The 57303-nt window shown below is 53.2% G+C and carries 57 protein-coding genes and 2 pseudogenes (1 of these 59 only partly in view); 21 read left to right on the top strand and 38 right to left on the bottom strand.

Translation table 11 applies throughout. From position 1 onward, the window contains the following. The 5 genes from MU553_RS22865 to MU553_RS22845 form a co-directional block, all read right to left on the bottom strand. A protein-coding gene (locus MU553_RS22865) for a hypothetical protein (protein ID WP_247382009.1) crosses the window boundary here: on the bottom strand, nucleotides 1-143 show its beginning. It extends 376 nt beyond the left edge of the window; 143 of the gene's 519 nt are visible here — the first part of the coding sequence; it begins with the start codon at nucleotides 141-143; its stop codon lies off the left edge, out of view. 407 nt (nucleotides 144-550) lie between these two features. Further along, nucleotides 551-973: a hypothetical protein gene (locus MU553_RS22860; protein WP_247382006.1), complete on the bottom strand. Its 423-nt coding sequence runs from the start codon at nucleotides 971-973 to the stop codon at nucleotides 551-553. Between the two features lie 150 nt (nucleotides 974-1123). After that, nucleotides 1124-1978, bottom strand: a complete 855-nt coding sequence (locus MU553_RS22855) for a DUF6884 domain-containing protein (RefSeq protein WP_247382004.1) — start codon at nucleotides 1976-1978, stop codon at nucleotides 1124-1126. After that, the gene (locus tag MU553_RS22850) at nucleotides 1975-2118 is read right to left on the bottom strand and encodes a hypothetical protein (RefSeq protein WP_247382002.1); all 144 of its coding nucleotides are present in this window, start codon (nucleotides 2116-2118) and stop codon (nucleotides 1975-1977) included. The genes MU553_RS22855 and MU553_RS22850 overlap by 4 nt, the downstream gene beginning before the upstream one ends. Nucleotide 2119: 1 nt before the next feature. After that, nucleotides 2120-2542, bottom strand: coding sequence for a hypothetical protein (locus MU553_RS22845; RefSeq protein WP_247381999.1), 423 nt, complete (start codon nucleotides 2540-2542; stop codon nucleotides 2120-2122). Between the two features lie 156 nt (nucleotides 2543-2698). Here MU553_RS22845 and MU553_RS22840 point away from each other — a divergent pair, with 156 nt between their 5' ends. Then, complete coding sequence (locus MU553_RS22840) at nucleotides 2699-3559, top strand: COG1361 family protein (RefSeq protein ID WP_247381997.1); 861 nt, start codon at nucleotides 2699-2701, stop codon at nucleotides 3557-3559. A 38-nt stretch (nucleotides 3560-3597) separates the two neighbouring features. On the opposite strand, the gene MU553_RS22835 is transcribed toward MU553_RS22840, so the two are convergent. The 5 genes from MU553_RS22835 to MU553_RS22815 form a co-directional block, all read right to left on the bottom strand. Continuing rightward, nucleotides 3598-4527 (bottom strand): hypothetical protein, encoded by a 930-nt coding sequence (locus tag MU553_RS22835; RefSeq protein WP_247381996.1) that lies wholly within the window; start codon nucleotides 4525-4527, stop codon nucleotides 3598-3600. Between the two features lie 172 nt (nucleotides 4528-4699). After that, entirely contained in the window at nucleotides 4700-5248 is a 549-nt protein-coding gene (locus MU553_RS22830) for a hypothetical protein (protein WP_247381995.1), read from the bottom strand. Nucleotides 5249-5359: 111 nt separating this feature from the next. Further along, entirely contained in the window at nucleotides 5360-6376 is a 1017-nt protein-coding gene (locus MU553_RS22825) for an ImmA/IrrE family metallo-endopeptidase (RefSeq protein WP_247381994.1), read from the bottom strand. A gap of 165 nt (nucleotides 6377-6541) precedes the next feature. Next, the gene (locus MU553_RS22820; RefSeq protein ID WP_247381993.1) at nucleotides 6542-6892 is read right to left on the bottom strand and encodes a hypothetical protein; all 351 of its coding nucleotides are present in this window, start codon (nucleotides 6890-6892) and stop codon (nucleotides 6542-6544) included. Between the two features lies 1 nt (nucleotide 6893). After that, the gene (locus MU553_RS22815) at nucleotides 6894-7190 is read right to left on the bottom strand and encodes a hypothetical protein (RefSeq protein WP_247381991.1); all 297 of its coding nucleotides are present in this window, start codon (nucleotides 7188-7190) and stop codon (nucleotides 6894-6896) included. 829 nt (nucleotides 7191-8019) lie between these two features. Between MU553_RS22815 and MU553_RS22810 the strand changes: the two genes are divergently transcribed. After that, the gene (locus MU553_RS22810; RefSeq protein WP_247381989.1) at nucleotides 8020-8466 is read left to right on the top strand and encodes a hypothetical protein; all 447 of its coding nucleotides are present in this window, start codon (nucleotides 8020-8022) and stop codon (nucleotides 8464-8466) included. Between the two features lie 2356 nt (nucleotides 8467-10822). Next, the gene (locus tag MU553_RS22805) at nucleotides 10823-11467 is read left to right on the top strand and encodes a hypothetical protein (RefSeq protein ID WP_247381988.1); all 645 of its coding nucleotides are present in this window, start codon (nucleotides 10823-10825) and stop codon (nucleotides 11465-11467) included. Nucleotides 11468-11479: 12 nt separating this feature from the next. On the opposite strand, the gene MU553_RS22800 is transcribed toward MU553_RS22805, so the two are convergent. Together MU553_RS22800 and MU553_RS22795 are read right to left on the bottom strand one after the other, a co-directional pair. Beyond that, complete coding sequence (locus MU553_RS22800) at nucleotides 11480-14539, bottom strand: type IV secretory system conjugative DNA transfer family protein (RefSeq protein ID WP_247381985.1); 3060 nt, start codon at nucleotides 14537-14539, stop codon at nucleotides 11480-11482. Then, nucleotides 14536-15564 (bottom strand): DUF8128 domain-containing protein, encoded by a 1029-nt coding sequence (locus MU553_RS22795; RefSeq protein ID WP_247381984.1) that lies wholly within the window; start codon nucleotides 15562-15564, stop codon nucleotides 14536-14538. The genes MU553_RS22800 and MU553_RS22795 overlap by 4 nt, the downstream gene beginning before the upstream one ends. A gap of 1084 nt (nucleotides 15565-16648) precedes the next feature. On the opposite strand from MU553_RS22795, the gene MU553_RS22790 reads away from it, so the two are divergent. After that, nucleotides 16649-17836, top strand: coding sequence for an orc1/cdc6 family replication initiation protein (locus tag MU553_RS22790; protein WP_247381982.1), 1188 nt, complete (start codon nucleotides 16649-16651; stop codon nucleotides 17834-17836). An 837-nt stretch (nucleotides 17837-18673) separates the two neighbouring features. Here the strand turns inward: MU553_RS22790 and MU553_RS22785 are convergent. The 5 genes from MU553_RS22785 to MU553_RS23925 form a co-directional block, all read right to left on the bottom strand. Continuing rightward, nucleotides 18674-19708 carry a DUF8008 family protein gene (locus MU553_RS22785; RefSeq protein WP_247381980.1) on the bottom strand — a complete coding sequence of 345 codons (1035 nt, stop codon included), beginning with the start codon at nucleotides 19706-19708 and terminating at the stop codon, nucleotides 18674-18676. Between the two features lie 130 nt (nucleotides 19709-19838). Beyond that, a complete protein-coding gene (locus MU553_RS22780; RefSeq protein ID WP_247381978.1) occupies nucleotides 19839-19982 on the bottom strand; it encodes a hypothetical protein in 144 nt (47 codons plus the stop codon). 415 nt (nucleotides 19983-20397) lie between these two features. After that, the gene (locus MU553_RS22775; RefSeq protein ID WP_247381976.1) at nucleotides 20398-20757 is read right to left on the bottom strand and encodes a DUF4326 domain-containing protein; all 360 of its coding nucleotides are present in this window, start codon (nucleotides 20755-20757) and stop codon (nucleotides 20398-20400) included. Then, nucleotides 20754-21083 carry a PadR family transcriptional regulator gene (locus MU553_RS22770; protein WP_247381974.1) on the bottom strand — a complete coding sequence of 110 codons (330 nt, stop codon included), beginning with the start codon at nucleotides 21081-21083 and terminating at the stop codon, nucleotides 20754-20756. Before MU553_RS22770 ends, MU553_RS22775 begins: the two co-directional genes overlap by 4 nt. Before the next feature lie 37 nt (nucleotides 21084-21120). Then, nucleotides 21121-21432, bottom strand: a complete 312-nt coding sequence (locus MU553_RS23925) for a DUF7563 family protein (protein ID WP_428222022.1) — start codon at nucleotides 21430-21432, stop codon at nucleotides 21121-21123. A 223-nt stretch (nucleotides 21433-21655) separates the two neighbouring features. Between MU553_RS23925 and MU553_RS22765 the strand changes: the two genes are divergently transcribed. Beyond that, entirely contained in the window at nucleotides 21656-21916 is a 261-nt protein-coding gene (locus MU553_RS22765; RefSeq protein WP_247381972.1) for a hypothetical protein, read from the top strand. A 68-nt stretch (nucleotides 21917-21984) separates the two neighbouring features. Here the strand turns inward: MU553_RS22765 and MU553_RS22760 are convergent, their stop codons facing one another. Continuing rightward, nucleotides 21985-22242, bottom strand: coding sequence for a type II toxin-antitoxin system HicA family toxin (locus tag MU553_RS22760; protein ID WP_247381970.1), 258 nt, complete (start codon nucleotides 22240-22242; stop codon nucleotides 21985-21987). A 6-nt stretch (nucleotides 22243-22248) separates the two neighbouring features. Continuing rightward, complete coding sequence (locus MU553_RS22755; RefSeq protein ID WP_247381967.1) at nucleotides 22249-22527, bottom strand: type II toxin-antitoxin system HicB family antitoxin; 279 nt, start codon at nucleotides 22525-22527, stop codon at nucleotides 22249-22251. 326 nt (nucleotides 22528-22853) lie between these two features. Here MU553_RS22755 and MU553_RS22750 point away from each other — a divergent pair, with 326 nt between their 5' ends. Both MU553_RS22750 and MU553_RS22745 read left to right on the top strand, forming a co-directional pair. Further along, complete coding sequence (locus tag MU553_RS22750; RefSeq protein ID WP_247381965.1) at nucleotides 22854-23150, top strand: toxin-antitoxin system TumE family protein; 297 nt, start codon at nucleotides 22854-22856, stop codon at nucleotides 23148-23150. A 6-nt stretch (nucleotides 23151-23156) separates the two neighbouring features. Continuing rightward, nucleotides 23157-23672, top strand: a complete 516-nt coding sequence (locus tag MU553_RS22745) for an HVO_A0114 family putative DNA-binding protein (RefSeq protein ID WP_247381962.1) — start codon at nucleotides 23157-23159, stop codon at nucleotides 23670-23672. A 421-nt stretch (nucleotides 23673-24093) separates the two neighbouring features. Here MU553_RS22745 and MU553_RS22740 read toward each other — a convergent pair whose 3' ends face one another. Then, the gene (locus MU553_RS22740) at nucleotides 24094-24798 is read right to left on the bottom strand and encodes an endonuclease/exonuclease/phosphatase family protein (protein WP_345893433.1); all 705 of its coding nucleotides are present in this window, start codon (nucleotides 24796-24798) and stop codon (nucleotides 24094-24096) included. 757 nt (nucleotides 24799-25555) lie between these two features. Continuing rightward, nucleotides 25556-25879, bottom strand: coding sequence for a hypothetical protein (locus tag MU553_RS22735; RefSeq protein WP_247381957.1), 324 nt, complete (start codon nucleotides 25877-25879; stop codon nucleotides 25556-25558). 185 nt (nucleotides 25880-26064) lie between these two features. On the opposite strand from MU553_RS22735, the pseudogene MU553_RS22730 reads away from it, so the two are divergent. Together MU553_RS22730 and MU553_RS22725 are read left to right on the top strand one after the other, a co-directional pair. Continuing rightward, a pseudogene (locus tag MU553_RS22730) lies at nucleotides 26065-26405 on the top strand (DUF7983 family protein); the annotation flags it as partial. Nucleotides 26406-26479: 74 nt separating this feature from the next. Beyond that, complete coding sequence (locus tag MU553_RS22725) at nucleotides 26480-26758, top strand: PadR family transcriptional regulator (protein ID WP_247381955.1); 279 nt, start codon at nucleotides 26480-26482, stop codon at nucleotides 26756-26758. 17 nt (nucleotides 26759-26775) lie between these two features. Here MU553_RS22725 and MU553_RS22720 read toward each other — a convergent pair whose 3' ends face one another. The 4 genes from MU553_RS22720 to MU553_RS22705 form a co-directional block, all read right to left on the bottom strand. Next, complete coding sequence (locus tag MU553_RS22720) at nucleotides 26776-27267, bottom strand: hypothetical protein (protein WP_247381954.1); 492 nt, start codon at nucleotides 27265-27267, stop codon at nucleotides 26776-26778. Between the two features lie 2 nt (nucleotides 27268-27269). Next, nucleotides 27270-28850: a TrbL/VirB6 family protein gene (locus MU553_RS22715; protein WP_247381952.1), complete on the bottom strand. Its 1581-nt coding sequence runs from the start codon at nucleotides 28848-28850 to the stop codon at nucleotides 27270-27272. A 105-nt stretch (nucleotides 28851-28955) separates the two neighbouring features. Beyond that, nucleotides 28956-29810: a hypothetical protein gene (locus MU553_RS22710; protein ID WP_247381948.1), complete on the bottom strand. Its 855-nt coding sequence runs from the start codon at nucleotides 29808-29810 to the stop codon at nucleotides 28956-28958. 302 nt (nucleotides 29811-30112) lie between these two features. Further along, entirely contained in the window at nucleotides 30113-30397 is a 285-nt protein-coding gene (locus tag MU553_RS22705) for a hypothetical protein (RefSeq protein ID WP_247381946.1), read from the bottom strand. Between the two features lie 528 nt (nucleotides 30398-30925). On the opposite strand from MU553_RS22705, the gene MU553_RS22700 reads away from it, so the two are divergent. Further along, nucleotides 30926-31381 carry a pyridoxamine 5'-phosphate oxidase family protein gene (locus MU553_RS22700; protein ID WP_247381943.1) on the top strand — a complete coding sequence of 152 codons (456 nt, stop codon included), beginning with the start codon at nucleotides 30926-30928 and terminating at the stop codon, nucleotides 31379-31381. Nucleotides 31382-31607: 226 nt separating this feature from the next. Then, complete coding sequence (locus MU553_RS22695; RefSeq protein WP_247381941.1) at nucleotides 31608-32930, top strand: methyl-accepting chemotaxis protein; 1323 nt, start codon at nucleotides 31608-31610, stop codon at nucleotides 32928-32930. 166 nt (nucleotides 32931-33096) lie between these two features. Here MU553_RS22695 and MU553_RS22690 read toward each other — a convergent pair whose 3' ends face one another. From MU553_RS22690 to MU553_RS22675, 4 genes are all read right to left on the bottom strand, one after another. Further along, nucleotides 33097-33351 carry a PRC-barrel domain-containing protein gene (locus MU553_RS22690; protein WP_247381940.1) on the bottom strand — a complete coding sequence of 85 codons (255 nt, stop codon included), beginning with the start codon at nucleotides 33349-33351 and terminating at the stop codon, nucleotides 33097-33099. 105 nt (nucleotides 33352-33456) lie between these two features. Then, the gene (locus MU553_RS22685; RefSeq protein ID WP_247381939.1) at nucleotides 33457-33882 is read right to left on the bottom strand and encodes a DUF7970 domain-containing protein; all 426 of its coding nucleotides are present in this window, start codon (nucleotides 33880-33882) and stop codon (nucleotides 33457-33459) included. After that, nucleotides 33879-34775 (bottom strand): ParA family protein, encoded by an 897-nt coding sequence (locus MU553_RS22680; RefSeq protein WP_247382075.1) that lies wholly within the window; start codon nucleotides 34773-34775, stop codon nucleotides 33879-33881. The genes MU553_RS22685 and MU553_RS22680 overlap by 4 nt, the downstream gene beginning before the upstream one ends. 343 nt (nucleotides 34776-35118) lie before the next feature. Then, nucleotides 35119-36786, bottom strand: coding sequence for a DUF6788 family protein (locus tag MU553_RS22675; protein ID WP_247381937.1), 1668 nt, complete (start codon nucleotides 36784-36786; stop codon nucleotides 35119-35121). A gap of 415 nt (nucleotides 36787-37201) precedes the next feature. On the opposite strand from MU553_RS22675, the gene MU553_RS22670 reads away from it, so the two are divergent. Further along, complete coding sequence (locus MU553_RS22670) at nucleotides 37202-37909, top strand: hypothetical protein (RefSeq protein ID WP_247381936.1); 708 nt, start codon at nucleotides 37202-37204, stop codon at nucleotides 37907-37909. Between the two features lie 1015 nt (nucleotides 37910-38924). Here the strand turns inward: MU553_RS22670 and MU553_RS22665 are convergent. Continuing rightward, nucleotides 38925-40049 (bottom strand): outer membrane protein assembly factor BamB family protein, encoded by a 1125-nt coding sequence (locus MU553_RS22665; RefSeq protein WP_247381935.1) that lies wholly within the window; start codon nucleotides 40047-40049, stop codon nucleotides 38925-38927. 197 nt (nucleotides 40050-40246) lie between these two features. Between MU553_RS22665 and MU553_RS22660 the strand changes: the two are divergent. Beyond that, nucleotides 40247-41922, top strand: a pseudogene (locus MU553_RS22660) (transposase). Nucleotides 41923-42647: 725 nt separating this feature from the next. Here the strand turns inward: MU553_RS22660 and MU553_RS22655 are convergent. Further along, nucleotides 42648-43103, bottom strand: coding sequence for an RDD family protein (locus MU553_RS22655; protein WP_247381934.1), 456 nt, complete (start codon nucleotides 43101-43103; stop codon nucleotides 42648-42650). 169 nt (nucleotides 43104-43272) lie between these two features. Between MU553_RS22655 and MU553_RS22650 the strand changes: the two genes are divergently transcribed. From MU553_RS22650 to MU553_RS22630, 5 genes are all read left to right on the top strand, one after another. Next, nucleotides 43273-44613 carry a hypothetical protein gene (locus tag MU553_RS22650; RefSeq protein WP_247381933.1) on the top strand — a complete coding sequence of 447 codons (1341 nt, stop codon included), beginning with the start codon at nucleotides 43273-43275 and terminating at the stop codon, nucleotides 44611-44613. Between the two features lie 783 nt (nucleotides 44614-45396). Next, on the top strand, nucleotides 45397-45810 hold the full coding sequence (locus tag MU553_RS22645) for a TRAM domain-containing protein (RefSeq protein ID WP_247381931.1): 414 nt from the start codon (nucleotides 45397-45399) through the stop codon (nucleotides 45808-45810). Nucleotides 45811-47011: 1201 nt separating this feature from the next. Continuing rightward, nucleotides 47012-47485, top strand: a complete 474-nt coding sequence (locus tag MU553_RS22640; protein WP_247381930.1) for a hypothetical protein — start codon at nucleotides 47012-47014, stop codon at nucleotides 47483-47485. Between the two features lie 431 nt (nucleotides 47486-47916). Then, nucleotides 47917-49029 (top strand): hypothetical protein, encoded by a 1113-nt coding sequence (locus MU553_RS22635; RefSeq protein ID WP_247381929.1) that lies wholly within the window; start codon nucleotides 47917-47919, stop codon nucleotides 49027-49029. 225 nt (nucleotides 49030-49254) lie between these two features. Then, a complete protein-coding gene (locus MU553_RS22630) occupies nucleotides 49255-50046 on the top strand; it encodes a DUF6338 family protein (protein WP_247381927.1) in 792 nt (263 codons plus the stop codon). Between the two features lie 6 nt (nucleotides 50047-50052). On the opposite strand, the gene MU553_RS22625 is transcribed toward MU553_RS22630, so the two are convergent. Continuing rightward, a complete protein-coding gene (locus MU553_RS22625; RefSeq protein ID WP_247381924.1) occupies nucleotides 50053-50508 on the bottom strand; it encodes a helix-turn-helix transcriptional regulator in 456 nt (151 codons plus the stop codon). 640 nt (nucleotides 50509-51148) lie between these two features. Here MU553_RS22625 and MU553_RS22620 point away from each other — a divergent pair. Then, entirely contained in the window at nucleotides 51149-51346 is a 198-nt protein-coding gene (locus MU553_RS22620) for a cold shock domain-containing protein (protein ID WP_247381921.1), read from the top strand. Nucleotides 51347-51351: 5 nt separating this feature from the next. On the opposite strand, the gene MU553_RS22615 is transcribed toward MU553_RS22620, so the two are convergent. The 6 genes from MU553_RS22615 to MU553_RS22590 form a co-directional block, all read right to left on the bottom strand. Then, nucleotides 51352-52038, bottom strand: coding sequence for a metallophosphoesterase family protein (locus tag MU553_RS22615; RefSeq protein WP_247381918.1), 687 nt, complete (start codon nucleotides 52036-52038; stop codon nucleotides 51352-51354). Continuing rightward, nucleotides 52038-53279: a hypothetical protein gene (locus MU553_RS22610; protein WP_247381916.1), complete on the bottom strand. Its 1242-nt coding sequence runs from the start codon at nucleotides 53277-53279 to the stop codon at nucleotides 52038-52040. The genes MU553_RS22615 and MU553_RS22610 overlap by 1 nt, the downstream gene beginning before the upstream one ends. Continuing rightward, nucleotides 53269-54132, bottom strand: a complete 864-nt coding sequence (locus MU553_RS22605) for a serine/threonine protein kinase (RefSeq protein WP_247381912.1) — start codon at nucleotides 54130-54132, stop codon at nucleotides 53269-53271. Before MU553_RS22605 ends, MU553_RS22610 begins: the two co-directional genes overlap by 11 nt. 27 nt (nucleotides 54133-54159) lie before the next feature. Continuing rightward, nucleotides 54160-54840 carry a hypothetical protein gene (locus tag MU553_RS22600; protein WP_247381911.1) on the bottom strand — a complete coding sequence of 227 codons (681 nt, stop codon included), beginning with the start codon at nucleotides 54838-54840 and terminating at the stop codon, nucleotides 54160-54162. 273 nt (nucleotides 54841-55113) lie between these two features. Next, nucleotides 55114-55329, bottom strand: coding sequence for a hypothetical protein (locus MU553_RS22595; RefSeq protein WP_247381909.1), 216 nt, complete (start codon nucleotides 55327-55329; stop codon nucleotides 55114-55116). Between the two features lie 35 nt (nucleotides 55330-55364). Then, complete coding sequence (locus tag MU553_RS22590; RefSeq protein WP_247381907.1) at nucleotides 55365-55703, bottom strand: hypothetical protein; 339 nt, start codon at nucleotides 55701-55703, stop codon at nucleotides 55365-55367. Between the two features lie 1061 nt (nucleotides 55704-56764). Between MU553_RS22590 and MU553_RS22585 the strand changes: the two genes are divergently transcribed. Both MU553_RS22585 and MU553_RS22580 read left to right on the top strand, forming a co-directional pair. After that, nucleotides 56765-57085, top strand: a complete 321-nt coding sequence (locus MU553_RS22585) for a helix-turn-helix transcriptional regulator (RefSeq protein WP_247381905.1) — start codon at nucleotides 56765-56767, stop codon at nucleotides 57083-57085. After that, on the top strand, nucleotides 57082-57303 hold a 222-nt coding region (locus MU553_RS22580), incomplete at its 3' end, for a hypothetical protein (RefSeq protein ID WP_247381902.1). The genes MU553_RS22585 and MU553_RS22580, both read left to right, overlap by 4 nt.

Below are 57303 nucleotides of genomic sequence, written 5' to 3'. Positions count from 1 at the left end.
CTGTCTACGTTCAGTGTGTTTTCAATCTCTTGAATCGCGTGTCCGGCGCTAATGTAAAATGTGTGGGGCTGCGGGTCAATGAACTCGTCGTAGAAGTGTTCTAGAACCTCATCAAGTTGCTGCTGACGATTAGTCGGGGACATCAGAAGAAACTAACATTTCGAGTGATATAATTCTGGTGAGTAATGTCGGTTCCAATGTTGTGACTGAGTTTCCCCATGAATATTACTCCCCCTCAAGTGATAGACTTAATCTAAATCAATTGAATGAGCTATCTACTCAGTAGGCACGTCTACTGAGCAGGCAATCCATCCTCACCAGACCTGAACTCAACCACCTTGCAAACTGTTCTATGACACCCTGCGTCCTAGACGTAATCGTAATGCCGAATGCTAACCAATAGTCAGGCACAGTTTTGAGTATCGTTGGTTAGGAGCTCTCGTCGTACGGACCAGCGCTACGGTCCCGAGACTTCCCATGATTTTGAAGATCGTCGGTCCGGCGCTGGTCCGTTTGATAGTACGTCAAAGAGCGCACTAAAACCTCGCGGTTACTGCAGCTCCTCTAGGACCTCCTCCTGGATGTCGACTTGGCCGACATCGTCGACGAGACGAAACGCCAACACTCCATCCGTCGCGAAGACTGCAAGCCTCTGCTCCTCGTCAATGAGCTCCTCGTTCGTGCCGCCGAAGGCTGCCTCGATGTCCTCTCGCGGGAAGGTAATACGTCGGCGATCGGACCGAACGCGCCGAGCGTGGAGGTCCGAGCGGCCATCGATCGACTCCGAGATGCCCCTCGCGATCAACGTCGCCTCGTCCTCGAGGGCGCGATATCGGATCGACGGGAACTCGTCGAGAGCCGCTGCCTGGGTTGCGGGGGCGCTCGACCATGCGAGCGTCCCATCAGAGTCGAATTCATGCGGTTCGATCACGTCGACAAGCTCTAACTGTCGGGTCTGCTGTTGTGGGGTCATGGTGTGCGTGTGGTGTCGGATGGTGTTTGGTCGTCTGGTCTCGATTGGTGGTGGTGTGATCTCGGGTCCACCGGAAGGCCCGCACGGGAATCGAACCCGCGTAATGCCAATCGGGCGGATGCGTCGAAAACGCCGGAATTTTCGGCTTCTTTAGCTATCGGCTACCTCCTGAGCCGCCTCGATCTCGTCGGTCATCCAATCCATTTGATTGCCGTTCCCGCCCCGGGCTTGTTCGATCTCCTGGAAGGGGAACGAGACCGACAGGTCAGCCGTGTGCGGGAGTCGATCGAAGACACCCCGCGTCTCCAACGGATTGCGGTAAGTCGTCCCCAAGAGGATCTCGAGGTCGACGTCCTGGGGGTCCACGCCGCCGGCGACCTGCTTGATCCAGGCGGTCAGTCCCTCGTAGACGTCAAGCGCCCACAAGTCGAGCAGGGTGTCGACGTTGTCGCCGTTGGGGAGTCGTACATCGGATTGCACGGGCACGCCGCGCAGGTCGTCGACCGTCCTGTCATAGTCCGCGACCGGCTCTTCGGGAGACAGCACGCCGAACTTCGCGGAGATGATGCAGTACTCGTCGGCTACCGCCTTGCCGTAGCGGTCCTTCACGGTCCAGTACCCGCTACTGTAACGCTCTCGCGCTGGCATCAGGCCGTCCGCGTCGTCCTTCGACTGGGAGCAGCCCACGGCCGCCAACGTCGCCGGCTCCGCGTCCCGGTAGTCCTCGATCGCCCGCTGCGCCTGCCGGCAGTAGCTCAGGGAGTAGCGCCCCAGGCCGTCGCGGGTGCAGCGGCCCTTATAGACCTCGGTCATGGCGTCCAGGGCGTCGGCGAGGTTGTCGCAGTGGGTGGCCATGTGGGCTGGCATCAAGTCGGGGACGCTGGTATCGTCGAGAACGTCTGCCAGCAGGTCGTAGAGCGGGCGGTCCTCGGAGTCGACAGTGTGGCTCTCGGTCTCGCCGAACCGTTCGCGCTCGACCGTGACGGGCTGCTGCCGGGAGCTCATTGTTCCTCCCGTAGAACGGGGGCGACCCCGTGGACGTCGTGCCCCCGCTCCGTCAGCAGCTCGTACATCTCGTTGGCGATCTCCCGTGTCTCCTCGTCGTCGACGTCGAGACCGAGGACCCGAAAGGCGAGGTCAGCCATATCAGGCACCCTCCCCGGCTCGGATCGTGCGGCGTTCGACCCGAAGATCCTCCTCGCTGTCGTCGTCCAGGATCTCCGCGAAGTCGCCCAACTCCTTGAAGCCGATTCGCGCCGCGAAATGGGCTTGGCCGTCGATAACGACGATGTCACCTACGCTCATGCTCCGCATCTCCCCGCCGTGGTAGCTGAGTTCTTCGTCGATGCGACCGCCCTGCATCCGGTGATAGATATGTTCCCGGAGGTTCTGCGTCTCGGGATCGACCTCGATCTTCGCGACCGTCGCAACCTCGTAGGCGGACGTGATCGTTGCGGCGTCGACGGCGTCCGGGTCGGCGAAACACCGAATGTCGCAGGCAATCTCGAACCCTTCGGGGTTGTTCTTGCTGTCGTACGTCGTGTATAGGACTTCGATCGTTCGCTTCATGGGAAGTCTCGGGAGCTTTCGCCCCACACCTACACAACATGCAGGATTACTATTAAAACCATCGGTATGTCCCACGGTGTGTGACAACTACTGCACAATATATCTGCGTATAGACTGTCCGAAATTGAATTAACACTGCGTTGATGTCATGTTAGCATGAGCGTTCTCCAAGGGATTGTTCGGTTCGCCTCGAGGAATCCGGGGAGTACCGCGCAAATCCTTTTCAGCGCGGTTCTGGCCTGCGCCACTATCGCCTACACTTTTGGGGTCTTTAGACAGGTTTCTGAGATGAGGACAGACAGGCTGACAAGGAACAAACCGCTTGTGACACCCACTATAGACACCAAGTACGCGGTGAATCACTTTTTCGCCATCGAGAATACGGGTGAAGGTGTAGCATACGATGTCGAAGCCGAGTGGTGGTGTGATGAGGGTGACAAACAGACGTGGAAGATACCACTTCTCTCACCTGGGGAACGACGCACGTTTCCGCTCCCGTTCGGTGGAGAGGATGGAACGATAACAACGAGCGGGCAGATCGAGGATGCGGCAGGAAGGGATGCCGTTATCGAGTTCAGGGTTCGGTATTCGGACTCGCTCGGAAACCGGTACACGCCGGAGAAGAACTCTGATGAGGCAACTGCGTCCATTGGCGTGCTGGACACGATTCAGACGCGTGAGGATGCGGAGGAGTACGTGGATGAGAGTCCCGTCAAGGCCATCGCGGACGAGATGGAAGAAGTGACGAAACGGCTGGAACGAATTGAGAGGAGCATAGAGATGGAGTATTTGGAGGGGAATGCAAAGCAGGAAATTCGTGACCGGCTTACGGAACTTGTTCGGGAAGAGGGCGTGCTGACGTTTGGTGAGCTGGTGGATTCACTTAGCCTGGATAAAACGGTGGTGGCGGGGATGGTGTACGAATTGCGAGGTTCCGGCCAGGTGGACTTCGACGAAACGGATGGTTTTCCGTTCAAGGATTCTGATGTAGAGATTGAGTACGTAGATAATGGATAGTAGATTGTGGGTTGTGACCTACACACTCCTTTAATAGCTCACCCCCAACGCGATAGATCGCTCCGGCCGTCGCTAATCTCGTCGTCGTCGCACCACGTGGTCAACTCGTAGGCCAGCATGAGGGCCTGAGCAGCCGCAAATTGAGCCCGGACGGTCGACGACTTATCTCCCTCCGGAAGTAGCACCCGTTTCTGCGACCAGCGTTTGTCTGGTAGCTTATTGTTTTTCGGGGCATTCTCCGGCGTCGACGTGTCGAGTGAATCGACGAGCGGCCGCTGCGGATCGTCAACGATCGACTCTCGGATCGCCCCGATTACGGACGGGTCCGTTCCCATCCCGAGCGCGTGAACGTGGACGTCCGGGCCGACGATCTCCCGAACGCGCCGGAGAACGTCAGCCTGGAGTTCCCCGCGTTCTCGGCTAAGAGCGCCTACTGCCACCCCTCCGATGTTACACGGGCTGTCCCGCTTGATGTCCTTGGCGAGTCTTTCAAGCGTGTATTTCGAGGGGTCGGCACCGACCGGAACGAGGATTTCTGCCTCGCACGGGTGGCGCTTGTAACGCTCGGCGAAAAACTGCATCTCGTTTAGCGGGTAGCTCTGCCCGTCGAGAGCCCAGTAGTCCTTAGAGACGACGTAGTCGGCGTCAAAGTCGTGGGCGGCGTCGAGAATCTCCTCTATCGGATAGTGAGGGTCCTGGAAGACAGAGTCAATAATCAGCGTCTCACAGGCGTCTCGGACACTCGGGCGGGCCTCACGGGCCGACTGCATCCGGTAGGGCCAACCGTACCGGGGATTGATCCCCGAAACGAACACGTCGACCGGACACTCGCGAGCGATGAGCTCGCGCTCGGCGATCTCGCGAGCGTAGTAGGCGGGAACGTCGACAGTCGCGGGCTCGGTCGCCTCATGGTCACCCTCGACGTCGTCGACGTCGCCGGCAGTCGTCCCAACGGCGTCGGCACTCATTGTCCGAACTCCATTAGACCGGCCTGTTCGCCGGATTCCGCCCCCTTCGCGGCGCACAGGTCAGCGTCCGCCATGTCCTCGCAGCCAGCTTGTCGGCAGGCCTTGCAGAGGGTCCGGCAGAACGGGGAAGGGAACGTCTCGCCGCAGCACTCGCAGGTCTGCTCCGACATCGTTAGACCTCCACCATGGCGGTCTGATAGTCGTCGTCCTGTTTGTGCCCCGCGCTGGCTGCCCGCAGAACGGCGTTCTGCAGGTCGCTGTCTAGCCCCTCGCGGAACTGGTTGACTGCCCGGATCGTCTCGAAAAACCAGTCCCAGTAGTCGCGTGCGTCCTCTCCACGGGCCGGAAGTGGCTGGTCCCCCTCGATCATCAGAACCACTCGCCGGAAGTGCTTACAACCCGTCTCCGGCGGGTTCTCCTGCATATCCGGGCAGGTGCAGGTGCGCTCTGCCAAATCGACCTCGTATTCTGATCCGCTCGACGAAAACACGCGGTAGATGCCCGTGGCCTCGCCCTTCTCGAAGGGTCCGCCCCCGATTTTGTGCCGACGAGCGGGGAACGTTTCGGGGACGACGAGCATGGGCTCCGTCCGCGCCCGGTAGGTCCGGCGCTCCGCCGAATCCAGGTCAAACCGCTGGCTGATGTATTTAAGCGTCCATCCGAACTCCCCTTTGAGAGTAAGGGGGTCCTCGGGTTCCTGAGTAGTGCTTTCTGCGATCATGGGAAGTCTCGGGTCTTTCAACCCTTACCTGCATATTGTGCAGGCCTAGTCATAAAGCTATCGGAAACCGATAGAAAGCGGTCGAAAAGAGTGGTGAACTGCGGGCAGTCCTCAGTCGTCGGCTGCTTCGATAATCTTCGCTGCCGTGTTACTGATCGTCTTCATCCGCTCCGTAATTTCTTCGGGCTCGTTGCCCGCCCAGGCTGCCAGATAGAATTTTGAGCCGGACGTGTCGAGTCCAAAGTACCGCCCGACAACGTAGGCCACAGCTTCGGCCTCAATCTCCCGCTCGGGCCGTTCGGGGTTGTCCCATCCCGTGTGTAGGACAGCGTGCGCGATCTCGTGGGCCAAGTCGCCGGCTGCAGCGGCAGGGTCACGGTCCTGAATTTCTATCTCCGGTGGGTCCTCTGACGTCCGGGCGATGGCCTTCGCGTCTCGGTCCCACTCGTCGACATCGACGACCTCAACCGGAAAGCCGATCTCGCGGGCGGCGTCCTGCAGGGCAGTCAGGACGTCCTCCCCCTGACCGGCCTCGACCGCTTCCGCGTCAGTGTCCGGACTCTCGGGCAGGGGCTTGCCTTCGGTCTGGGAGACGTCGAACACCGGGGCCGGCGAAAACCCGGTCAGAATCTCGCCTTTCGTCCACTCGTTCGGGTCTTCGCTGTCCCACTGCTCAGGTGCGTCCGGGGCGAGCGGACAATTCAGGTCCTCGTTGTCCTCGTGGTAGTTAGGCGCGTTCCCGCAATGGGGACACTTCTTCGCGGTAATCGTGTTGGGCCGCCAAATCCAGATCGCCGATTCTCCCTCTTTGACGGATCGGTCAAACTCGTTTTGCCACGTCCAGAACCCGGCGACCATAGAGGCGTCCGGCTTCTGCATATGGATGAGGGCCGTGTTTCGGGGGCTGTAGTCGTGTAACTTGGCCTGTGCGTCCAACCACTGCCGGAACACTTCGGCCCCCCTCGCGTCTTCCGTCGCCTCCTGGAGTTCACTGATCCACTCCTCAAGGCTATCCTCCATGTCGTCGCTGCGGGTCGACTTATCCGAGAAGTCGACAGACTGCGGGACATCTCGCGTGTCGTTGGGGGCCGTCTCGAACTCGGAAAGTGTGGCATTTCGTGCTTTCATGGGAAGTCTCGGGCTTTCACCCAATACCTGCACATTATGCAGGATAAGTAATAAAACCACCGGAATACGGTAAGGTTTCCACTCTGGGGGCCATCTGGTACGTCTCGTGAGGGGGTGGCTAACCGCCAAAACCCTGTCAAAAGAGAGTGTTTGTTGGTTAGATTTTTAGCAGGATGCCATGCCAAAGAACAGCCAAACGTCGCCGTGTTTCCCCTCTAATCCCTTCCTGGCGCGGTAGTTCTTGGCCTCTTTCGTGCCGGACACGTTTATCGCGCCGGCAGGTCCCCACTTGTCATCAACCCGCTCGTCCCGCGCTGTGAGCAACTGACCGGCGTATTTGCGCTTCTGCTTGCCCTTATGCTCGGACTTGGGAATCACCGTGAAACCGTGTTTCTCGGCAATTGTCCCCGTGTAGCCACCGTGTCCGTGCATATACTCTGCGTGCTCCTGCGCGGCCTGGAAGGCCTGCTTTGCCGTCTCACCGAAACCGTAGGTGAAGAACGAAGCGGCACCCATTTTACCACGCCTCCTGGACATCGAGGCTCTCAATGGTGCCGACTGTTTCTCCGTTGGCGTGCGGGTTCGTAACCCGTGCCTCACCGTCCTCGCCCGGCCAAAGGTCGAACATATCGTCGGAGATCGCCACCCGGACGGTGTCCCCGGCGTACGGATAGGCCACGCGTGCGTCAATCTCCTGCCCGTTATCGAGCGTCACGTAGACGCGGTCGAGGTCGTCCAGATTCTTGATTTGCTCTCCGACTGTTGCTGTCTCCGTGTTTCCGTTCATGGGAAGTCTCGGGGGCTTTCGCCCCATACCTGCACATTATGCAGGACATATCATAAAACCACCGATTCGCAGGAATGGGACGGATAGTCCGCCTAGGCAGAATATTGCTAACCAACAGAAACGGTTTAGAAGAGTGTATGTTGGTTAGCTTACAGTGGGGTCCAGGTCGTCCGGGCGTCGGGGGACGCTCGGAGATATCTAGCCGCCACTTCCGGGGCGTTGCTCGGTATCGGTTCGATACCGGCCTCGAAGGCGACCCCCTTCACATCCATCATATCGGGTCGGTGAAATGCTATTTTAGCATGTTGTCGGGCGACTGGTCCGGCACGGACCTGGATCTCCCGCAACACTTCTTGTTCAAACTCCTGTTTCAGACCGGTGATAGTGGGACAGTAGACAGTCATAGTCGGGTGGGGGCTATCGGGTGTCGGTTAGCCGGACGGTCACAATGTCCTCGCTGCCTGGTCGCTGGCCCGTCTCACTAACGATTGACCATTCAATATTCCGTGCCCGGAGAACTGGCGAAAGCGACTGCCGAACGAGACGTGCGGGAGCGTGGCATCGTCCCGTTATTCCGCTAGCGTCAATTTCGATGTGATAATCCCGGACGTATCCTGTTCGCTTTAGCATCCGCGAAAGACACTCTTTCCGGCATTTTTGGAGTCTGCTAACTTCATCTTCTATGCAACTTGGCGACGTTCGTTCACTAACGCTCATGGGAAGTCTCGGGGCTTTCGCCCCCTACATTCACAATATGCAGGATAGGGCATAAAACCACCGAATATCCATATTTCGGTAACTATAAGTGTTGACCTTCACAATGTGTAGGTACGGAAGGAAACTTCCGAGACTTCCCATGAGTTCGACTGATTCCCCTTCGACGGCAGAATCGTTCGATGCCCGAACCCGCCGCGCTCTCACCGAGTGTATGACCGTGTTGGAGGATGGACCGGACCTCTACACCGTCGTCTCGGAAAGTGGCAAAGAGTACAACGTCGACCTGAGAGAAAAGCGCTGCACGTGTCTGGACCACAAGCACCGAGAAGTCTCCTGCAAACACATTCGACGTGCTGCGTTTGCATCCGGCGCTAAACCGATTCCAGCGGGACTGAATGACTCTGTGGACCCGCTACTCGGAGACCAAATTGACGACAGTCCTCAGGTTCCCGCAACTGACGGAGGTGTTGCGGTGGATGTCTCTGGTGAATCCGACAACGAGGAATGCGAGGACTGTGCTGAACTCGCTGACGGATGGTCGTGTTCGGAATGTTATATAATGGGTAACGGGAGCATCCCGGAGTAGTCGACAGATACCCCGCGTTACGTGCGAGTGCTTCCGCGGGCCTTCTCGGTTAGATCCAGGTGCTTTTCCGCCAACGGACCTGCCCGCCAAAGCGTTGATCGAGGCTTGTCTCTCGACAGAAAGTTTCCGTCCTCAAGCGATTGGCACACGTCTTACACTACGCTTGGGCTGGCATCGACGTCTTCGATGACATCGCTTCTCTTGAACTTCCCGTAGTTCCTGTGCAGTGTCGCTATTCGGAGCGTGACCTCCTCTCGATTACTTATGTTGATCGGCCTGATGACCGCATCTGGTATAAAAGGTCGTCTGGTGTGTGTTTTCTACGTTCGGAACGCCGGTTGATGGGAGCGCTTGTCTATAGCCAGAACTGTTTCCTGACCGTCGGATAGACTGTTGTACCGATATGCCAACCGGTTATAATGCCGACACCGATAGGTCCTAGGATAAGGACCGGGTTGAGGTCACCCCACTGCGTTCGGTAGTTGGGGTTGATCGTCAATAGCACAGCTGTAATTGTCAGAATAACGGAGTCAACGAACAGAAGCGGCTGTGTTAGATCGTCTCCGTATTCGCGTTCCCATCCATCTTTCAGTGATCCACTGACCACTCCCAAGAGAGCGGCCAGCGCGACTAATTTCGCAATAGTCTGTAACATTGCACTCCCCGTACCTACTTACTCCTTAAAAGGATTCGTCGCGTATGGCGGCCGTCTATGGAGGTTACGTCCGGGGTTGCCGGGTTGGCTACGTCTGGTGGAGGGTCGGCCGGTCTAGACAGCTCGGCTTCCCACCACTCCTCGATCGGTGGGCTTCCAGGTGAGCTCGAGATCTCGGTGACCCACTGTGACTCGATCGCGGAGAGGTCGACGTCGAAACTCGATCGAGGTCCGGAATAGTGACTCTCGCTGGAGGTCCACACTGCTGTAGCACACTCGAGGTCGGTTCGTCGAGACACACCGGAGGTCCGGGGTAACTCAGCCACCCCTGACAGCCCACGCTGCGGTGTCGGTTCGTGGAGAGGCGGTGTCGGTTTGAAGAAGGTGTCGTCGGTTCGTGGAGAAGCGGTGTCGGGCAGTGAGAGCCACACGCCGCTGTCCCACCATCGAAGAAGAGCTGACCCCCAGCAGATCTAGACCTGGGGATACCCCACGGGGAGAAACACCTGTGTTGCAGAGTTCGTCGACGGACTGGAAGCCTCACGGCGCTGCTCACCCGGAAGCCAGTGGGATCTCTAGTGATGATCCTCCTTAGAGAACTTTCACTTCGATATCGGTGTGTGCTTGCTCGGAAGCCCCACGGGGAGACACACCTGGAAATCAGGCCGGCCTGTTTCTGCCGGTGACCCTCCCACGGAGAGACACCAGTATCAGTCGGCACTGTCGCCCCATGCTAGGAAGCCATCCAGTCTGAGTGATCGGACACTCGAGCTCGTCGACGGAGTCGGCACCCCCAGGGAGACACCACTGTTTCCAGTGATAGCACCGGGGACACTTCCCACGGAGAGACACACCAGAACGCCGCTATATAGACAGTGGGCCTGTCGGTCATCGAGACACTCCTGTCATATAGGTGGGCGGCGCCGCCGCTGCTGCATTGCTATCGATCATCCAGGGTCGACACTAGCCTGACACCCCACACTCACCTGAATACTGATATATCAATGCTCCTGTACCTCGCCTCTCCACTGGCCCCAGCCAGTGGGCCTCTCAGTCGGTCGAAGCACACGCCACTTTCACCGGAAACACACTGTCGGACCTCAGCCGGGCTTCGCTCTACTGGACCTCGATCATGGAGACACCCTAAACCTCGATCGTCGAGAAACACTGGACCTCGAGCCTATCTCTACTGAGGGACCTCTCAGAATTTCGATACAGTCTCTTCTCGGCCTGCCTCGGCCTGGAGGGGTATCCACCTGCCATAGCTAAACTGGGGGTCAAATCTGTCTATTAGAGACGCGGTGCTGTTTGCACCGGCTATATTCGGCTAATCCATCCTGATAATTACCCCGGATAGATACAAGAAGAGTATTATTTGTCTGGCTGTAGCCAGCTATATTTAGCTGGTACATTATTCTGATATTTCAACCTCTCAGCAGTGTTCTTTCAGCTATTCTCTCGGATGCCATTATTATCATATCTATTAGACACTATCTACTCGGCCTTTCTCGGTCTGGAGGGGTTGTCATCCTGTCTAAGTTGAACTGGGGTTAATTCTCCCTTCTAGAGACGCGGCGCGGTAGATGTCGATTAAAGTCGGCTAATTACCTGACTTAATTAATCCGGATACAATTAGCGCAGATTCTATTGGCCTGATCATAGCCGGACAATCTTATATTGGTAAAGGTATTTGATAGTACTATGAGCCAGTCTGAGCAGTTAGATGTTGACTTGGATGTTATCAGCAAAGAGATGCTTCATGCCCTAGAACAGCATGATGGAGCCGCTAACACCAGTGAAATACGGAAATTCCTCGGGATCGATAGTCGAACTAAGATCAATTATCGGATCAATGAATATCTGGTCCCGCAGGGATTGGTAAGCACCCATCAGCCAGACCCAGAACCAGGGAATATTCCCGCCAAGGAACTCTCGATAACTGAGAAGGGGGAACAGGCTCTCGACCAGATTGCTCGGGAAGCTGAAATCAACCGAGACGTTGCTGAGCGGATCGCTCGATTAGAGGAACAGGTGCAGTCGCTTCGCGATGAGAACCAGGACCTCAGAGAGCAGATGGCGGATACCGGGACACAGCAGTCTTCGTCGACGGACGCTTCTCAATCGGAGATCGATGACCTCCAGTCACAAGTCGCCAATCTCGCGATGGAACTAGAGGACCTCAAAGATGATCCGCTGTTCCAGAGCAATATCCGATCAGAGCTAGACGCTGTCCGGACTGGAACACTCGCGATGCGGGACTATCTATTCGACAATGGTGCAGAGGACGATATCGTGGAGTTGACAGGGAAATACGCGGAGAAGATCGAGAAGATCGACAAAAGCTAACGTCGACTCACGTCACGTTGAGAATGGCCCAAACAAGTTCTCGGAATCCTCTGACTCAGTTTCCCCGTTGCTTGCGTTGTTGCTCTGTGTATCTTCCATTCTAGCGCTAGAATCTCTCACAGGCTGTGAGTCGGTTGTCTGGTGGGCGCTTTCTTGTTCGTGACCATCGGCCTCGGCCACGCCAGATCTACCTGTCTCGTCCCACAGCGGCCACTCCTGGCCCTGCTCATAGAGCATCGGCTCGGAGTACTGCTCGTTGTCATCGTCGGGGAATACCACGAACACGAAGTCGTCTGGGGTTGGCATCCGTGGGAACTCGTTTTCAGGGATGAACGGCGCATAGAGATCTTGCCACTCCTGTCGGAGCTCGTCGAGAGACCCATAGGGACCGTGCTGCTCGCTCCCCTCTTGAACTATCCACTCGTCGTCATCATTCTTCGTTCGATATGCCTGAACTTCGGTCGGAGACGGGTTGTCAACCGCCTCCGGGCCACTAAAGCGGGCTGCTTCGTAGCCGTCCTTGGCCGTCGCGACGACATCACCCTCGTCTTCGTGCCAGGAAAGCGGATTACGGCCACTTGTGTTCGGTCGGACGGCATAGGTTTCCTCGTCCAGTTGGAACTTCGAGGTCTTGTTGTAGAAGGTCCGCCGGCCCTTTTCGTCGACGTCGTTCGCACATGTCACGGTATCGTAGTCAATCTCGCTGCCGTCGACGTCGTAGATGATTTTCTCACCCCGCTGGGGCCAGTAGGTCAGTCCCTTCCCATCGGCCGTGGCGTCCTTACAGGTGAAGACACAGAGACGGTCACTCTCGATGGCTTTCCGGAGATTCGTGAGAGTCTGCATCGGCTTCTTGATCGTCGAGGTCTCCGCCTCGATAGCGATATGGCGACCCTCGCTGAGTTCGTACAGCCGCGGATACTGCTCTTTCAACTCTGCTTCTAAGTCGTGGACCTCTTGGACTGAATCAGCGTCGTTGAGTGGGTCAATCGGTAGATCGGCCACACCGTCAGGGAGTTCTTCCCCCTCCTGTGTCGGTAGTCGGGTAAGCGCACCGAGACGAGTGAATGCACGGAATGATTCCTTCAAGATGTATCGGTGGTCGTCGCCACCGCCGGACGCTGATGAGCCGGTGTCAGCACTGAATACTCGAGTGCGACCTTCTGATGTCAGACCGACCACAGCCTCCCCGGATCGGCGGGACCGCTTGACCACTTCCAGTTCCTCGAAGACATTACTCAGCTGAGACTGATAGCCCGTTGAGCCGAATCGCTTCTCGATCTCCTCCTCTGCTCGCGATGCCTCAACTAGCGTCTCCTCGTCTTCGTCCTGAACCTGGGCGGCGTAGATGCCTTCGAGAATAGTGTCGGTCGGGAGATCCTCGACGGAAACGTCACCTTCACTATCGAGGGCCGCCGCATCGGGGTCGAACTCAGCGCCAGGGGCTGCTGCCGGGTCGACTGCTTCGACGTAGTCGCCATACTTGAGCTCACGCTGGATCTCCTCGTCGGAAAGAGGTTGGGCACCCCACTCGTTAAGCGAGTCTCGGACGACATCCTTTGCGTCCTCTTCCGATCGGAGCGGCGGGTACGGCGCGAATGTCTTGAGATTGACCGGCTCGGACTCACGCCCGCCTTCCAGGGGAATCTTCGTCCACGTCCGGTAGAAGTCCGTGTCCATCAAGTCGCCGGCATTGTACCCCTCGAATCGTTCCATCAACAGACGAGCGTCGTCGCTCCCAGGGGTTCGCATCGCCAGGATCGTGTTGCAGTTGTTCTCCATCGCCCGCATCACGCCCTCGTGGTCTTTTTCGATCTGGAACGGGTACTGTGTCCCGAGGGTAACCGAGAGCCACATCGAGCGCGCCCGCACCAGCATGTCCTCGACGGCGAGATTATCGTTGGCGACCTTTTCGAACTCGTCCACCTGCAAGAAGTACGCCTTCGTGTCCCGCTCTGGGTCCCGATCCTGGCGCTTTTTCGCACTCCAGAGGTTCCGCAGCACGGTCAGTGTAATCATCTGGTGAACGTCCTCGGAGTCGACCGGAATACGGACCAGTAGAATACGATCGTTGTCGACGATATCGTCCCAGTCGATCGTCGATTCTCGACGAGCGATGATCTTCCGGACCACCGCATTCTCGACCCACGACTTGATACGCTTGGTGAGTGGCCGCAGGTCGTCGTCTTCCATCTCCGCGATCTCGTACAGGAACTCTTTGAGATAGGGGTCGTCGACCTGCTCGGCGAACTCGGCACGGCGCTCAGCGTTAAGCAGCACGAAGTACATGTCGATGACACTGTACTTCTCTGAAGCATCTCGCTCTGGGTTCAGCGAGACTTCTGCATTGTGCCGAAGCATCGCCCGACCCATCGACTCGGTAACCGCCTGCATGTTGATCCCCCAGTACTCGTCGTTGTCGAAAATCGCAACCAGATTTTCCAAGCGGCTCTCAATCTCCTTCTCGCGACGAGTCTCATCCTCGATCGCCGGCATGTCCAGCATGTTGATGCCGATGACCTTCTCGTACTCCGTCGACCCTGGCTCGATGAGAATGACGTCGTCCAACCGGTGCTTCGGTAGCATCTGCAAAAGCTCGAGCGTGTCACCGCTGGCCTTCGGGTCGATATTGCAGAACCCGTGGCCGGCGTAGGCGTGCTGGATAGCCTTGTTCTGCATTTGGGTGGTCTTCCCGGCACCGGTGGTCCCGCTGATCCACATGTGCCGACGGAGGGCCGTGAAATCAATCGGCCCCTCACGCCACCCGTTCCTGGCGCTGTCGTCGTAGCCAACCCAGATAGGACGGTCGGGCTTCTTGCTGGCTCGCTCGAACATCCGGCGCACTTTTTGGCCCGCAACCGGGCCATGCTCAGCGGTTTCGGTGAGAACCTCGTGTTGTCCAGCCCGTTCCCGATCCTCGATAGTCATGTCATAAGAGTCGCCCATAAGCGACTCCCAGTCCGGATCTGGCTTCGCCTCAGTGTGCTGTTCTTCATGGACTGGCTCTTCGATTTCAACCTTCTCGCCCTGCTCCTCGTCGTCGTCACTGCTTCCAATTCCAAACACGTTCACCACTCCTGCTCGTCGTCACTCGCCCACGCATCGGCCGTCGTACTTGCTTCGTCCTTCTCAGCTTCGGCAGCAATCTGGGAGCCAGTCTGAGTGGTCTTCCACGGAATCTGCGGGACCTCGATCTCGCCGTTCGGAATGTGAGCGATACCAGCGACCTCGTCGATCGAGAGAATCATGTCGCGATCAATCCACCGCCGCTCGATCATATCGGCTAACAGCCCCTCGATTTCCGTCGGCTTGACTGGGTGATGATCGAGCCCCTGTTCGCTCGTTGCGTTGTAGTACTTCGCGAACATGCTGGCCACCCCACGGGCCCGCTCGCGAGCTTCTCGGGGGTCTGGTGACGCGGACAGCACACGAGCGTTAACGTGGAACCCCTGTTCGCCACGCTGCTGCTCGACGATCTTGGCGGCCTCCTTATCCTTGCTGCTGCTCTCGCGTTCTTCGAGCTCCCGAAGCCCGGCCCAAAACTTCCAGTCAGAGAATCCAACGACCTCGCCGCTGCGCAGCCCCTCGGCGACGTCACCGACAGACTCGCCGTCCGGACCGTTACTGGTCCAGTCCTTTGCGGCTGGTTTGAATACGACCTGGACGACGACCACCGAGTCGTCAAGCGTCAGCATCTCGCCCATGATGTCACTGTACGGGTCACCGTGATCGAACCCCTCTGCGTTGTGATGACGGATCGGAAGGAACGTGTGGCGCTCTAAATCGAGATACGAGCCCGCAATGTGATCTCGGGGCCGGAGGTCCGGGAATGCCTCACCAGATTGGAGAGGAATCACCTCAGAGTTCGTGTACGTGTTGGTAGTCCGGCGCTGGAACCGATCGCTCGCACGCTCGTTGGCCGCGTACATCCGAAAGGAGAACTGCCCCCGGTTGAACCAGATCTCAAAGGCATGGGCGTCACTCGTGTTTTCTCCCCCACGAATCCGGACGTCGTGGAGTGCTTGAAGTAGGTTTGCACCGCTCTCGATACCGTCGTTGTCCTTGTAGGGGTTGATTTCGAGGAGTTCACCGGGCATACTCGAAATCGGAACGCTATGTGAGGTTTCGAGTGGGACTGTTCGGTACTCCTTAGCCTCACGGTCGCTGTCGCTCAGCCATGTCTCGATTGGCTCTAAAGGGTTCAAACTCATACACACGCATTATATCCTAGAATATTTACTAATTTCTCCTTTCATAAATCTTCAAAAAATAGAATCAATTTTGAAGACAGCTGTAGTCCATAAGCTAACCAACAGCCAGCATTGTTTTGGAGAGTATGTTGGTTAGCCACTTCGGCCAGAACAGTCCACAAACTGATTTGTGACAAACACTTATGTAGATGTAGAATAATTTACTGTATGTCGGGATGCATCCCGACCGCACCAAACCTGCCTACCAGTCGTTACCAGCAGTCTGGTGTCTGTTCAGTAGTTCCCGCTGGCTTGGCCACCCCAAACCAGCGGTATAGGGGGAGGGGCCATCACCACCCTTTCGAGATCAGACGCGTATTATAATCTACAGAGATACCTTACGCCAGATCACCAGCCTGCCGTCTGGGGTTTAGTTTTTAAGGGAAAAGACAAACTGAGTTCTCGGACTGCTGACTTACGGCAGGTGTTAGAGGTGGCTGCTGATGATCGGTTTCGGGAGACCCGATCACCACTGATGTTCGTCCAGTTTCGTTATCGAGGTCGACGTCTGGATGATCAAGAACGTCAAGATTGATTGTTCTAACACCTATTCAGATGCTTCAAGAGTGAACGTGAAGTAGATGTAACCACCCACCCACCCCACTACTTCCGCTGTTAGTTGAAGAAAACAGCAACACCCCCATGTGAGGGGGTGTCTTGTTATACGGTAGAAAACAGCTTACGGATATCGTTTACTGCAGTACTATATAAACATATTCTAGGCTTCTAGACAAATAAGGCGCTATGGCTAAACGCTAGTATAGCAGCTTTCAAATCTAACAGCGGAACCAGTGGGGTGAGGGTTACTTCTATTCAAACACAACTTCTCTGTAACAGCGGAACTAGTGGGGTCAGGGGTATTTAAACAGACGGGAACAACGGAAGCAGCGGAAGTAATGGTTAAGGCACTCCTCCTTCAAACCACTCGTGAATGGCTGACATCTCATTCACGCCAACCAATTCTATTTTCGAACGGCGAGAAGCACTTTTGGAAGAGTGGACACCTGAAGAACTTGTCGGTCGTGATGAGGAACTCCAGCAATATCACGCTGCGTTACAGCCAGTCATCAACAACGAAACGCCATCAAATATTTTCCTCTACGGCAAAAGCGGTGTCGGCAAAACTGCTGCTACACGATATCTCTTGCAAGCACTCGAACGAGATGCGAAAGCAGTTGATCAACTCGACCTCTACACGGTTGAGATCAACTGCGATGGACTCAACTCTAGCTACCAAGCTGCAGTTTCTCTAGTGAACGAACTTCGCGATCCAACTAATCAGATCTCGAACACCGGATATCCACAGGCATCTGTCTATCAGTTTCTATTCGATGAGTTAGACCGTGTTGGTGGGACGATCCTTATTGTTCTCGACGAGGTCGATCACATCGAAGACGATTCACTGCTCTACAAACTTCCGCGTGCCCGGTCAAACGGTGATGTAACCGACGCAAAGCTTGGTGTGATCGGTATCTCGAACGATCTGGATTTTCGAAATCAGTTGTCGTCTAAGGTCCGATCTAGCCTTTGTGAGAAAGAAGTCTCGTTTTCAGCGTATAATGCCCAAGAACTACAACTCGTGTTGCAGCAACGTGAAGCAGTTGCATTCAAAGATGGGGTTCTCGATGACGGTGTCGTCGAAATGTGTGCTGCGTATGGGGCCAAAGACTCTGGTGACGCTCGCCAAGCGCTTGACCTTCTGCTCGAGGCTGGCGATCTTGCTCGGGAGCAAAACGCGGACGTAGTGACTGAATTGCATGTCCAAAATGCTCGCAATCGTCTTCAGAAAGACCAGGTGATTGAGGGCATCAAGAATTACTCAAATCACGGCCAACTCGTTCTCTATGCACTTACGGTCCTTGCTGAACGGAATGAAACGCCGGCTCGGACTCGAGATATCCTCGCCGCGTACGAACAAATGGCAGAACAAGAGGGGATGAGTCCGGTTTCGGAACGGTCTGTTCGCGACTATCTCGGCGAGTTAGAACAATTAGGGATTATCTCTGCTACTGAGTACAACCAGGGCAAAGGCGGCGGAAAGTACAAAGAACACGAGCTCGCACAGTCTATCTCATCAGTTAAAACTGGACTGTCGGAGCTTCTGGATTCCAGTCCCTAACCCCACCGCTTCCGTTGTTAGCGATATATATTCTCAGAAATTGTTTCTCTGTCAGTAGAGTATTCTTGAGCTACTAACCAACATATTGTCTCATTCGATAACTACTGTTGGTTAGCGATTGAGACGTTTGTGTCTTTTTCGTGTCAAACGGATACAAAACAAAGGAACGGGTGTCACATTGGGGGCTACCACGGGTTTTCGGTTGGTTTGTATCTCGTTGTGACGAGACTGTTTCGCGGAATTGCATGAACGTGCAGAGGAGAGAGCAATCAAAATATAGATATACTAATAGCTGACCGGATAGGCAGCAGCCTGGATGCTCACTACGCGTGCTTATCGATTGGTTTCGGAATTATTGAAAACCAAGTTCGAGAAGAGGTTACCAACAAACACTCCAACTGATATTACGATAGTGAGTTGGACATACGTTGCTGTACCAAATACAATCTGTTCAGCCATACTCATTATAAAAGTTCGATTCAATTAAAGTTCCTCACCAGAATCCTTCCAAGATAGCTGCACGATAAGTTCCTGTACTGTAGTGATCAGTTCAAGATTTCGTGGGATGTTTTCTATGACACGCTGGTTGATCGCAATCTCCCTATAGGGCAGCGTTTGTCCGGGGAAATTCTGTATCACTGGTGATCGCTTTGCAGGAGTTGCTGGTTACCACCGCCGACACCGCTCTTCAACAGCGATACCAACAGCTACCGATACCACGAACAAACGAGAACAGGCGTCGAAGGTACCTGTTCTGTGGGCGGCGTCTGGTTGGGTTGGGTGTCTTCTTAGAGATGTTAGCCCCTTCTCAGGGGTGGCAGTGACCTGGGGAGGCTCCTATCCGGTGAGCTCGGTCGTCCCCGGAGCGTCGTCGTGGCTCGTTCCCTCGCCAGGGATCTCGGCGTCCGTTGGGACGACTAACCGGCGCTCTTTGTACTTGAGGCCGTCCTTGCGTCGGTCACGCTTCTCGATGTAGACTCTGTTCTTCGCGAGTTGCTGAATCCGTTCAAGAGCCTTCCCGGCGAGTTTCTTCGCGTTCTCGTAGGTCATGTCCTCGTCCGGGCGCTGGTGGTTGGCTTTGATCCAGACACGAAGGTCGGAGGCGTCGATGTACTCACTCACTGAGCGACAGCCAGCCGACCACAGTGAGGACTTTGAGTTCTTGCCCCGCTCGGCCCACGCCTTCGCTGCGAGGTAGTCGGCGCGGCGGCTGGTGGCGTTTGCGAGCATTTCTTCATCCATCCGGGCGAGTTGCTGGATCGGGAGCAAGTCGGCCGTCGCGAGCGCGCTCGTTCCGGAGCGTTCCAGCGGGTCTTCTGCGTTGGGCAGCCGGACCCATGTATCGCCGTCCTCACCTTCGAACCGTTCGAGTCGATCACCGTCGACGTCTAGGAGTTCGACGTGCTCGGTGACGGTCTCGAACTGCAGGTGGGCACCCTTCTCTAATTCGCGTGACTGCAACTCGGCGACGGCGTCGGTGAGCGTGCTGTCGGTGAGGTGTTCATCGAGGTCCTGTTCGGACACTTTCGCGTTGATGATCCGGCCGAGTGGAACTTTCACACCATTCGTTGATTCGAGCGTTACGTCTTGGAGGTCGTCGCTGTCCCAAGTGAGTGTAGCCTGCTTGTCGAGGCGTGTTTCCAACTCCGCGACGCGTTCGCGGAGTCGCCGGTTCTCTTCACGCACCGCGTCCGTGTCGTCGGTGCGCTGTTCTAGCTCACTGACGCGAGACTCGAGAGCCTCGATGCGATCACAGAGCGTATCGACGAGGTTGGTGACCACCTCGGTTTCTTCCTGTTCCAACGCGGTCGCGATTGAGTCGCGGTCGATTTGTGTACTGTTCGTGTCGGTGGATCGTGTTGTGTCTGTCATAGGTTTGATGGTGGAGAAAATGGTTCGCTGGCGGGACGACTTCGTGAGACGGCCAGTGAAGAGACACACACGCCGCTAGACGGCAGCAGCTAGCCGGCCGCTGTGCGAAGCGCGTGCGTGGCATCGTCAGCTACCGCTCACTGACGAAGTGATTGAGCGCACATGAACCACAGAGGGTCAGCGTCTCGCCGTCGATCTCGCGCTCTTTGGCGTCGTCGGCGATCTCGCCGCAATCCTCGCAGCGCTGGGAGCCAGTGTAGTAAGACTCGCTCATAGGCTCCCTCCGGGGACTGGTCGGGCAACCCACTGATCTCCGCTGCCAGTCAGTGATCGTTCGATCGATATGGGGTGCTTCTCTCGCTTCCCCAGTGCATCGACTGCTGCTGCAGCATCCTCTTGGTCACAGTCAAGGTAGCCCGTGAGATCAGCGGTTGAGAAGGACCAACTGCCTCGCCCGGATCGACGTGTCTTGATCGTCAACAGGTCAACGAGATCGTCGACCAGTTGATCCTCAATCTTGGTGTCTCGCGCTTCGACTTCTGGTCCTCCGTCTGTCGCTCGCAGCCTATCAGTAGCGACGGCTTGGACGGGGCTGTAGGGATTGCAGGTCGCACAGAGAGTTTTTCGATGCCCTCCAACGACGACCGGGGATAATCCAGGTCCACGGGCGCCACACTCGTCACACGTCACTATCCATCACCTCCTGCCGGAACGAGTGCGCGATCGATGACGGCCGCCAGGACATCACCATGACAGAGTGGTTCCGGCTCGCCAGCGTAGGGACAGTCACACCCCAGGCGTGCGCCTTTGAGGCCGCCGAGGTGGTTACGAAGGGCTGGTCGGGCTTCGAGCTCGTTGAACAGCGTCCGTGGAAACATCGCGACGGCCTGGCGGTGCTCGACGTCGAGGTCCGCGTATGGATTGCCTAGCCAGCCTGGATCTCTGGGCTCGGTCGTCAGCAGGTGGCCGACGGTGTCCTCGTCACGATAGACGCTGATATCCACGTCGTGGGGATCGCTCGTGGGTACGACCGTCGTCTGCGGGGTCATCGCCTATCACCGTCCGTTTCCTCGTAGAGTGACTCGAAGGACGCAACATGTGTCGCGAGTAATTGCTCTCCGTCGGCCGTGAGTTCGTAGCGGTTGGACTTGCCTTCGATGTCGCGCTTGACGATCAGGTCTTGGTCAACGAGCTCACCCAGCGCCGGGTAGAGCGATCCATTACTAATCGATTTGTCTCGCAATCGCTTGAGACCCCTCCCGATCTCCATGCCGGAGAGACAGTCTTGGCTTGCGTCCAACCGCCGGATGGTCTGCAGGATATCCCGCTGGATTGCGGACAGTCGATGCCATCGTGTCACCGGGTTTTCGGTCATGCGCCATACCCTCCGAGTAGTCGACACATGACGACCATCATCGCTCAGCTGACCCCCTACCTCGTGCTTCGTAGTTCAGAGTTGAGTCGACCCCGGCAACTGCGCCGTGAGCGAGCTGACGGGTGGTCGCACAGTGGGGACAACGATGGACTTGTCCGTCCTGATCCCCCAGCACACGCCCAAATTTGGGATTGACCTTTGAGCCACAGCCGTTGCAGACTGTTTTCTCGGGATCGTCTTCGTCGATGGGGCTCCAGTTTCGGGCACTGGCCGTCCGTGCCTCCTTCTTTGCTGGCAATTCGTCTGAGTCATCGGGGGTTTCAAGTCCCCTTGCGTGGATAGATGGCATGCTTCCGTACCGTATCTACGGGAGCCACGCGGACCCGAGGGCCTAGCTCGGGGTCCGCATTTTCGTGCGATGGACCCGAACCGTGAGTGGCGGGTCCGCGATTAACTCCCTATCTGAATTATCCCATAGCCATGTGATAAAGCTTAGCCATGCTCTAAAGCATACGCTTGCTAAAATAATTTCTCATTGATATCTTTTTATCAGTGAGTTCTGAAGACCAACTGTGCCTGGTCGTCCGCCCAAAGTTTCCGATGAAGATATTCTCAAAGTGTTCAAAGAGCGAGACGACCGTGTCCTCTGGACTGCTGAAGTTGCTGAGGAACTTCCGATCCGTCAGGATAGTTTATCGACCCGGTTGAACGAACTGGAAGAGAAAGGGCTTCTAGCAAATAAGAAGCGTCATAAGATGGCAGTCTGGTGGATTACAGAGAAGGGAGAAAAGGTGCTCGCCGGCGAGATCGACCCCGAAGAATTGAACGAATAGCTAACCAACACACGCCCCATGGGTCTGTTTGTGTTGGTTAGTCTGGTTGCCGATCGATGAACCAAGCGTCACCGGTTGCGATCAATCCACTGGCAAAACAAGTCAAAATCCTCAGCACCGGCCTGCTCAGCGATATTCCTGAGCGTGCCAGTGTCGATTCGGTCGTGGCGCGGCACGCTCACTGTGCGTATTTCGGTGTCCTCGTGGTCCTCGGGCGGGTACCACTTCAGAATCATGTGACTTCCGTTGGTTCGGACCCACTCGAAGCCGCCCACGTTGAGCAGCACCTTCACGACGTCGTCACCTGAAAAGTCGCGTGTGACCATTCGGCGTTACTGGAGGACGTCGGGGAGCTCACCCGAAGTGTTGTCGTCGGGGTCGACACCTAGCTCTCGAAGTTCACTGTCAGTCGGCGGCTCTCCTGCGCCGTAGTAGCCAGCCACCGCTTCGTCGAGGTTTTTGAGGGCGTCTTGGCGGGTCGGTCCCTGTGATGCTACGCCGGTTTCTTCGTCCCGGGCGACCCATAGCTCGCCGGATTCACCGAGGGTGAGCGTGATTTCGACCGGCGGGGTGTAGTCGCCGTCACCGCTGTCGTCAGCGTCGGTGCTCATAGTATGGGTATGGACTGGTTGATAAATAAGTCCTCGGCACACCCCCGGCCTGAAACCGCCAGCGCGGATTTAGTTGAAGAGGGACTAGTTGAGGTGGACAAAGAAGAGGGGTCCCATCCTTTCTATAGCATCTCTGAGAAAGGGGAGAAAAGGTGCTCGCCGGCGAGATCGACCCAGATGAACTGAACAAGTAGCTAACCAACACACTATCCAATTCACTCCTATTGTTGGTTAGTTACGGTTAGAGGCAGCACACTTGTTGGTGCATCACACCAACGGAAGGACTTATCTTATGTTGGTCCCAAACACCAACATAGGTAGTATAGATGGGGTCGGTCATCTACGAGGACTCAGACACGTTCGCCGACGGCTCCCGGTATGAGATGGTTGCGACCGATATCCCCCCAAGCGACGATTACCCGGAAGGGGTCAAATACCGATTCCAGTATATGGCCGAAGATGGTCGAACCCTCCTACGGTTCGATAACTTCCCCGATCACCCGAATGTCGACCGCCACCACTACCACACGCCTGACGGCGTCTACGATGATATCGAGTACACCGGCCTGAAAGATCACGTTCGGAAGTTCTATGACGAAATGGATGTCCGCCGCCAAAGGTGACTAATCATGTCAGAGGAACCTAACTCCAATACGCGCGACGAGAACAGCACCGATACCGACCAAGGCGAGATCATGATAGACGAGGCCGAAGCTGAAGCAGACTTCCTTGACGATCGTGAACCCGAGGACTACCCATCGGTACTTCGCATTACCTCTGAGTCCGAGGAGACACACCGCCAGAATGCACTGGATCGACTTGACCGGTGGGAAGCCGGCGAGGAAGTACCGCACGTCATCAATTTCCAAAACCCAAGTGATCTCCGAGCCTTGCTTACTGACCGGCGTGTTGAGCTCTTACGAAGCATCATGCGAGAACGGCCAGACAGCATTCGCCAGCTAGCTGAGCGGCTTGTACGCGATGTCAAGACAGTTCACGATGATCTCCAGGTTCTCGCCGACTACGATATCGTCCACTTTGAGCAAGCTGGGCGGGCGAAGCGTCCGTTTGTCCCCTACGACACTATCGAGGTCAGTCTTCAGATCACGACGCCAAACTCGGCTGATGATATCGCTCCGGCGTGAAACCGCGGTACCTACTCCGTACCCCACGTGGAGCGCGGCATAGAAACCTTTCCACAGAATTCGGAGTCAATCAATACAGACTGTCAAAGTATCAGAAAGTACACCTGGACACAAATCCACTATTCGTGTGACGATGGATAGAAACGAATTGGTCCAAGTCCTTACGCTCTGGTTCGTAGTTATGATTTTTATTGTGACAACCCCCGGAACTGACAACCCGATATTCAGTGCAATCGAAATCGGCTCAATTTTGCTAATGTATCTCCTTCCGTTGTGGATCATCATAGAACTCATCTCGGACTTCGTTGGGGACCAGTGAATCAACGGCAGTAGTGTTGAATTTGCAGACACAGTGAGCATCTCTACTTACTGGCTGTGAATGATCTCATGACACGCTACACGGAACAGATACCGAGGGGAGTCACTCAAACTCACATATAACCGGCATGTGATCACTGGCATCGATCCAGTCCGTGTAGTCCCCGACTGAAAACGAGGCGACCGAATCAAGGATCTCCCCTCCGGCAAAGATATAGTCAATATGGTATTCTTTGTCCTGTGATTTGTGCATATAAAAGGTGGCATCCTCCTCATTTCCGAACGCTGTGTCTGTGACTGTGTGATAGGCACTATGCAGTTCATGACTCTGCAGGATATCGACTGTCTCTGCAAAATTGCCGCAGAGAGGGCTCTTTGGTGACTCGTCCCAGATGACATTCCAGTTAAAGTCTCCGAGAACGACTGTCTGTGAATCAATCCAGTCCTGGTAGTCCTGAAGTGACCTGTATACTTGCCCGATATACCGATTTGCAGGCTGCTGTTTGTCGTTCATCGCCCAGATTCCCAGGAGGTCAATCGCTGTGTCGGTCGTCACGGGGATGCTGTATCGGCCACCGTCTCCGTCGACGAAAGCCGAATCGAGCGTAATTCCGTTACGCGCGAAGATGCCTAGTCCCTTGTGCTCGTTTTCACCGATCCAGCGCCAATCAGAAAAGTCACTCCAGTCACCGTTGGATTGAGGGCTTTCACACTCTGCGATGACGAGGATGTCTGGGTCATGCTGCAGGAGCTGTTCTTTCTTCTTTCTGAAGGCCATGTTGCAATTCCAGGTGACTAACGTGGGCATAGTGCTCTTGTTACAACTCCCATTCGCCAATACTGACGAATTTTAGATGGGTTGTTGAATGGAGGAGGATCGCAACGCCAACAGCGACAAGGACAGCTCCGAGAACCGTTCCGACCAGAAGGCCGATCCAGGTACCGGCTGATGCCCGTGGCAGTGAAGCTGGGTATGTTGCCATGTGCCAGATCGAATCGCCGAGGAATACCCCGCCGCCGCCAAGCAATACAACCCCGAGCAGGCGACTCGGAGTTGGCGTCGTGGGTTGGCTTGTGGATTGCATCACAATCTTCTCCGTCTACTAGATCTGCGTTTTCTATCAATCATGTACTGAAACAGGAACTGTGTAGGCTCGTTCATATGGACGTATGAATATGAGAGAGGACCTGATGGAATCCAGTCACGGGATGGGGCTACCGTCTATCGCCTGGCACGATCTGCGCTGGTTGATCAGTTCCCGTGACAACAGCTGATATCAGGGGAGTAGAAGAAAGTGTTTGGCTACTTTTCATATCCTGGGAATACGACTGCCATTGACATAGAGGCGAGACATTTCAGCAGAATGAGTGTTTCTGTAGACACCCCTTCCTAAAAGCTATAGATCGCAATTTCGCTCGAGCCGCACGCTGGACACGTGTCATCCGCGTCATCGACTGCATATCCACACTGACGACATTCTGTGTACAGGTCGTCAGTACGTCCCCATGCGATGAAGGTCATTGTTAGGTAGTGATATCCCGCTCACAAAGCTGTTTCTCTGACTTCACTGTTCTGTGATGACTGTAGATCGCTCACAACTAGTCCCCGACACAGCCGTCACCTGATCAATCACGTCTTGAATGATGATTGTCGCCTCATCAGTGTCATCGATGGTTGGTGGAAGTTCAAAGACCGTGAGTTCCACTGTGGCCGTGCTGGTTATCTCGCCGTCGACTGCCGCAACTCGGAGCACTGCTCCGCGGAATATTGCGATGAGCCGCTCGTTGTCGACATCAAGATACTCGATACCGGCTGCTTCGAAAGCCGAGGGTATGTTTACATCATCAGACAGCGTATACCGAGCCGAAACATCCTCGAATTCGGCCATTGGTGAGTGTCGTACCTGAACCGACTTAGCATCTGAGGTGCCAGACGGTGGGGCTGGTTCCGACACTCGCACACCACTGACAAGAGTAACAACACACCGAATTTCGAGTGATAACCGTGGTATAACCGGTTGTTCCCCGACGTTCATGGACGCTAAAGCCGCTCCCTTTTGCATGTGGCAATATAAAACAGGCAGCCTTGAACGCATTGGAGGCTGTGGGTATCGACCGCGAACGTGTCACAAGTGTCGACCGCGACAAGGTCGAGGAGGCGCTGGAGGTAACTGAACTCTCTGAATCGGATCTATACGAGATTGAGACGATCGAGTACGTCCGCAAGGCCGATGTCAACGGGACACTAAAGAGACGCGTCTGCAGGGACTAAAAGATCGTCTCACCGTCAGCGACGAAGATGAGAGGGATGTCCAGTAACTGCAAGTCAAAATCGAGGAATTAGAAGAGCAAATTGAAGAACTGACTTCGTTTAAGCCGGGTCGTGCCTATCATTCTGAACCGACTGGTGACTGAATCTATTAAGACCTTGAGTGCGCAATCTCGACGTAACAGAAAGCATATATAAACTAAGTCAGAAATCGTACTCCATGTACGACCTGACAGGCTTCCAGCGCGATCTCCTATACGTAATTGGTGGTCTCGAAGAGCCCCATGGACTCGCACTCAAAGAGGCAATTCAGGAGTACTACAAAAAGGAGATCCACCACGGTCGATTGTATCCGAACCTCGATACACTTGTTGAGAAAGGGCTCGTTGAGAAAGGGAAGAAAGACAAGCGCACGAACGTCTATAAATTGACCAGTCGAGGTCGACGCGAACTCGAAGCACGGCGCGAGTGGGAACAGCAGTACCTTGAGGAATTGTGAATTAGTGATAAAAGCCGCTAACCTCTAGAAAATGCGTTTTGAAGTGTTTCTTTTGAATTGCTGACCGCATCCTTTGCCGTCATGGCGTATAGTGAAAGGCAGAACGAAAGCATTGCACAGCCTGATAGATAGACCGATATTAGCTTAATTTCTGTCAGCAACGGCTGATCGAACACGAAGATATCAATTATTGCGAATACAGGAACAACTCCGATCGAAAGTTTCCGTAGCTTATGGAGTGTTCCATTAAGATTGGCTGGCCGACTACGATTTGCCCACACTTCGTCGATCCAAGTGAACGTTCGAATTATAAGGAAAACGAACATTGGCATTCCGAAGAGCAACAGGACGGTGGCTTCAATGAGATCCCCGTTGGCTGCCGTCTCCATAGCCACATCAAGGTTTGTGACAGCCAATGCTAGCCAAACCAGGATGAGCAGGTAGCCACCGATTGGTGGATGCACTGGCCTATCGTTATCAAGTACGTACAAGATGTGTCCTTTGAGCATTGTTATCTCCTGGATTCCTCCTCACTGTCCGAATTCGATAGTGATCCGATCGACCCGACAGTCCGGTTACTTTGGTTGCGACTGTAGGTCTGACGAGCCATTGAGGTCTGGCTACCGTTCTTCTCTGAACTACTGTCGGAGCCACTATTGCTTTCGTCCCCCATCAGAATCGACCGTTGGTTATCGGCTACCGCCATGGAACGTGGATCATATTCCTCTTTGAGTTCCTGCTGTCGTGCCTTGATCCGACGGTTGATTTTGTTCATCCGTTTACTGGTTCCTTGAGCTGCACGCTTCCCACCGCTGAGGGGAAGTTTTCCGGCTTCGGTCACTGTTCCCCCCACTGCAGATAACGCATCTTTGCCCATTCCCTTGGCCGTGCTTTCGTCTCTGTAGTAGTTCTTGGCAGCAGATTCAACGAGGCGATTTCCGGCCCCTTTGACTCCACTAACGGCACCCTGTTTTGTTTTACTGGCTGCAGTCCGACCTGCACGGCCGAGATTTTCTGCTCGTTGACGCCGACGTCTGCGACGTGACATCGATGGTGAAAAATCCACGCCGCCTGGATGTGACAGTTGTTTTCGTCCTGACTGCATACTACTATTCTGGCCCCCACCACTGCCACGATTACTGCCTGCCTGCCGAAACGACCCGACTTGTCGGCGATCACTGCCACCTGAACCCGACATCCCACCAGATCGCTGTTCACTATGGGTTGCACCACTCGCTACTGCCCTTCCAGTGCGACTCCCTGTTTGCACTGCATTAGATACCTGTGAGGAGTATTTGAAGATATATCGTGGCGCGTAGGCTGCACCCCCGAACATGACCAGACCCATGATTGAACTTTCAAGTCCTCCAGTATTTGTGATTAACTCTGTCCCAATCCGTAATAATAATGCAACAGGGATTGTCATAAACGTCAATGGTACGAACTTTGCCATCTGACTTTTTGCCCATCCCTGGACGGAGTCAATGGGGACTACCCATAGAAGGAGCAACACTGGCATGAACAGCATGTAGGCGTAGATGGCCATTTCACGCAATTTGTAGATCAGTATCACAGTGAAAAGAACGCCAACTCCGAGTGTGTACACAATTACTGCTGCGAAGATGGCACTCCCTGTCGTAGTGATCCATCCTTCTAGTGTCCCAGACATGTTCTCTGCAGCAGGGTTCAGTAGATAGTCGGCCAGTGCATCGTTGAATTTCAGGAACCACCCACCGAACCACCACCAAGAATACGCAAATGGAAAGACGAAGATTGCTCGCCGGAGAGCGATCTTCTGTTGTTTCGTGTTGAATATATTGAAGAACATTGCGAGGCCGAGAACCAAGCCAAATAGTGGCGCCACCAAGAGCTGGATATCCTGATAAATTCCCCCGTAGAACGTTTTCCACGCACCATTTGTCGGCGCCCCAAATGTGTAGATATTATTTGGATATGGTGTGTTTGTTAGTAGTCCAAATGCAGTCTGGATGACCGGCTCGAAGATTGATTCACTAATCTCGTTTTTGATCGACGTGAAGACGCCTTCGAGTGCTTTCTCAACACCATTCAGGATCGCTTTTTTGATGCCCATTGTTTGCCGTTCTGTGGCTTATTCAGTCGGGCTTGTGAGTGTTAAATACTTTTTAAAATCGCTATTAAAATTAATTCTAAAATCTGAAGCGAAGTGGTGGAACTGTCACTTAACTGGCTCCCAGGAGTTTACGGCCCAATCTGAACAGCCGTACACAACACTGAACCGTTCTGGTTCACCAGAGAGTGTGTATTCTACTTTGATCTCTTTTGTATATCCCGATGCTGTATTGAATTGCATTGTTGCCACTCGCTTTTCGCCAGAGCAACCACCTTTACTCAGATCGCCTTCGGTCAGCGAATGTGTTTGGAGTGCATCATGCGATAGTCGCAGCGTGGCTTCTTGCCCGGGGCTCAGATGACCAACCGCTTTTGAATCAACGAATGCAGTTGGAGAGCTGAAGAGGTCCTTCCGTTCGGGGTTGGGAACATCCCCAGACACACCAAGTTCGGTGTTCGTCATGTCCAGTCTAAAGTCGCCTGTATTTGTGACATCTAATTCGAAGGTTTGTGAAGGGTGGTCCTCTGGTGCGTAGATCCGAACATCTTGGATAGAAATAGATCGATCCAGCTCAACGGATTGGCGTTCAACTTCCGTCCCGTCCGTTGTGGCGACGAGATCGTAGGCTCCGGAGGGAAGGTCTTCGGAGAGTGCAAACTCCACAGCTGACCCGGCACCCAGGGATTTGCGCTGTTTCTTGACTCCGTTGCTGTCGTAGAGCCCGATTTTATCAACGTCAGTATCTTCCGAAATAGTCACCCGAAGTTTTGCGTTCCACTCACCAGCGACACTCTCCACATTCGCAAAGACACTGCTGTCGTTGCTGTCGTTCGATGATTGATTACTGTTTGTCTCATTCCCTGATTCTCCTGGGGTATTTTGACTGCAGCCGGCCAGGGTAGCCGCAGCGGTCACTCCAAGGCTCATCAACATCGATCGGCGGGTGGGTATTCTTGACATGTGTGAAATCTCTAATTTTCTAGTGGAAACTTTTGTGATTTGGGCTAACCAACATTTTGCCGATACAGTGAATCTGTTGGTTAGCTATTCATTATCGCTGTCCGAATGGCACACAGATATCCAATCACCAATCATGGTGTGAATACAAATTGGAATAACAAAGGGAATCCATAAACAATTTCTGATAAACTCAGATCGGTAAACAGGACTCTGCCGGCCGATGGCAAAGACAATCTTCTTCTGGGATGTTGTTAAGCCACTCTCAAGAACCAGTCTCTTTACACGATGTCATAGCTACACTGCTAATTTCGTAGCATGTCGTAGTCGAAGCCTGTTCCACGCATCCGTTTTGATATCTGCCAGGCTTCATCTGCGATTGACTGTACTTGGTCAGGTTCCGGTTCGTCTATCCCACGGATCTCGTCGTGTAGTCCATCGAGACGTTGGTTCCCACCGGAATGGGACGCCTCACTCTGAAGATTTTCTATTGCTTCAGTAATGTTCTCGGCAATTCGCACGACATTCCGTTCATCGATCTCTGGGAGATTCAGGAGTGTCTCCTGTGCTGAGGTCAGTCGTGATGGCATATTGGCATTCCGAATTCTAAATACAAAAGACTATTCTAGATTTCATTGTGTGTGAAGTTGTGTCTAGTTTCTTCTTCACAAACATTCGCTCTGCAGTGCGAATCATTTCTTCCAGTTCACGTCTCTTTTCGGTGGTCAAGACAACAAAGATCGATGTTCTGTATCAGTATTGACCACAATTGTTGTACGAGAGCAGAGTTCGAGAACGAGCGTTTTCTTGAGACTCTCTCAAAGACCGGTCCCAATACTACGGAATCTTTCTCGTTTCGGAACACACCTGATGACAACTACACTAAGATCAACTTGGATCTGTGTCATGACTCCTGTGAAGTGACTGTCTGTTCACAAGTCGTCAGACAGGTATCTGACGGGGATATAAGTCTACTGGCCAAGCGCTTCCACGTGGAGTGCCCCCGATCTGCTGTGAAGGCTCCACACCACCCATCCTGTGGCACTCCCCCCTACGTCAATCAAACCGAATGTAGCAGAGCATTTACCACCGATGGCTTAGTGTGACGAAGGGTAGAGATGCGACGTCTAGACCAGAAGGAAATCGATGAGTTACTTGTTCGGCGAGGAATCGGCGTCCTTGCAATGGTTGATGACAGGCAACCATATGCCATCCCGATCTCATTCGGCTATGATTCTTCTCAGATGGTGTTTCCAATGCAATGGGGCGGTGGATACAATAGCCGAAAAGATCAGGCAATCAATTCAAACCCTAATGTGTGCCTGACTGTTTATGAACAGGATAGTAATGATAAAACAACCTGGCGGAGTGTCGTCACCACTGGCGAAATCTACGAAATTGATGAAGATACGGAAGAGCAAGCATACGCGAGCTTAGCTGCAAATGCAGAGTTTCCGCCCGACTTTGGTGTCTGGGGAATTCCGTTTGAGGATGTTGAATTCCGTCTCTTCGGATTAGCCACCGAGAACTGCACCGGCCGTGAATTTTCGACAGAATACGAAGGTTGGAACTAAGGAAGGCACTTTGCTCTGCCTGCCTAGTACCGGCCTTGTTTAGCTGGGAGGCTCGAAAAACAACCCTTGTTCGTGCTCTCTCCTCAATATACCTTAGACGGGCTCCGAGCACGTTCCCTCACGACTGTAGCGATCGTACCGACCCCTGGAATAAATCATATTTAACTAGATTCATTCTGGCAATATTTTCGAATCTATTAAACACCCAACGTATGAGTGTCAACGTATGGCTATCGAGAAGACAGCACCCTCCAGCGGCGAAGACTTGTCACAGACTATCTTCGGTGGAAAACAAATGTCCGAAGATGAACTACGCGAGACCCTGAAGAACAATCTCCGCAGTATTATGGACTCGACGGGGGCTGCGATGCGGATCGTCGACACGGACTTCAACGTCATTCTCGAAAACGAGCAGATGAAAGAGATGGGTGGTGTGGAAGCTGAGGGCAGTGACACGCTGCAGTGTTTCGACCAGTTCTGCAACCCAGAGGTGTGTGGGACCGGCAATTGTACGCTGAAACAGATCGTCGATGAGGGGAAAGACGAGATTCGCGTCGAAGTTGAGAAGGAAAGTTACGATGGCCGCGTAATCCCGACAGAGTTGGTCGTGAAACCGATCCACGACGCCGATGGGAACGTTGTGGCGATCAGCGAAACCTTCCACGACATTACCACACGACGGGAGGCCACTGGCGGGATCAAAAACGCCGTCGACGATCTGAAAGTTTCTGCACAGCACGTAGCGGAAAACTCTGAAGACATCAGTGCCCAGGCCACAAACCAACTCGAATCCATCGGTGAAGTGGCGAGCGAAGTCTCTTCACTGAGTGCAACCGTCGAAGAGATCGCTGCCACCGCCGACGAAGTCCAGCAGATCAGTGAACAGGCGAGAACGAAAGCTGAAGCTGGGGAAGAGGAAGCCGCCGAGACCATCGACATCATGGATCAAGTCGAAACAGCCTCCGATGAGGTGATGAGTGACGTCGAAGAGCTTCAAGCAAGTATCCAGCAGATCGATGAACTCGTCGACGTCATCAACGACATTGCCGACCAGACCAATCTTCTCGCGCTGAATGCGTCGATCGAGGCTGCCCGTGCAGGACAGGCCGGGGAAGGGTTCGCCGTCGTCGCCGACGAAGTGAAATCACTCGCGGAAGAATCACAGGAGCGCGCGGGGGAGATCGAATCGATCGTTGGCGATATTCGAGAAAACACTGACGAAACCGTTCAAAGTCTCGAAGAAACAAATGAGGTGGTTCAGGATGGCGTCGAACGCGTTCACAGCTCAAGCGAAACCTTCCAGGACATCGCCGAAGTGGTCGAAGAAGCGTCCGATGGCGTTGACGAGGTCGCCAAAGCCACTGACGATCAAGCTGCCAGCGCTGAAGAGATCGCGGCGATGGTCGACGAGACGGCCGACGGCTTCGAGCAGGTCGCTGAAGAAGCCCAGAAGATTGCCTCTGCCAACGAGGAGCAAACAGCCCAAATCGAAGAAATCAGCCGCGATGTTGACGCCCTGAACGAACTCGATATCCAATCAGAACTGTAGCGGTTCGCTCATTCGCGCTGGATTGGTTTTCCACTAAGTCTCCAAGTTTGTCTACGAAGATTTCTGTAACAGTCAAAAATGAAATTATGGCATAATAACTGGCGAATCTTACAGATTTCGCATATCCTTTCGGACCCGTTGTCGCGATTGGGGCAGTTACCACACGTCAGTGATCGCGTGACTTCGGTCTGCGCACAACAAGGTAGTCACTGAGACTTTCGATACACTTTGCAGGGACGCACAGGTGGCCATTCTCTGTCGTCTCGAAGCCGGATATCTCAGGTTTTGCTGGCTCGACTAGCACGTATTCCAGTGCTCCTGTTTGATGATCCATCGTGACGTTGTAGATCGTGCCAAGTTCTTCACCGTCCGATCCGAGGACCGCTGTGTTGGAGAGCGTGCCTGCGAGGACCTTACGCATATCCGCAACTGGATATCGCCCCTTCAAAAAATGAATGGAAACTCAGCTAGTTCCAATTACTGTGAGTATTCTCTCAAAATGAATGTTGCTGGGTTGCCGGGTCGTTTAGCTATCGTTGGAGTAACCCATCGCAATTAGTTCTGCAAGCACATCATCTGGATTTTTGAGAGCTGCACGATATGCCGCTTCTCGGATATCGAATTTCGGGATATCCCGGTCGAGTTCTGTTTCTAAATCTGATTTCAGTTCCCGTTCTCCAGAGGCAACATCATCATGAACGAAAAACGTGAGCCGTTCATCACGCTCGAATTGGACTGATTTGTCTTTTATTGCGCGCCGCACGATGTACGGCCGACCGTCTGACTCTGTGGAGACATCGTTGTCTGTTCCGATCGTAGGCTCTTCTGGCTCTGACTCGGATGGCTGTTTGTCCTCTACCACAGCATCTTCCTGGCCCTCTTCTGTAGACTCTTGGTTGTCGTCATCATCTGCCCACAGATCATCACCGGAACCTGATTTTAGGCCTGTCATGCTCTAACCCCCGTTTCTTCTTGGGAAAGTTCGCCTGGCTCTGGAGGGTTTGGTGCCGTGAGTCCGCCTTCGCTTTCTAGATGACGTGCTAACTTGTCGAATTTCGCTATCGTTTCCAGTTCGTAGTCTCGCTGTCTGTCGCGATGTTCTTGTACATACCTGAACGCACTGCACTTCTTTTTCCAGCATCCTTCAAGCAGCGAAGTGCGATCACGCATCGTCACTGGGACGTCGAATCCCTGTGCTTCAATCTCGCTGACAATTTCTTCCTGGTCTGTTGTTCCCTTGAATCGATTGGGGACTGCTGCCAAGACGCCAATATTGATCTCCAGTTGCTCTTCGAGGTTGCTGACCAGATCATTGAGACCATCAACTGATGCTTGGCCTTTGCCAGACGGCTCAACTGGGAGCACTAAATTCCGGGTTGCATCGAGCGCATTGTATAAGTGCGGACCTGAGCTCGCAGGTGGATCGACAATTAGAACATCGTATTGCTTGTGGATCTCTGCTTCACGTAGAACTCGCTGCAACTGTGTCCACATCGGGAAAGACTCACCAAAATCGCTACGAGCTTCCCTCTCCTTCCGAAGGGTCTCTCCAAGGTCCTCTAGCCGATTGTGTTCTGGAATAATGTCAACTCCCTGTTCGGCAGTCTGTATGAGGTCTGTGAAATCACCTATTCCTCGACCGACAAGGTGGTGAACAAGTGTGTCTATCTCACTGTCTGCTCTGTTCTGATCGACATCTAACAGGTGACTGAGGTCACCATCTTGGGGATCAAGCGGGACCACCAATACGTCAAGACCAGCTCGTGCATGAGCCACGGCCAAGTTTGCTGAGAGAGTTGTCTTCCCAACTCCACCAGCTTCACTGTAAACAGCGTATGATAGCATTCTACTAACCCCTTTGTTTGTTACCAATATAAAATTGTGTCAGACGTAACATCCACAACACACAACTATTGAAAACAACCATCTGAATCAAGTGGTTGAAGCAGGTGTTTGTAGTATCTATTTGTAACGAGCGTTTGTAACACTCATTTGAAACAGAAGGCTGAAACAACTAATTGCAGTTAATATATGTAACAAATAATTCTATCGATGACTTGCAGCTATTGTTTATATCAAGCGTGTTTAATTGGTGTTTGTAACGGATGTTTGCAACCACTGATTGTACTATTTATTTATGACGAGTGGTTGTACGAGTATTTTGTAGCTACTAACCCACAGACGAGTTTTATCCATCACTCGGGGTTTCAGGTGCTACATACTGACTTTTGATCTTCCCACCCTCCCGCCACTGAAGGTAATAATAACCTCGTCCATCGATCTGCTTGGTCGTGAGAGTCCCCTTCGAGCCTTCGATGTCGGCGTTCTCTCGGGCCTCGTCGATCTGTTCAGCCCACTCGTCCTCGTCCCACTCCTCGGGCACGTCCTCGTCGACGGCTTGCTCCTCGAGCTCATGTTCGGCTTGGGCCTCGCGATGATCGGCCAGCGCTGCGGCGTACTCGGCGAGATCTCGGAGCGTCTGGGCGTCCTGTTTCTGCGCTCCTTCCCGGAGGTACTTCGGCAGGGATGACGGCGCATCCGGCTCGACAGGCTCGTCGCTCATGTCTTGGTTGTTCTCCTCGACAGCGGTCAAGTCTGTCGGGTCGACTGTGTCCCCCGACTCCACGGCATCGACAGTCCCAACCTCAACGGTTTCTGCATCCGGGCCAGCGGAGAACTCAGCCTGGATTGCCGACCATTGGTCATGTGCATCGCGATGGGATTGGATCGTAAGCATTCCCTCTTGACTGTCGTGCTCGACGTCGTGCGCGAAGATACGCAGGTTTACGTTGTCAGCCGGCGTGTCCCACGCCCCAGTCCCGATGTCGGTGACTATTCCCTGGTAGACGTTCCCCCCGGCCGAGACAGCGATCACGTCGGTTCCGTCGACGTCGGATAGCAGGTCTGGCCGCTCCGAATACTCGAGCCGGTCAACAATCGCCTCTGGCCGGTTTCCCTCTAGAATCTCCTCGACGTCCTCCGGATCATTGTCCAGGAGGAACTCGGCCAGCGTATCGACGACGTCCTCCTCTGCCGTCGTGTCGATCACCGCCCGGTAGTCACTGTTCGTCGCGATGATCTCGACGCCGGCGTCGACCTCGTGCGTTCGGACCCGCTCAATCCGACCGAACCCCTCGTGGAACTGCTCACCGTCGTCACTCCTGTATCGCCAGCCGTTCGCATCGATCGGCAGCCCCTCTGCCGTCAGCATATCGGGGTCCGAAAGCCGTGTGAGTTCGAAGTCGGGAGTCACGACCAGGGTGTCGTCGCCGCGCCGTTCGATCAACCAGTGTTTTTCCCCGTCTATCCACACTGGATCGACGTTTGGACCCTCGGGGTAGTCCTCGTCAAGAACGGTTCGCAGGTCGTCTGCATCGTTGTGGACGCCACACAAGAGATTCCCGTGCCCGCTCGTGACACATCTGTACTCGTCGCCGTACTGCCCGTCCTCGACAACTGCTATGCAATCGGCGTTCGCGAACAGGTGGTGGTCCCTGTCGTGTTCTGGATGGTCGGCGACGTCCTCGGCGTATAGCAAGAGCCGTCGTGGGTCCCACGTCTCTCCTCCAACCTCGATGGGTTCGAGCGCGGTCAGCCGGCGCCACAGTGGTCTCACCCTCGGTGCGATCGTCGCGAGCGCGTACGCGATCTCACCTTGGATGTCGCATTTCTCGACGAGGTCGTCCCGCAGGTCCTCGTTGGGGCCGGACTCAAACTCGTCGACGCGTCGGACTGACCGGGCCTTCTCGTGAGTGCCACACAGCGGCGCGTCTCCATTCCCACACTGTGTACCGGTCGATCCGACAATCGCGAGACAACCGTCTGGGTCGTAGTGGATGTCTGCTTCCTGCGCCATGACTTACTAACCAACATACACCAATTTCGTATAATTTTGTTGGTTAGTCGTCTCGTGAGTGTACCCACCACACCCATCCCTTCTGCTTGCCTGGTTTCCGTCCTTGAATGGTGCTTTCCGGGTCCTGACTGTAGCTTCTGAGTGTGTCCCGGACAGTTCGAGCAGTCACCTCTTTATCGACGTCGGCGCAGATCTCCTGGGTGTCAGCGACCGGGTATGCGGACGATGTGATGCTCTCGATAGCGTCGAGTAGGTCATCTTCGGAGAGTTTCGGATTGCGTCCGCGGCCCATCTAACTCGGCTGTTTCTGTCCTCAGGGCTTGTTTTATTCGGTGCAAAGAAACAATCGGTCTCTATGGCGAAATTTCTTCTATGCACAGAAAGAAAGAAGTGCCGTTGAACTGACTGTAAAAATATGGTTACAGAACCAATAGATACGGACCCTTCTGTAGATAGAGCATCCTTACCGCCGTTTTACGCAGAGAGTGAAGAACCATCACACGACATTCAATTCTACATCGGGTGTCTCTCTGCTGGAAAGACCATAACGGCTCAAACCCACTATAAACGTCTTGCCGAACGGAATCCAGATAGGCCACTGCTCGTTGTAGACCCCCTTGGAATTTGGGAGTTTGTGGACGACCTTCCCGAAAATTGCTCCCGATATGCACCGGATGAGCGTCTGATAGATCCAATCGCAGCCGACGATGAATATATCGAATCAATCGGTGTGGCGGCGAAAGAAGCCCTCTCTGAATGGTCTGAGCAGGGAGAGGAGGCAGAACTGTTTATCGACGATGCCTATCTAGTCTTGGATGCGTTAGACCTGAATGCCGAGCTCGGTTCAATAGGCGACAAGACGCTTCGTCTCATTTCCTCTGACTACAGTATATTGCGAGAGGAGTTGGAGGTAGAGCCCGCGCAGATCCACATTCACCGTATCGAAGATAGAGAAGAAATCTGCCATCTACCGCTGTCGGAAGCGGAAATCACATATGTCCTTAATGTCACGACAGGCGACCATTTAGCGCCTGCAGGTGTTCTCACCCTCGATCACAGTGGAGAGACTACCTGGGCTCGGTGCGTTCTCACTGACGAAGAAGCTAACCTGCTATTGGATTGATGACGAAACAAAAAGCCATACAGCTAAAAAAGAAGCGTAGGATAGCTGTCTCGGTTGGTTTCGTCTCACTGTTGCTCGCGACCGTCTTGTTGATTTTGCCAACCTACTTCCAATCACAAGGGTTCCTTGGGAGCGGGTTGCTTGCTGTTACAGTGATTGCTCTCATTCTTCATATCCTGTACACACGATTGCTGTCTTACCCAATCTGATGTTGAAAAATGAATGTACGGTGGCCGATCCGGTTTTCCTAAATTGATGTTACAGCCCCGCTACCTCTAGAATATTGATAGTACCATTTTCGAATAAGCTCCGAGATTCTGTATAGCGACATGCGATTTATTCCCACCAGTCATATTCTGGCCGGTATCGTTTGTTGTGTGGTTGTCTGTCCTCGACACTGACGCAACACAAATTGTTTGTGAGTTGTCTGGAATTGGCTACTACCCGAAATCGGCATTCTCAGAACAGCCATCTCAAACAGCGAGCCTTCTTCTCTTGTGAGACGACGGTCGATTCCGTCAGGACAGTGTTTTCGACGAAAATCCTTGGGCCAACCACTGCGAAATCGGACCCACAGATCGACACCGCCCCAAAGGTCGACAGCTATTCTGGGTGTGATCACGAGCTCCGAGATACTATTGCACTATGAGAAACCGGCCGGAACGGGAAGAACTGGATATCAATCCCAGTATCTGCCACGAAACAACCCGCCGAAATCAGTGAGATCGCGTTGACGTACTGCAGAACAACAGCTTGTTCATGAGTACCTCAGAAGCCTATACGACTGACTGCGACGAATATGTTGACAGTTTCAGCCGAACCTGTGTAAGATTGAAGCACTCCTGGTAAACTCTATTTCGCTATAGGCAAGTCATTTAACCGAATAGTTGAGACTGGATCTCTTAATGCATATGGTGTGAGCTATCTAAGGATCATCAAGCGTTGCTAAATCTATTTGAGCTCAGTCGAGATGTTCTACTTGCTAGCGCTGTTGGCTGTTACCGTTGATCTCGCGTTATGATGGCTGAGTGAGAGCGTATAGAGTTCCGTTGGTTGTTTGTGCAAACACTTGCTCGTCACCGGCACCTAGGAGAAATGTCTCACTGGAAATCGTCGTCTGAGCTTGCTCAAATGAAGAGAGTCTATCGACCCACGTGACCTGTCCGGCATCTGTTCCGACAATGAACCTGTCCAAGGTCGAAGTTGTTTGTGTTACGGGCGTCTCAAAGCGTCTCTCATAGCGTTCCGTACCGTTCTGAAGTGAGAGCTCATATAATGTCCCAAAAGTACCAGAAGGTGCTTGCGCTGTCGACTCTGCAACTAAAAGGGATGATTCAGTTTTGTGGACCCCTTGAACTCGGGCATCCATTCCAAATGACGATCGCCACTGGAGCTGGCCAGTTGTCCGATCAAGTGCGGCGACGTTACCGTCTGCTCCAACATATACATGGGTATCGACAGGAAGAGGGCCGACAGTTGTTGACGGCCAGTCCTCCGGCTGCCACGCCCACAGAAGTGTTCCGTTACTGGGTGAGAGTGCGACGACGCCTCCTTGGTTACCGAAGTAGACCGCCGTATCATCAGATGCAAGTTGGTCGTCTGGTGCGGCAATCACGGTGAAGTCGATTCCATCGATCGACGACTGCTCCCAGCGAAGTGTTCCATCACTCGTCTCAAGGGCTGCAAGGGAGCCGTTCGCCGCGTAGAGGGTCTCATCCGAAACAGTGAGCGCTGAAGCGAGGTTATTCACGGCCTGTGTCCACAATTGCTCACCACTCGATGCATCGAACGCGTAGATCTGTGCTTGTGCACCACGGGGGCCGCCTCTCTCGCCGGCGTAGATGCGTCCATCTGAAGCAGTGAGGCCAGTTATTCGTTCTAGATCAATATCCCACTGTCGTGTCCCGTCTGTTGCATCAAAAACCGCGAGCTGGCTATTCCCAGATTGACTGCTATGATACCCACCAACTGCAAGCCATCCGTTCGTTACACAGGGTGGGGACAGTGATGTTGGTTCAGGAACTGATGCGGTCCATTGCGTCCCATCTGGCGATTGTGAAAGAATTGTCCCCGAGCAGCCAGCGAGGACACCTGCCAAGAGCGTACCACTAGTGGCGAGGAACGAACGGCGGGAGGGCATACAGAAATCCACCCACCCGAATCATATAGACATTCTGTAAGCTATATCTAGAACCCACTCTGTTACATCCTCACTCTACATCTAACGATTAGCTGCACCAGTCCTGTTTCGCGACTGAGGAATCCAATAGAGCTACTGAAACCACTATAAAGGTCAGTTAGACGGACTCTTGGGCATGTCCGGGCTATCTATTCGTAGTGGTCGCGACTCGCGAGTCTCGATGCAGTGTCTTTCGACGAATCGCACACCACCAGCACGTCGAGTGGCCCACATATGACTCGACGCCGCTGTACGATCGAACCTCGCTCGCCGGGTTAGAATCGGACGTTCGAGTCGTCTCGAGTGCCTGGTTTACGCACCCTGATCATAACTCACTCGAACAGTTGGTCTGCTCGATTCCTCTGGCCTACTTCCGCTTCGAGGCCCACGACTGCTATGGAAGTTCGACACGCTACGAGATGGATACCCTCTTTCGCGTGTTCGTGCTGAAAGAACTCCACGGATGGAAGCACGAAACATCTCTCGTCGAGTACCTCGATGGCCAACCCGGATTCTGCGGACGCCTAGAGTTTGGGATGGTGCCCGATCAATCGACACTGTGGCGCAGTTGGAACGAGCGCTTCACGCGAGATCTCCGCGAGACGGTCCAGAAAGCAGCTCGAACGATCCTCATCAAAGCGCAGAACGCCGATGTCACCGTCCCCCGCGAACCAGAGCAGATCCTCCCGGCTCGTTGCGATGACGTGGACGAATCGGTTCCAGACGACCGAGCCATTCTGGACAATGCCGATAGAGTCACCGAGCACGTCAGCCGTGTCGTGTTCCCTGCGTTCTCGCTCAATCGTGGCGAAGGCTCTAAGGTCCACGAGCACGCTTTCTGGGACCTACAGACGTATCTCGGACTGCGCGAGCGGCTGGCTGCAAACGAGGGTGCTCGCAGTTTCGTCCACGAGTCAACGCGGGAGCGGACACCACTCGGACACGCCCACCGCGACCACATTCGTGATCTCTCTATCGAGCAGATTCGAGCGATGTACCGGCAGGCGATTCGACGACTCATTGATGAGGTCGCAGAGACGGAGAAGTTCTTCCGGGCAGGGATCGTCGCTATCGACATCACCGAGGCTGCTCCCTTCACCGGCGACCGGACCGGCCACGAGGACGAGATCATTGGGACGAAAGAACAGACCGACGAGTACGCCTATCAGTGGGCGACCGTCCAGCTGGTCGGGAACGCTGTCCCACTCGTCTTCGATGCCCGCCCGGTACGGAAAGGCGAGTCACGACTAGAAATCGTCGAGGACTTGCTGGATTCGGCTGAAGAGCTCGTTCACGTCGATAACGTACTGATGGACCGGGAGTTCGATAGCCAGCACGTCCTGGAAATGATTAGTCAGCGCGGGCACTCCTACGTCGTTCCGAAGCGGATGCAGACCAGCGAGAAAGCCCAGGCCAAGCGATTGCTCCAGCGCGATCAAGGCCGATATGAAACTGACCGGAAGCTCCACCTCGGCAAGAACGAGTGGCACGAGACGACGCTATCTACCGACGGAAAGAGGACTCCGAGCACGACGATCACCGGCAGTATTCGGTGTTCATGACGAATGGGGGGAGCGGACACCTTACGGAGTACGGCTACAGGTGGGAGATCGAGAGTGGGTACAGGTCGATCAAACGGTTCATGGCGGCGACAACGTCGAAGAATTTTGAGCTGCGATCCTTCTACTTCGCGTTTGCGTGTCTGCTGTACTCGATCTGGCGAGCTGTCGATCTCCTCGTCCAAGCCGAATTGACTGGCGAGTATGAGCACTCACCGGTGATTACAGCGGACAACACGCTGACGCTGCTGAAGAAGGAAACTGGAATCGGGTAGAGAGACACTCTGTCTGGGTTAGCGCGCCGTCTGAGTGGCTACACTATTGGACGTCTGAAAAATTTGCCCATACGGTTGAAGGTTTGACAAGAATGGCCGCTTGGAGAGTAATCTGGAGCAGTTTCCGCTGACCGAATCGGTCAAATTCGCGCATCACAGGCCCGCTAAATCCACTGTAGTCTCAACTTCAGCTACGTAGCCGACGGTTCGGGCCTGTTTCATAACCAGAAACCCGGCTTGGGGATATAATAACTGAACGACTCATTGACCCGTATGGACTGGGCCTTTCGAATCCGGAAAGACGTCCCACCATGGGTGATGAAACTCGTACTGATCGCTGCCATCCTACTGATTGCCGGTCTGCAGTATCTCAATGTTCTGTAATCACTGACAACTCGTCACATTGGGTGTCCTGAGTACCTAACTCCTGAGTCGTCCCGCCAAAAGCGATAGTCGAGTTGCGCAACCAGTCGACGACCGCCACGCTATAACAGCTCATTCCTTGCGGGGCTGGGTCCCTTTGCAACAACCTGTGTTTACTGAGAATGCCGGCCACGACGGTTGACTTCCCGTCGGACGTTACCATGACTTGTTTGCCCACTGGCTACTGCGGATGTTTCGAATAACCTGAACACGCGATAGCTGTGTGCTGTTGGCCTGGGTCAGTGTCTGATTCGAGACCTACTTTGGGAACAGCGTAGAATACAGGCTCGATCGACGTTCCGTCAACGGACGACAGCAGTGCCCCCGAACTGATCGCCTATGCGTTTGTTCCCGTCAGAGAGGTAGATCCCGACGATGCCAACAAGATACCAAATGGGTAGGAAGTCAACAAGTCGAAACACGTTCCGGACTATCGACGAGCGCAGCGAAAGGGGCGAACCATCATCTTCGACAGCTCTGATTCCCACGAGGTACTTTCCGAGGGTCTTCCCGAACCGCCACTCGAGCAGCGTGTGATATCCAATCCCGAATGCGAGCCACAGCCCGAAAGCCGCCGTTCCGGCTGACCCACTGAGAGTTGCGTCCGCACCGTTTACTGTCGTTTCGAGCTGGCCAGTCGCAACCGCGACAGAAAGCGTCGCGACAATGAACAGCCCAAACCAGACGAACGAGTCGATCACGATCGATACACCACGGATACCGACTCCACATCGCTGTGGACCTCCTATGTCCGTCATAGTCGATCGTTGACGGGCAATAGATAAAGCTCAGACGACGTGTTTCTTGGCGAGAAACACTATTCGAACTGATTCATACTGGCTGAGTCGACACATTTTATGACTGTGGACTGTGGCCTCCCAGTTGAGAAGCGCGGCCAGATCGCACCCCTGCTATTCACCCTCCACTATGCCCTTCCTCAACCGGCGTCGATTCATCGAGCTCGGTACGACAGCCACAGCAGCTGCACTCGCGGGTTGCTGGAGAACAAACCAGACCCCATCGTACACGGAGTGGATTCCGGCGACCGCTGGGTCGACGCTCACTGGCTATATCGATCTTACCGTCTCGGCAAAGACCTCAAAGATTGATCCTGTTCTCCCACTGATTTTACCATCTAGCGATGACACGACTTCCGCACAATTCACACCCAATCTGTCTGGCCTTGATGAAATAGATGACCCGTTGTTGAAGCTACCGCTGAAAACCGGCGGACAGGTGATCGCCACCTCCGCCCTCTCACTGGTGGTTTCAGGGCTGGGCTATCTCATTGATTTACAAACGCCATCAGAAGGGGTCACGGAGTTGCTTATCGCTAACCAGACGACTATTGGGACCGGCGAGATAGATGTGGCCAGAGCCGACAAATCGCTACGAAACGGCAGGGAAGGGGCCTTTGGCGAAATTAACCACGAGACCGTCAGTGAAACAGGCGAGTTCACGATATACGAACCGTCGACAGACGTTGACGCCGCCGTTGCACTCAGTGACTCGGGGGTGATCGTAGCCGATACTCGATCGAAAGTCCGGACAGCCATCGAAACGTGGCGTGGCAACCGCAATCGCGCCGTCGACGACAACGATACCTACGAGTGGTTATCGAACACTGTTGGGTCAGGTGATCTCCTGGTTGGCTGGGACGGCCCTGTTCAACTCGCTGATTACTACTGGGAAAGTGAAGACCCCAGTCTCGTGACCGACATCGTGACACAGCAAGTCGACGTATTCTCATCGTTGACGTTCGCTCCGGAAAGCCGAAAGATCAGAACAGATCTCGCACTCCAAAGCGATGACGTTGAGCGAATGTCACGGGCCCAACTCAAAGCCCAATTCGGAATGTCGAAAAAGCAGGGTTCACTCTCTATCAACGGAAACCGTTTGTCAGTGACAACCACGCTCTCGGAAGACGACCTTGACGTTGATGTCGTTCAGTCAGCGGAAACGACAGCGGAGCCAACGGTGCAGAGCAGTAACAACCAACCCGAGAAGATATCCGAGGCGATCCCAGACAACGCAATCGAATTTTCGCATAGAGCAGAGCAGGATCTTGTCCGCGTCAACTTCGTCAAAGAGTTTGACGCTGACAAAGTGACTATACGAGCATTAGAGAGTGGCAGCGAAACGTCGACGACGACTCCAAGGAGCGTTTCGTACCTTACAGTGTATGCCGCTTCTGGCGGTGACGAAGTTGTGGTCACTGCAACCATAGATGGTGTTTCCGGTGAGATTGCCCGAGAGGACGTCCCGTAAACAGCCCTCACTAATGGACTTCTGTGCGAATAGCAGATGCAGCGACAAGGATAATTCCGCGATATGTACTTGGCCACAACTGCCGAGACTACCGATCGACGATGGCGACGCCGTGCCACAGTCCTGTTTGAAACCCCATGTGCTCGGTGTCCTCGTCGAGCAGGAGCATACGTTTCTATTCCTCAAGGGCCCATCTGAAACTACTGTCAAGCTTCGGGGCTTGCTGCCCGTGGATGCTTCAACCCATCAAGGGTCCGTTTGTAACTGTCTGTTGGGGTTAGGGGGTGTCTGGGGTTCTCTATGTGGATTGGGTTCGCGTTGAGTGGGGTCTGGCTATCTCGTTCAGCCTGGATTCACGTGGATGCGAGTGGCGTTTTTCGCGGGTCTTGGCGGGCTGCCAGTGTTGGGGGTGGCTGGGGTCGTCTACCAACGTGAATGGATGGTCGCTGCCAGTGCGTGTGGGCTCCTCTTGGTGGGCTTCTGGCAGGCCGTCCTCTGGATGTACATCCTCCCCGTGGTGGGGGTACTTGTAATCGCTAGTGCCGTGGTTGCGAGCCAAGAGCCGACGAATACACTCCCCTCTGGTAGGTCACAATCCCTCCCAGAACGTCAGGTGTGTCGTGAGCAGGACAATCTGTTCGCACACACAGTGTGCAGCCAGTTGCTGTTGTTCTGTGTCAATCGCCTCCGTGGACAGTACGAAATCTTCGTCTGGGTGATTTCCAAACGTTCTTGAACAGTAGAGTCAAGTGTTTTCGCTTGTGTATCTCGCGCAAGCAACTGATGGAACTTCCCGACCAACTTCACTGTCTGTTTTCTGCCACTGTCGAGCAACGAGATGGATCGTACGTCGTTGAGGTACCAGAGCAAGAAGTTCGCCTCGGTGACCTTCAGCACGGCGAGACGTGCCGTGTGGCTGTGTTTTCCTCGCCGTCGGACGGTGAGAGTGAGGATACTGACGCTGAACCAAAGCGTGAACGTGAGCCGTCGGGGCCACCAGTTACCGAAGGTGAACAACGCACTGTCGAAATCGAAGAGCTTGGCGACCAGGGCGACGGGCTCGCTCGTGTTGACCAGGGCTTTGTCGTCATCGTCCCCGAGACCAAACGGGGCGAACGGGTTATTGTTGAAATTACGGACGTCCGGGAGACAGTCGCGTTTGCCGACGTGATCGGGCGTGCTAGTCGCTCGGTCTGATTCGGGGGGTTGTGGCTTGTTGTGTGGACGGCTGTGGTCTCGGGACTGTTGTGTGTTCTACTCGATCTGGACAACAGAGAGGGGTTTGTTTCAATCCCATGGTGGGTATTGCTGAAACTCTGACCGTCTTCGTCGAGCACGGCGACGCCACGATCGCTTCAATCCCTCATGGGTTCTGCTGAAACCACTGCAGCCGACGAACTCGACCCGGAGGACCGCGAGCTTCAACCCATCAAGGGTCCGTCTGAAACCATGGCCGATTCACCGGCCTTACCTGGGTCTATACACCGATCTCACTTCATCATTTTCGTCGACCGCCAATACCCCCTGCACCCCCTGGGGGTCGATGAAAAACTCACATCACTGATGCAAGCACCGTGCCACCGGCGTGACCCAATATGAGGAAGCGCCAGCTCGGCGCGGGACGCGATCGCGTCGACGGCCACGATCATGAGTCGCGACTCACATGCAGTCACGTCACTGTAGGAGGGGAGTGCCGTAGGATGGGTGGGGTTGGAGCCTTCACAGCAGATCGGGGGGCACTCCACGTGGATGATCTCGGTCAGAAGGCTTAATACCCCGTCAGATGTCCGTCTGACGGCTTGTGGGTTGGCTTCACGATTTGGGCTGGCCGTGTGGGTGGTCGAAGCCAATCTCGGTGTGGCTGTCGACGGGAGTGAGCCGATGCAAACGATCCAGCGGCGCGTTACAGGGAAGGGAGAGAAGAGGTTCAACGCTCAGTATAACGCGCTCACTCACCAGTTGTCGACTGCGCGAATGCATCTCTCAGGAGAACTCCGCCAGCGCCGACAGCAAGTAATCCACCGAGAAATTGGAGCACGGTCGACACAGAAACGCCAGAGGCACTGGTTCCTGAAACTGCAAGACAAAGAGATAATCCAACAATCATCGTGTACAATGCAGCCCGGTTCATGATCGATCATCTTGCTCATTGGAATTTAAAAACAAAGGTCTGACCAGTACATGACCTTGCACGGTATTCTACAATCATATCTAATTCAACACTTCGCAAGCCGGGTTATGACGTAGTAAATTTCTGTGGATGCTTCTATGACACGCTGGTGGAAAATCGACGAGCAGGCCCGACTCAGTTCTCGAATAGTGATGATGGTGGCGACGGATCCGCAACAGATACAGTTTCGATATCTTCTTCAGACGGAGGGCCACAAGCGGAAATTGTGTGGCCTCCAACAAGAACGCGGTAACAACCGCAGTTCTCCTCTGTGTGGTCCTTTCGTTAACGGGATGTACAGCGCTCTTCGGGGAGCCTGCCACGATCCGCTGTTCATCGGAAACCAGGTCTGACGGTGAGGCTGTGATTAGTGGGTTTACAGCGACCGGCCATGATGAATCAGTGTATCTCGTTGTCCCGGCCATCCCTGAGCAACTCGACCGATTCAATGTGAGCCGCATCGCCGTCTATGATCGAAGCGGTGATCTTGAGTACGATATCCCCGTTCGAGAAGACAGCTTCTCGATGAACAAAATGGAAGTTTCCCAGGTTAGTGACGGGGAGATTCCATTCGTCGTCAACATCGGTGAGGCCCCACAGCACAGCTGGTATCGAGTCGTGGTTTACAACGGAAGCGGTGGAACAGTCCAGACGACTACCGGCGGGTTCAATTGTTACAGCGATAAATCGCTGTCACCGTAGGCTCTCGGTGCCCTTTCCTCCGAATATTGGTGCTTATTTTTCTAACTACAGTGGTGGTGATTGTCTTGAGAAGGAGTCAGGGGCTGTGTTTGGGACTGCACGACTGTTGTCGGAGTGGTAAGGGGTACGGACCACTAACCAACAGACGCCCTCATTCACACCGTTTTATTGGTTAGCAAATTTGCTGTAGAGGTATTGGCCGCTGATGGATGTGATCGTACTCTATTGGGTGCTAACCACTTTCAACACGGCAGGCTATGGTTTAAGTTCGCTACCAAATTTGGTTCTTATAGATGCCGTGGATGGCTATCCACGATGGCGACAAGAAACCGCCACGCCAGGTTCCAGAACAGACCAAAGTGACGTGTCCGACATGTGAAAGCGAAATGGTCGTACGTAAGCGATCATCGGATGGTCGGGCCAGACACTTCATGCACATCGGGAACAGTGGCGGTGGTGGCGGTACTGCTGGCGGTGGTGGAGCGTGTTCCTCGGTTGCTGAATCTGACAAGCATGCGAAGTGGAAATCACTTGCGGCGGATCAGCTTGAACATGTCTTTGCTGGTCAAATCGACCACTGCGAAATGGAGTATCGACTCGATGCACCGCGAACCGAGAAACAACGCCGGGACGCCGACGCTGCGATTGTGTTTGAATCGCCGGATCAGCAACTTGGGAAGGGTGTTATAATAGAGGTCCAACACAAAAACGAGTCAAAAGACAAGCGTGGGACGGCTCAGGACTACTACGCTCAAGGATTTGCCACAGTCTGGGCAACTGAAGCAGATTTTGCTGCGGATCGCTGTCGGCTCACAGAAGCTGATATTAGAAAACGCGCCCGTGACGCGGTTTGGCCATGGGCTGTTCCAGAGCGTGTTGCGTGGCCTGAGTACGAGTTTTGTATCGACGATCCCCTGGCGAAGATCGGCCTACGTGACTTCGTGGAAGTTGACGACGAGCCAGTGGGTCAAGTTCCAGCGACGCTACCCCCTGATTGGAATGACGATGTTGCCTTGTGGCTCTGGCGGTCACGAACGTGGAAATCATTGTTCGATGAGTCTGAAGATTACACGGATATCTGGCCATATGCGAAGGTGCCAGCGACATTACCACCAGAGTGGTATGACGAGCAGGCCGGCCGACTGTGGCGTGAGACTGACTGGCTTAAGATAGTCCACGGAACTGGTGAGGGGCGCCATGACGGGAAAGAGAGAATTCGAGCGCAATCATATATTGACAGGGTTAGAGGTGATGGCGCAGCCCAGGTTGAGATCGATTTCGCGCCTTTGATTGGGGAAGATCAGTGGCGATTGTGGTGGCGTGCAGGTCGAGGCTTGCAGCGTGAAAGAGATGTTTCTGTTGAGCGGCCACAGACTCCATTTGACGACGTGCAATGCCACGAGTGTGGTCATTATATGCCTGCAGCGAACGCGGATCGACGGTGTCAGAACTGTGATGAGCTATACGACTGGCTGTGGAATATAGAGACGGGCCGTATTTCGGAGTCGGCAGTGCCAGCTGAGATTTCGTTGATAGACCTGTAGCAATGGATTGGTTCCTGTAGTTGGGTAGGGACAGAGTAGCGGCGACGGAAGCTACTAACCGCCAAAGTTATGTCAGCGTGACAGATAGTTGGCAAGCAAAAATAGCAACCTGAAAGCGAGTATGGACGAGTGGGGGATGGATTGCTTAACCCCCAATGGAACACTCTCGTATCTATCCAATGGCAACTATTTTCATTAACTCCTGACTGACATCAGTTAGAACGAATGGCATCGCCTACTTCGGTTCCTGTTAGCCTTCTTGTTATTTTGCTTCTATTAGCGCCGGGTCTTGTAGGATTACAACTTCTCTTTCGATTTGGCCAGCGCAACCCATCACCAAGTCGGACTCAGTGGATTACCTGGAGTACGTTTGTCAGTCTGCTTTCTCTTAGCATACTCTATTTTACGTCTGGTCTGTACCTCACTCACACAAACGAGCTTGCTACAACTCTGGTGGACAGATTAGGGCTGGTGGACATCAATACGCTCACGGGTCTGGGACTTGCTGATATCGTAATATTATATATGACACATTTGATGCTGACACTGGGGGGCGGTGTAGCAATGGGGAAATTATACGATAGCTGGAATGATGACCCCCTTGACCGGAGAGAACCGTGGCACTACGCCTTTGACGAAGGCACATTTGACGGTGAGAGCCTCGACGTATATCTGGAAGATGGGACTATTCTCCGTGGTGAGTTCATCAAAAAAGCATGGGACGCTGATCAGCGCGATCTCTATCTAGAAGAGCCATACGAAGTCGTCGAGGAAGCCGACGGTGAGGATGAATCAGACCTCGGCCGCAGTCTCTTGATTCAAGATTCAGCCATTTCTCATGTAGTGTTCACAAAGGAAGACCCTGACTCAGAGCGAACAGAAGCCGTTGATGTGTCCGATGAAACAATGGAACAGATGGAAAACCAGCTCCGAGATATTCTAAATGAAAACATCGACGAATTCGAGAATGAGGACACCACAGATCAGTCAAAGGATGAAGGGATAGACGGTGAGTAGCTTGACCTAGATCTCGTCAGCTAGGTCTAGTTCGCTCTCACTTGTGTACTCTGGGAATTTTTTATATACATATCGTAGGAGCCGGTCAAGTGGTACATTGTTATTGCTTTGCTTGATCTGCTGTGCAGCATCAAGTATTGAATCGATGTCTCGCTCCTCGTCTTGTCTCAGGTTTTGAATAGCTCGTCGACCTTTGTTAGTTAGGCTGTAGATGTATTCTTCGTTCCCTTTTTGCGTCGTTCTGATATCGCGCTGTAGATAGCCCTTTGTTTCCAGTGTCTTTAGTGCGCCCGCCAGTGTTGGCGAAAAGGGACCATATTTGTCAGCCTTGAATTCATGCCGTTCTCCAATGTCGCCCTCTTTCTGCGTGAGAAACGCGAGCTTTTGGAACCGCGTTGCACCCTCAATCTGACGGCTTCTATCCGCGTAGAGGAGTGCGAGCGGAAGTAAGACATCGGCCATGGCTGTAAGGTCCGTGGTTCACGATAAGATTATATGGCCAACGGGTAAGGCTTGTGGCTTCATCATCAACTGTGGAGTCAATTTACGCGTACATTCTGGATCCGATCTCTCACCGCAGACCAAGACAACTGCACAGGATGGACGCCCTCACTGCCAATGGTGACTGAAAGTGTGGTAACAACACACCCCTCCCAGTGGCACTGCTCCTGTTGTCCACCGAAGGGATGGAGAGCGTTTCTGTCTGGTTGCGGGACCTCATAGCTAACAGGAGTTGTTTCGTGGAATATAGTTGTTAGAGCAGGTTCTCTACGGATTCTGGCTCTGTTGTGAGCGCTGCTTGGGAGCTATCAGGTGTCGCCGAGTAACTGCCGAACCGCTCTGGTGAGACGGCCTGTTGCATGGCACGCAGTTGTTGCTGGAACTGGCCACTTGTGGCGTTAATCAGTTGGTCGTCGGGCCAGGAGTGGACGTCGAGATTGTCGTAGCGGGTGGCCCGTCGTTGGACAAGGTAGATCTGTTTCAGTTTGTTCTTTTGATACAACTTAGGCTCATGCCGTCACCCTGTGAGCAGCAGCGTGAATTGGTTCAGGCATATAATTTATAAATGCCCGAGTTATAACAATACATTGAGGAATGCTTTATGCAATCTGGACAAATTGCAAATACACACAATAGAAAATGTTACGGTTATATATCATATGAAGATAATGAAGGCCCAGTATACTTCCATTTTGAGGATTATGAGGAAGAAATCCCTGAAATTGGACAGGATGTCACTTTTGAAGTGGATAAAACAGACTGGGGAATGAGAGCATATAATATCGAGGATTCACAGTAACAGGTTTATCGTCCTTCATATAACCTGTCGCTCAAAGCACGGGGGAGTTCTTTAGCAGTTTTCTCAGCTATTTTATTTATGTCGTATTCGACCCTATGAATCTTGGCACTCAATTCGTTTAAATTGATTGTAGCATAGGACGCTCTGGGATCTTTGTCTCTTGGTTGGCCTACACTGCCTGGGTTGACAATGAGAGTATTATTTACCTTTTTGACGAACGGCCTATGAGTGTGGCCAAGTACAATTACGTCTGGAGGTAGATCAAAGTAGAACTCAAGAAATAGTTCATCGATATCTCTTTCATAGATATATTCTGACAATGGATTCTTGGGAGACCCATGGACAATTAGAAGGTCGCGATCGTTTACGAATTTTCTAATCTGGGTCGGAAGTGATGATAAATAATCCATATTATCATTAAATAAATTACGACGATTCCAATCAATCGCCCTTTTTGCGTGAATAGAGAAACTGGATGGCGTAGAATTTACTACTGCCGCATCATGATTCCCCTTTACAGAACAGATTTTTTCTTTACGTATTCGAGCAATAACCTCATTTGGTTGGGCGTAGTAGCCGACAAGATCACCTGCACAATACGTATCTGAAACTTTATTTATATTTGGTTGGTTTAAAACCTGATTAAGAGCAACCCAATTTGAGTGAATGTCTGATATTGCTCCAATTTTCATTATGGCATTACGCGCTTGATAACGTTCATGTCTCGTTTTGACAAAGTAAGATCAAAGGCAGTCATCCAATCTTGGTAGATATCCGACTGTATGTTCTCTCTCGGACCCACCGCTTCTTCGACATCTGAATAAACCTCGGCAGCATTCCTAAGATTCTGCTTTACTAAATCTACTCGCTCGTCTAAGGTCAGGCCAGTATATTCTTTGGCGATCTGGTGACATGACCAGATATAATGATCCCAAGAATCATTTTTATACGTCCATTCTGCATCCTCTGGTTCCCCATTGAATAATTCTTGCTCAAAGGGAGATGTTGGGTTCTTAATTCTTAGCTTATCAAGAGAGAATCCGTTGCTGTATAATGCTTGAAGATCCTGTTCAACCTGCATCTCCTCCATTAATGGATCTGAATAATACCAGTACACACCTGCAGACCCTCCACCGTTGTCTTGTGGTATCCAACGGTCTGTGTCAAATGCCCGAGTGTTCTTATAATGGCCTGAGGCAAACGCATTAATTCCAAGACCAAATGCTAAATGAGCTATCTGATCAGAATGGCCAAGAATAATGTCATACCAATTGTACCGGAGGTTTTTAAGAAGATCAAGATATGACTTCACCTGTTCCATGCCAAATAAGGGATTTCGCCGGTAACGCGGATACTGTACTGATACATAGAATCCAGCAAGATCTATTTTGGTAATGTAGTCTAATAGTTTTGTCCGCTGTTCGTCATCCTTTATACTAGCTCCATCCACTGGGAGTGAAGCAAATACCTGAGAGTCCGGGTCATTATCTTCGACAACCTTCAGGAAGGTCTTGGTTAACAATTGCCATCGATATAATTTTGAATCTGAAAATGTGTCCAAGAAACGTGCAGGAGCAATATACGCGTCAACATCAATTTCATTTTGAACTTCCCAAATCTTCTCACAGAGCTCACGCCGATTTTGTGGGTTTGTGACCACAACTGTTTCAAAGTCATTACCACCGCTGTCTTGGAAATATGGATAGGTATCTGAAGCTGGACGTTCAGTCCGCGGAATATAATACTGTGGATCGAAAAGAACGATCCCATCTTGTCGGTTTACGTCTCTTCCCAGAGATTTTGTATCCCCATATTCGTAGTCTGAAGGGCTCATTATTACCCCATCTGCATAGTCGCCCTCCATTGCCCGCTTCACTAGCGTCTGCCCCGAATATCCGAACTGAATCAAGTAGGTTGGCTCATCAAATAGCATAAGAGGTACCTCCTATGATGTGGTTTAGGTCAGTTTGCGCGATATTAACTGTTCTATGACGACGATGCAGATTGGTGCTAATCATTTGCTCATAAAAGTTATCTAATTCTTCGAGTTCTTCGGAAAGGTCCACATAGTCTGTCAAATTTCTATGAGCACCTTTTTCTATTGCATCCTGAATAGTGAACTCCTCAATGTCAAATGGATGTATGCCAGTTACACATTCAAAAAACACAATCCCGAGTGAGAAGAAATCCGTACGAACATTTTGTATTTCCTTATTATTCGCCAGCATTTCTGGAGAGGAATATTCTACCGTTCCAGGAGATCGTGCCCAGTCAGTTGGAGTTAAATCAGAACCCTCTAATGCCCTCACAACTCCGACATCTAAAAGTCTAATTTGCCCGTCTGGCTCTACCATGATATTTTCCGGCTTTATATCCCGGTGAACATACTCTTTGTCTTCGAATTCCCCTAAGACTTGTAATATCGTACTTAATACCTGAATGCCTAATTCAATACTGGGTCCATTTTCCTCTAAATGATCACGTAGAGTTTTTCCAGGGACGAACTCTTCTACTAAAACAAGCACTTCCTGATTCGATATCTTATCAGGAAAATGCATTTTTAGATCTACGAGTATATCTGAGTCGATGTCGTTCATCACTTCAACTTCTAATTCTGCACGTTTTACGTGCTGCAATTCTTCAAGCACCACTGTTTTCACAATTACTTCGTCTCCTTCAAACTCTCCAACAAAGACATCTTTCTGACCACCAAAGGCGATTTTTTCTTCAATATTAAATCGGGGTAACTCCTGTTGAGCATCCGTTAGCGAAATACGATCTCGCATATGCAAGAATCGTCACACGGCTATAACTTATACCCCTAGGGTATTTGAAGGTAATAGCGTTGTTTCATTTAGACGCCACACGTTGAGTTCAGAATACGGAGATTGTTTTTCAGGCTCATAATGGTGCTCAAAATCACCTTCCTTTGATATTGATATCAATCCTACTTCGTGTTTCTTGAAAAGACTCAGGTCTTTAAGTGCACGATGTATATTTGATTCATCAAGAACGACATATTGATATTCGGAATATGCTCTACCCTGTAACGCCTGACGAAAAGCACGCTGCCATTTTCCGAGTTTTAGTTCAATTGCTATTGAGGTTGTAATATGCCGTCTCAAATACGGTTTTGTTCTAATTCGTCCATTATCTTCTATTACGAAATTATGATCAATTAACCAATCCAGATCATTAGATATCTTCCGCGGTTCTCGACTTATCTGTTCAATAAAGTTATCACGTTGTATGTACCCGTCTTTTTTATGAAGCCGGAGAAATATTTTAAGACGTTTTTTATTTTCAATGGGTATGTCGACACCCAATTCGCGTACTCGCCTACGTTTATATGCGTCTGACACATAGCTAAGAACGATATCAGTTCTCCCACCACTGTAAGAAAATTCTTCTCTTCTATGGACATCTTTGTGGGTGAGTTTATCGGTCAAGATTGGTAATGCCACTTTCCGCAATTCCTCTTCAGACTCAAACATATACTTATATTTGATTATTACTTAGCCACCAAAAGGCCCTTTCTATTGAACCAATCCATGCCATGTCTAGACATGGCTATTTAATGAAACAAATCATTTTTGATTGTCTTGTCTAGTGACCCGTGGATATATTTCATGGTCTCAATCCCCTCTAATATCATCCTCATACACAGATATAATAGTGATGCCCCAAATACCCAGTCTCCACGCTGATCGTGGGTTGTCGTATAGACAATGCATCTGGGTGATCCCCCTTTAAAAATTGCCGAGACTTTACATATTGACCACAGCTACCCCGTGCCACGAGTCGTCCCGCGGCCCGGCGTGCCGAAGCGTCAACCCGTATTCACCGAGAATACCGTTCACCACGGCGGGAAGGCCGTCAGTCCGTAACGTCAGCTCCACCGTCCACCGATCGGTCGGATCTACGCTTGGTGAGACTACGTCGACGCCGATCACGGCGGGCACCGACTCCAGCTCGTTGACCACATTGTGCGCCCGATGACGCGACTCAACACGGCAGCTCATGCCGAGGCCTCCTGCGGTGCGCTCTCGACAGCCAGATTGTACCGAATATCCGCAGCTTGCGCTTTCGCGGCACGGTGGCGTTGTTTCGATTCACCAAGATCTTCGCACTGCCACCACTCGTCGATCCAGCCGCACTTCTCGTCGCGCACGTACTCAATCCAGTGACGGACAGCTGGGCGGGACAATTGTTCAGTGTGAACGACCTCGCCGTCGATGGTGACGTACAAGGTAGCCCGAACGGGGTCCCAGCGGTGGCACCGACCGCGGTTGTCGTAGCCGATGACGCCGGCTCGCTGTGCAACAGACTTTTCTCTCGAAGTTCCGTAGTGAGTCATGCGTTAGCTTCCTTGGAAGCTTGGCTCGCCTGCTCCAACAGGTGGGCCAATCATTCATTCCGTGATTCTGGCCCGTAGAGCCCCGCTTCCTACTCATATCTACATATCGCCAGCACCATAAAACCTTTTGCTATAGCCAAAGATAATAACCGTATGGCCCAGGGGAAGAGAACAGTTTCCGATGAAGAGATTATCCAACAGATGAAGCAATCGTCAGATCCAGCTTTCACAACGAGTGAGATCGCCGAAATGGTTGGTATGACGCCTGCAGGGATGCGTGGGCGGTTAGAATCGCTCAAAGAGTCTGGTCAGGTATCCAAGAAAAAGCCTAGCACTCGAACGGTGATATGGTGGACAGAAACCGATCACCCATCGGCTGTCTCAGTCGCATAATACCGGAGTCCTTCGTCCGTTATCCAGTACATCACAGTCCGCTTCCCTGGCTTCTTTTTATCCAAATAGCCGGATTCTACGAGCTTGTTCATCTGATAGCGAGCGCCTTCAGTCGTTACGTCCAATGACTCGGCGATTTCTGATGGGACGAATGCCGGATCTGAAGATATGATGAACTCCCGGAGTATGCTAATTGGGTCAATCTCTGGATCAGGACCACGCGCCACATCTGTGCGTTGAGTCCATTGGCAATGAAATTGCCCACCGATTTCTTTTTGCTATAGCCAAAAGTTAAGTGCCGTGCAAATTATACTCGGAGATAGGCCATCACGTGGCAGCTTGTAGAAGTTAGTGCGACGGTCCGCTCCACCGGACCGCCGCGTGAGGCCTCCAGTAGCGGAAGCCATGCCCGCATATGCTACCGGGGGGCTTGAAACCTCCCACCGACCAGACGCATCACTCGCCAACCACACAGAGAGGCGAACCAACACCCACCACCGAAACCCGGAAACCCGGATTCGCTCGCAAACCACCCAGCACATCACGAATACCATCGGTTCCGGAAATCCGGAAATCCGGAAACTCCCCTGCACCGGTCAAGTCTCAACCACCCCTCAGCAGACACCGCCCATGCCCATCCACACCCCCGCAACCGGAGGCGAGCACCAATGACGCGCCCACCAACTGAGTACCACCAACTCCGTGGGTTCCAGCGCGATTGCCTCCTCGCGATCGCCCGCCTCGAAACCCGCGACAACTCCCCTTACGGCCTCGCGATTAAACGCGAGTGCCAATCCATCCGCGACGAGGAGGTCACCCACACCAAACTCTACCCGAACCTGGACGAACTCGCCGCCCAACAACTCATCACCAAACAGGAACTCGACGCCCGCACCAATACCTACACCCTCACCGACGCGGGCCGCTCGCTCCTCACTACTCACGCACAGTCACTCGACACCATTCTCACCCAGGAGGCGACAGCATGACCCGCGAGTCCTACACCTGCGATCTCTGTCACCGAGAACACCCCACCAAAGCAAACGCACTCCGCTGTTGCAGTGACAAATTCGACGACGACCAAGACACCCACGACAAACCCGCCTTCACAGCGCCGGACGAACACGGGTGTCCAATCGTCACCGACGGCGGCTGCTCAATCCCCCAGGGCGAGACCTTCCAGGACCCCTGGCGGTACCGCTGTCCA

The sequence above is a fragment of the Halorientalis brevis genome (assembly GCF_023077655.1).
Note: the sequence above shows the minus strand (reverse complement) of the source record. Positions and strands in the feature narration are given on the sequence as shown.

Bases quoted from the DNA above. Each gene is read 5' to 3' on its own strand.
- MU553_RS22860 (WP_247382006.1), bottom strand. From the start codon at position 973: ATGACCCCACAACAGCAGACCCGACAGTTAGAGCTTGTCGACGTGATC.
- MU553_RS22855 (WP_247382004.1), bottom strand. From the start codon at position 1,978: ATGAGCTCCCGGCAGCAGCCCGTCACGGTCGAGCGCGAACGGTTCGGC.
- MU553_RS22850 (WP_247382002.1), bottom strand. From the start codon at position 2,118: ATGGCTGACCTCGCCTTTCGGGTCCTCGGTCTCGACGTCGACGACGAG.
- MU553_RS22845 (WP_247381999.1), bottom strand. From the start codon at position 2,542: ATGAAGCGAACGATCGAAGTCCTATACACGACGTACGACAGCAAGAAC.
- MU553_RS22840 (WP_247381997.1), top strand. From the start codon at position 2,699: ATGAGCGTTCTCCAAGGGATTGTTCGGTTCGCCTCGAGGAATCCGGGG.
- MU553_RS22835 (WP_247381996.1), bottom strand. From the start codon at position 4,527: ATGAGTGCCGACGCCGTTGGGACGACTGCCGGCGACGTCGACGACGTC.
- MU553_RS22830 (WP_247381995.1), bottom strand. From the start codon at position 5,248: ATGATCGCAGAAAGCACTACTCAGGAACCCGAGGACCCCCTTACTCTC.
- MU553_RS22825 (WP_247381994.1), bottom strand. From the start codon at position 6,376: ATGAAAGCACGAAATGCCACACTTTCCGAGTTCGAGACGGCCCCCAAC.
- MU553_RS22820 (WP_247381993.1), bottom strand. From the start codon at position 6,892: ATGGGTGCCGCTTCGTTCTTCACCTACGGTTTCGGTGAGACGGCAAAG.
- MU553_RS22815 (WP_247381991.1), bottom strand. From the start codon at position 7,190: ATGGGGCGAAAGCCCCCGAGACTTCCCATGAACGGAAACACGGAGACA.
- MU553_RS22810 (WP_247381989.1), top strand. From the start codon at position 8,020: ATGAGTTCGACTGATTCCCCTTCGACGGCAGAATCGTTCGATGCCCGA.
- MU553_RS22805 (WP_247381988.1), top strand. From the start codon at position 10,823: ATGAGCCAGTCTGAGCAGTTAGATGTTGACTTGGATGTTATCAGCAAA.
- MU553_RS22795 (WP_247381984.1), bottom strand. From the start codon at position 15,564: ATGCCCGGTGAACTCCTCGAAATCAACCCCTACAAGGACAACGACGGT.
- MU553_RS22790 (WP_247381982.1), top strand. From the start codon at position 16,649: ATGGCTGACATCTCATTCACGCCAACCAATTCTATTTTCGAACGGCGA.
- MU553_RS22785 (WP_247381980.1), bottom strand. From the start codon at position 19,708: ATGACAGACACAACACGATCCACCGACACGAACAGTACACAAATCGAC.
- MU553_RS22780 (WP_247381978.1), bottom strand. From the start codon at position 19,982: ATGAGCGAGTCTTACTACACTGGCTCCCAGCGCTGCGAGGATTGCGGC.
- MU553_RS22775 (WP_247381976.1), bottom strand. From the start codon at position 20,757: ATGACCCCGCAGACGACGGTCGTACCCACGAGCGATCCCCACGACGTG.
- MU553_RS22770 (WP_247381974.1), bottom strand. From the start codon at position 21,083: ATGACCGAAAACCCGGTGACACGATGGCATCGACTGTCCGCAATCCAG.
- MU553_RS23925 (WP_428222022.1), bottom strand. From the start codon at position 21,432: ATGCCATCTATCCACGCAAGGGGACTTGAAACCCCCGATGACTCAGAC.
- MU553_RS22760 (WP_247381970.1), bottom strand. From the start codon at position 22,242: ATGGTCACACGCGACTTTTCAGGTGACGACGTCGTGAAGGTGCTGCTC.
- MU553_RS22755 (WP_247381967.1), bottom strand. From the start codon at position 22,527: ATGAGCACCGACGCTGACGACAGCGGTGACGGCGACTACACCCCGCCG.
- MU553_RS22750 (WP_247381965.1), top strand. From the start codon at position 22,854: ATGGGGTCGGTCATCTACGAGGACTCAGACACGTTCGCCGACGGCTCC.
- MU553_RS22745 (WP_247381962.1), top strand. From the start codon at position 23,157: ATGTCAGAGGAACCTAACTCCAATACGCGCGACGAGAACAGCACCGAT.
- MU553_RS22740 (WP_345893433.1), bottom strand. From the start codon at position 24,798: ATGCCCACGTTAGTCACCTGGAATTGCAACATGGCCTTCAGAAAGAAG.
- MU553_RS22735 (WP_247381957.1), bottom strand. From the start codon at position 25,879: ATGGCCGAATTCGAGGATGTTTCGGCTCGGTATACGCTGTCTGATGAT.
- MU553_RS22725 (WP_247381955.1), top strand. From the start codon at position 26,480: ATGTACGACCTGACAGGCTTCCAGCGCGATCTCCTATACGTAATTGGT.
- MU553_RS22720 (WP_247381954.1), bottom strand. From the start codon at position 27,267: ATGCTCAAAGGACACATCTTGTACGTACTTGATAACGATAGGCCAGTG.
- MU553_RS22715 (WP_247381952.1), bottom strand. From the start codon at position 28,850: ATGGGCATCAAAAAAGCGATCCTGAATGGTGTTGAGAAAGCACTCGAA.
- MU553_RS22710 (WP_247381948.1), bottom strand. From the start codon at position 29,810: ATGTCAAGAATACCCACCCGCCGATCGATGTTGATGAGCCTTGGAGTG.
- MU553_RS22705 (WP_247381946.1), bottom strand. From the start codon at position 30,397: ATGCCATCACGACTGACCTCAGCACAGGAGACACTCCTGAATCTCCCA.
- MU553_RS22700 (WP_247381943.1), top strand. From the start codon at position 30,926: ATGCGACGTCTAGACCAGAAGGAAATCGATGAGTTACTTGTTCGGCGA.
- MU553_RS22695 (WP_247381941.1), top strand. From the start codon at position 31,608: ATGGCTATCGAGAAGACAGCACCCTCCAGCGGCGAAGACTTGTCACAG.
- MU553_RS22690 (WP_247381940.1), bottom strand. From the start codon at position 33,351: ATGCGTAAGGTCCTCGCAGGCACGCTCTCCAACACAGCGGTCCTCGGA.
- MU553_RS22685 (WP_247381939.1), bottom strand. From the start codon at position 33,882: ATGACAGGCCTAAAATCAGGTTCCGGTGATGATCTGTGGGCAGATGAT.
- MU553_RS22680 (WP_247382075.1), bottom strand. From the start codon at position 34,775: ATGCTATCATACGCTGTTTACAGTGAAGCTGGTGGAGTTGGGAAGACA.
- MU553_RS22675 (WP_247381937.1), bottom strand. From the start codon at position 36,786: ATGGCGCAGGAAGCAGACATCCACTACGACCCAGACGGTTGTCTCGCG.
- MU553_RS22670 (WP_247381936.1), top strand. From the start codon at position 37,202: ATGGTTACAGAACCAATAGATACGGACCCTTCTGTAGATAGAGCATCC.
- MU553_RS22665 (WP_247381935.1), bottom strand. From the start codon at position 40,049: ATGCCCTCCCGCCGTTCGTTCCTCGCCACTAGTGGTACGCTCTTGGCA.
- MU553_RS22655 (WP_247381934.1), bottom strand. From the start codon at position 43,103: ATGACGGACATAGGAGGTCCACAGCGATGTGGAGTCGGTATCCGTGGT.
- MU553_RS22650 (WP_247381933.1), top strand. From the start codon at position 43,273: ATGCCCTTCCTCAACCGGCGTCGATTCATCGAGCTCGGTACGACAGCC.
- MU553_RS22645 (WP_247381931.1), top strand. From the start codon at position 45,397: ATGGAACTTCCCGACCAACTTCACTGTCTGTTTTCTGCCACTGTCGAG.
- MU553_RS22635 (WP_247381929.1), top strand. From the start codon at position 47,917: ATGCACATCGGGAACAGTGGCGGTGGTGGCGGTACTGCTGGCGGTGGT.
- MU553_RS22630 (WP_247381927.1), top strand. From the start codon at position 49,255: ATGGCATCGCCTACTTCGGTTCCTGTTAGCCTTCTTGTTATTTTGCTT.
- MU553_RS22625 (WP_247381924.1), bottom strand. From the start codon at position 50,508: ATGGCCGATGTCTTACTTCCGCTCGCACTCCTCTACGCGGATAGAAGC.
- MU553_RS22620 (WP_247381921.1), top strand. From the start codon at position 51,149: ATGCAATCTGGACAAATTGCAAATACACACAATAGAAAATGTTACGGT.
- MU553_RS22615 (WP_247381918.1), bottom strand. From the start codon at position 52,038: ATGAAAATTGGAGCAATATCAGACATTCACTCAAATTGGGTTGCTCTT.
- MU553_RS22610 (WP_247381916.1), bottom strand. From the start codon at position 53,279: ATGCTATTTGATGAGCCAACCTACTTGATTCAGTTCGGATATTCGGGG.
- MU553_RS22605 (WP_247381912.1), bottom strand. From the start codon at position 54,132: ATGCGAGATCGTATTTCGCTAACGGATGCTCAACAGGAGTTACCCCGA.
- MU553_RS22600 (WP_247381911.1), bottom strand. From the start codon at position 54,840: ATGTTTGAGTCTGAAGAGGAATTGCGGAAAGTGGCATTACCAATCTTG.
- MU553_RS22590 (WP_247381907.1), bottom strand. From the start codon at position 55,703: ATGACTCACTACGGAACTTCGAGAGAAAAGTCTGTTGCACAGCGAGCC.
- MU553_RS22585 (WP_247381905.1), top strand. From the start codon at position 56,765: ATGACGCGCCCACCAACTGAGTACCACCAACTCCGTGGGTTCCAGCGC.